Consider the following 57671-nt stretch of genomic DNA (forward strand, 5'->3'; position numbering starts at 1 on the left):
CAGGGGCCGCCGCCGGCGGAGCCCCCGCCGCTGCCCGCGGACTGGCGCACCGCGCTGCCGGACGAGCTCGACGCGCTGGTCGCGGCCTGGCGGGGCGCCGACGCGCTCACCGGCACGACCGCCGTGGGCGGGGTGGAGCTGCCGGCCCCGGTCGCCGCCGCCGTCGCCCTCGACGAGCTGGTGCTGCACGGCTGGGACCTCGCCCGGGCCACCGGCGCCGACTACCGGCCCGGGTCGGAGGAGATCGCGGCCTGCATGGACTTCGTCGAGGCGAGCGCGCGGCCCGAGGGGGTGCCGGGGCTGTTCGGGCCGCCGGTCCCGGTGCCCGACGGCGCCCCGGAGCTCGACCGCCTGCTCGGGCTGAGCGGCCGCGACCCGGCCTGGTCGCCGCCCGCCTGAGCCGCGGTCCGGGGGTTGGGGGCGTCTTCGCAGGGGCGGTGTGGTCTTCGCAGGTGCCGTAGACCCTGCGAAGACCATGAGGACTCTGCGACGACGACCGGTCGCCCTCCGCGCAGGAGCCGCCGGAGGCCCTCAAACCGCAAACCCGGTCCTCCGTTGGTGGCCTCCCTGGGCAACCCATACCCCCCTTGGACCAGGATGTGCACCTGTTCGACCTAGTCGACGGGTCGATGCATCCTGCTCCGAGGGACGGCGGGAGGTCTGGTGGACACGGACGGCGGCAGCGTGGACGACGGGGCGCACGATCCGCGGGCGACCGGCTGGCGGCGGCTGCGGCGGCCGGGCGGGCTGGTGGCCCAGACGCGCTGGCTGTTCAGCCTGATGGCCGTGGCGTCGGTCCTGCTCTCGGCGCCGGGGCTGGTCGGCGTACCCTCCACCGGCCTGCGCTGGGCCGCGGCCGCGACCTTCCTGGCCCTGATCGCGGTGTGGACCTACCGCTACCTGGCGCTGAAGGCGCCCTTCTGGCTCGACGTCGTCGAGGCCGTGCTGATGCTGGTCGCCGCGGTCTGCGGGCCCGAGCCGGTCAGCGTCTTCGGCTACCTCTTCGCGTCGCTGTGGCTGCGCGCCCTCTACGGCTCCACCTGGGCCGTGCTGGCGCACACGGCGCTGATGGCGCTGGCCGTGCTGGGCGGGTTGGCGGTCTCGGCGCCGCTGCTGGTGCGCGACGACCCGCCCTCGCAGGCCTCGATCACCGGCGTGGTCACGACCGTGCCGGTCATGTTCCTGACCGTGGCGGTGGCCCGCTACCTGGTGCTGAGCCTGTTCTCCCGGGAGCAGTCCCAGGAGCGCGGCACCGCGCTGGTCCGGCTGGGCAACACCCTCATCGGCCTCACCGACGACGCCGAGATCCGCAGGCGCGGCACGGAGTGCGCGCACGCCCTCTGCGCGGCCACGCCCGGGCTGCGGCTGCTGCTGGTCCGCGTCGTCGACGGCGAGGCGGTGGTGGTCAGTGACGCCGGCGACGTGCGTGAGGTCCCGCGCACGCTGCCGGCGTCGATGCTGCGCGACACCGGGCCCGACGAGCGGCCGGTCGCCGACACGGCCGCGCTGGCGGGGATCGCCGGCCCGGACGCCGGGTGGGTGGTGCTGCCACTGGCCGACCCGCCCGGCGGGTGGATCCTGGCCGGGGCGGTCCCGCAGGTTCCGGTCGAGGCCAGGGTCGCGATCCGGTCGATGGCCAACCAGGTGTCGCTCGCGCTGCGCACCAGCGAGGCCCACCACGACCTGGCCACGCAGGCCACCCAGGACCCGGTGACCGGCCTGGCCAACCGCGCCGCGTTCACCGCCGCGCTGGGATCTCGGCTGGCCGACCCGGTCGGGCGGACCGCCCTGCTGTTCCTGGACCTCGACGACTTCAAGCGCGTCAACGACGACCTCGGGCACTCCGCGGGCGACGAGTTGCTCCGCCGGGTCGCGGCCCGGCTGCGGGGTGGGATCCGGCACGGCGACCTGTGCGCGCGCATCGGCGGCGACGAGTTCGCGGTCCTGCTCGACGCCGCCGACCCCGACGGCGCCGTCGGGGTCGGCGAGCGCCTGGTGGAGGTCGTCGCGGCGCCGTTCCCGCTGCACGGGCGGTTGGCGCGCATCGGGGCCAGCGCCGGGCTCGCCTTCGCCGAGCCCTCCCCCGCCGACCGCGACGGCGACCTGCTCGTGCACCGGGCCGACGTGGCCATGTACGCGGCCAAGGCCACGGGCAAGAACCGGCTGCAGGTGTTCGACCCCAGCCTGCTCGGCGACGGCGAGGACGCGCGGTTCGAGGACGAGCTCGCCCGCGCCGCCGCGGCCGACCAGCTCGTGGTGCACCACCAGCCGATCGTGCGGGTGGACGACGGGTGGTGCGTGGCGGTCGAGGCGCTCGTGCGCTGGCAGCACCCCGTGCGGGGGCTGCTGCACCCCGCCGACTTCGTCGCCGTCGCCGAACGCACCGGCGCCATCGTCGACATCGGCGCCTGGGTGCTGCGCCGGGCCTGCGCCGACGCCGTCGGCTGGGCCGGGGCGGCCGGTCCGCTGGCGGTGCACGTCAACGTCTCGGCGGTGCAGCTGACGACGCCCGGGTTCGTGCGGACCGTGCAGAGCTGCGTCGCCGACGCCGCCCTGCCGCCGTGCCGGCTGGTCCTGGAGGTCACCGAGGGCATGGTGCTCGACACCCCCGCGGTGCACCGCACCCTCGCCGAGCTCGCCGCCACGGGCGTCCAGCTCGCCATCGACGACTTCGGCACCGGCTACTCCGCGCTGAGCACCCTGCGCTCCCTCCCCCTCGACATCGTCAAGATCGACAAGTCGTTCCTGGGCGGCGGCCGGTCGCGGGCCGCGAACGAGGCGCTCGTCGAGGCGATCGTGCAGGTGGCCACCCGGCTCGACCTGCAGGTCGTCGCCGAGGGAGTCGAACGGCCCGAGCAGCTGGCGTTCCTGCGCGGCATCGGCGCCCACGCCACCCAGGGCTACCTGCACGCCCGCCCCGCACCGCCCGCCGCCTTCGCCGACTGGTTGCGCAGGTGGGAGGGCGAGGTGCGGGCGCCCGCGCTCACCCGCGCAGTGCCTGACCGATCCGCGCCGCCTGCCGGGTGAGGTGCAGGCGCTCGGCGAGGTTCGTGGCGGACCGGGCCGCGTCGGCGTACAACCGGGCCGCGGTCGGCAGGTCGCCCGCCTTCTCGTGCAGGTACGCCGAGGCGGCGGTGCGCCGGGGCAGATCGGGGTCGACCCCGGCCAGCGCGGCCAGGCCGGCCGCGGCGCCGTCGGCCTCGCCGACCGCGACCGCCCGGTTCAGCGCCACGACCGGGCTCCCGGTGAGCCGCAGCAGCTCGTCGTACCACTCGACGATCTGCGGCCAGTCGGTCTCCTCGGCGCGCGGGGCGTCCGCGTGCAGGGCGGCGATGGCCGCCTGCGCCTGGAACTCGCCGAGCCGGTCGCGCGCCAGCGCCGCCTGCAGGATGACGACGCCCTCGGCGATGAGCGCGGTGTCCCAGCGGGAGCGGTCCTGCTCAACCAGCGGGACCAGGCTGCCGTCGGGGCGGGTGCGCGCCGGGCGCCGGGCGTGGTGCAGCAGCATCAGCGCCAGCAGCCCCGCGGTCTCCTCGTCGTCGGTCATCGACGCCAGCTGCCGGGTCAGCCGGATCGCCTCGGCGGCCAGGTCGACGTCGCCGGTGTAGCCCTCGTTGAAGACCAGGTAGAGCACCCGGCGCACGGTCGCCGGATCGCCGGGCTCGTCGAACCGCACCCCGGCGACCGTGCGCTTGGCCCGGCTGATCCGCTGCGCCATCGTCGTTTCCGGCACCAGGTAGGCCCGGGCGATCTGGCGGGTCGTCAGGCCGCCGACGGCGCGCAGGGTGAGCGCCACCGCCGACGCCGGGGTCAGCGACGGGTGCGCGCACAGGAAGAACAGCCGCAGCGTGTCGTCGACGACCTCGGCGGGCCCGGGCGGCGGCTCGGCCTCGACCCGCTCCTCGCGGTCGCGGCGCGAGGCCTCGGAGCGGTGGGCGTCGAGGAACTTGCGCCACGCGACCGTGACCAGCCAGCCCTTCGGGTCGGCCGGCCGCTGGTCGGGCCAGCTCAGCGCGGCCTGCAGGAGCGCCTCCTGCACGGCGTCCTCGGCCGTCGCGAAGTCGACCCCGCGACGGACGAGGACGGCGGTGATCGCGGGGGTCAGCTCCTTCAGCAGCGGCTCGTCGAGCGCCCGGTCCGGTCCGGTCACTCCGTGACCGTGGGCGCGTGACCCAGGAACGGACGCAGCTCCAGCCACTCGTGGATCGGCTTGCCACCGGCGCCCGGCGCCGCCGAGAGCTCGCCGGCGAGCTCGACCGCCCGCTCGTAGGAGTCCACGTCGATGATCATCCAGCCGGCGATGAGGTCCTTGGTCTCGGCGAAGGGCCCGTCGGTGACCGGCGGCCTGCCCTCCCCGTCGTAGCGGACGAACGTGCCCTCCGGCGCCAGCGCCTGGCCGTCGACGAACTCGCCGGTGCCTTCGAGCTTGGTGGCGAAGTCGGTCATGAACTGGATGTGGTCCTGGACCTCCTGCGGGGTCCACTGGTCCATGGGGACGTCGTTCACCGCAGCCGGGGCGCCGCGGTAGTGCTTCAGGAGCAGGTACTTCGCCATGTCGTCCTCCTTCGGGCGGGGGACCGCGGTGGCCCCTCCGCTCCTGGGACGCAGCCGTCGACCCGATCTCGACATCCCCGGCGCGGATTCTGGAAGAAGTTCTCGACGCCGTCCAGCGCCGGGCACCGGCCATGATCGCGTGCTAGACATCCGGGCATGCGCGCGGTCGTCTGCGAATCGGTCGGTGGCCCGGAGGTCCTGCGGCTGCGGGACGTGCCGGTGCCCGATCCCGGCCCCGGTGAGGTGCGGGTGCGCGTCGAGGCCGCGGGGGTCAACCCGATCGACTGGAAGACCCGCTCCGGCCTCGGGGCGGCGAAGTCGTTCGGCGGGAAGCCGTTCACCGTCGGCTGGGACGCGGCGGGCACCGTCGACGCCGTCGGCCCCGACGCCGCCGGGCTCGCCGTGGGCGACGCGGTGCTCGGGATGGCGCGCTTCCCCGGCCCGGACGGCGCCTACGCCGAGTACGTCACGGCGCCCGCCGGCCACTTCCGGCGCCGCCCGGAGGGCATGCCGGTCGCGGAGGCCGCCGCCCTCCCCCTGGCCGGGATGACCGCGTGGCAGAGCCTCGTCGACGTCGGGCACCTGGTGGCCGGGCAGCGGGTGCTGGTCCACGCGGCCGCCGGCGGGGTCGGGCACCTGGCGGTGCAGATCGCGAAGGCCCGGGGCGCGCACGTCATCGGCACGGCCTCGGCCGCCAAGCACGACCTGCTGCGGTCGCTGGGCTGCGACGAGGTCGTCGACTACCGCGCGCAGCGGTTCGAGGAGGTCGTCGGGCCCGTCGACCTGGTCTACGACCTGATCGGCGGCGAGACCGCCGTCCGCTCCTTCGACGTGCTCGCTCCCGGCGCTCTGCTGATCTGCCTGCCGACCATCGCCGTCGAGGATGCGCTGCGGGCCGCGCGGGAGCGCGGGGTGCGGGCCACCGGGGCCTACGTCCGCCCGGACGGGCCCGGCCTCACCGAACTTCTCGACCTCTACACCGCGGGGCGGCTGCGGGTCCTGGTCGCCGAGACCTTCCCGCTGGAGCGCGCGGCGGACGCGCACCGGCTCGGGGAGCGGGGCCGCACCACCGGGAAGATCGTGCTGACGGTCTAGCTAGCCTGCCTCGCCGGGCTCGTCGAGGTCGGCGGCGTAGGGCACGGGGTGGTCCTGGCCGCGCTCGGTGAAGTGGTCGTTGAGCGCCTGGGCGAGGACGTTGTGCTCGTAGGCGGTGGGTTCGAGCTCGCCCCGCAGCGCGGCCTCGACCTCGGCGGCGGACATGGTCCCGCCCAGCCCCACGTAGGCGATCCACAGGTCGTCGAACCGCAGGTCCGACATCGCCAACCCGGCCCGCAGCACGACCGCCGACCGGGACGCCTGCACCGCCCGCCGCGCGGCTCCGGGATCGTCCGCACTCCCTCGCATGGCGCGAAGCATGGCGGACGCGGAGCCGCTCGGCACGTCGGCGGGGCGGCTCAGGCGGACTTGATGGCCGAGATCTCGAACTCCAGCGTGATCTTCTCGCTGACCAGCACGCCGCCGGTCTCCAGCGCGGCGTTCCAGCTGACGCCGTAGTCCTTGCGGTTGATCACCACGGCGCCCTCGAAGCCGACGCGCTGGTTGCCGAACGGGTCGGTGGCCGCGCCCTCGAACTCGAACGGGACGGTGACCGCGTTCGTCACGCCCTTGATCGTCAGGTCGCCGGTGACCTCGAAGCTGGTCGGGCCGGTCTGCGCGACGGCGGTGGAGGCGAAGGTGATCTGCGGGTAGTCGTCCGGCGCGAGGAAGTCGTTGCTGCGCAGGTGGCCGTCGCGCTGCTCGTTGCGGGTGTCGATGCTGGCGGCCTGGATGGTCACCCGCACGGTGGAGGCGGTGAAGTCGTCGGCGTCGACGACGGCGCTGCCCTCGAAGTCGGTGAACTGGCCGCGCACCTTGGTGACCATCGCGTGCCGGGCGACGAACCCGATGCGGGTGTGGGCCGGGTCGAGGACGTAGGTGCCGGACAGGTCGGCGAGCGTGCTGGCGGTGGCGGTGGTCATCGTGGACTCCTGCGATCGGGGGTTGTGCGTCCCGGTTGGTGACGTATCACCAATATGCGCCGCATTAGGTGACATGTCAACCAAACCGGCCTACGCTGTGACCATGACCTCCGACACGCCCTGGCTCAGCGCCCGGGAGGAGCACATGTGGCGCGGCTGGCTGCGACTGAACGCGGAGCTCAACGCGACCCTGCAGCGCGAGCTGCTGGACGACGGCCTGTCGATGCCGGACTACGACGTCCTGGTCAGCCTCACCGACAGCCCCGACGGCCGGGTCCGCGTCACCGACCTCGCCCGCGAGCTGTACTGGGAGCGCAGCCGGGTCTCCCACCACGTCACGCGCATGCAGAAGCGCGGGCTGGTGGAGCGGGTGGAGTGCTCCGAAGACGGGCGCGGCGCGTTCGTCGCCGTCACCGCGGCCGGGCGCGCGGCGATCGAACGGGCCGCGCCGGGGCACGTGCGGGCCGTGCGGAGGCTCGTGTTCGACGCCCTCACCGGCGAGGAGGTCGCCCGTCTCGACGCGACCATCGACGCGCTGCTGGCCCGGATCGACGGGGTGGGCGCGGAGCCGGCGCGCGGCGACCGGTAGCTACCGGCGGAACAACCGCTCCGCCACCCGCCGGGTGGCCGCGCGCGGCAGGCGCGCCAGCACCCCGGACATGACCGCCGTGACCGCCCCCGGGACGTGGACGGTGCGACCGGCCGCGAACGCCCGCAGCGCGGAGGCCGCGACCTCCTCGGGCCGCATGGTGCCCGGCGCGCCCTCCATCAGGTCGGCCATCCCCGCGATCTCCCCGAACTCCGTGCTGACCGGTCCGGGGCACAGCGCCATCACCCGGACCCCGGTGCCCCGCAGCTCCGCGGACAGCGCCTCGGCGTAGGAGAGCAGGAAGGCCTTCGACGCCCCGTAGGCCGCCAGGTAGGGGCTCGGGTAGAAGCCGCCGGCGGAGGTGACGACGACCAGCCCGCCGCGGCCGCGGGCGACCATGTCCGGCAGCAGCGCCGTGACGAGGTCCACGCCGGCGGTCACGTTCAGGGCGAGCACCTGGGCCGTCGTCGAGCGCGGGATCTCCCACCCGCGGCCGTGCGCGCCCCGACCGGCCGCGCTCACCAGCAGGTCCACCGGGCCCAGCTCGCGCGCCCGCCGGACCACGGCGTCGACGGCGCCCGCCGCGGTCAGGTCGAGCGGCAGCGCGACGACCGCGTCGGGGGGCGCCGCGCGCGCCAGCTCGTCGAGCCGGTCGGCGCGGCGCGCGACCGCGAGGACGCGGTGGCCCCGCGCGGCCAGGGCGGACGCGAAGGCCGCGCCGATGCCGGAGGACGCGCCGGTGACGATCGCCAGTGCTGGACTGCTCATACCCCGCGGATCGACCGGCGCCGGGCGCCCATTAACCACCACGACGGGTGACAGGGCTTTTCCCGGGGGTGCGCGACGACGAACGCCCCGACCCACCGCGGGTGCGGCGGGCCGGGGCGTCGGCCGAGCGGGAGGGCTTACCGCAGGTCGAACCGGTCCAGGTCCATGACCTTGGACCAGGCCGTGACGAAGTCGCGGACGAACTTCTCCTTGGCGTCGTCGGCCGAGTACACCTCGACGATGCCGCGCAGGATCGAGTTCGAGCCGAAGACCAGGTCGACCGCGGTGGCGGTGCGCACGACCTCGCCCTTGGCGTCGCGGCCCTCGTACACGCCCTCGTCGGTGGCCGAGGTGCTCCACTCGACGTCGAGGTCGAGCAGCTTGCGGAAGAAGTCCTGCGAGAGGACCCCGGGTCGGTCGGTGAAGACGCCGTGCTTGACGCCGCCGGTGTTGGCGCCCAGCACCCGCAGGCCGCCGACCAGCACGGTCAGCTCCTTGGCCGTGAGCTCCAGCATGTAGGCGCGGTCGACGAGCAGCGTCTCCGGCTGCAGCTTGACGTCCGGGTCGATCCAGTTGCGGAACCCGTCGGCGCGCGGCTCCAGGTACTGGAACGTGTCGACGTCGGTCTGCTCCTGCGAGGCGTCGGTGCGGCCGAGGCTGGTCGGCACCGTGATGCTCACGCCCGCGTCGGCGGCGGCCTTCTCCACCGCGGCGGAGCCGCCCAGCACGATCGTGTCGGCGAGCGAGACGGGCTTGCCGAACGCCTTGCGGACCTCGTCGAGCTTGGCGATGACCTCCTGGGTGCCGGCGTTGACCGGCCAGGAGGCCTGCGGCTCCAGGCGCAGCCGGGCGCCGTTCGCGCCACCGCGCTTGTCGGTGCCGCGGTAGGACGCCGCGGACGACCAGGCGGTGTGCACCAGCTGGGAGACCGACAGGCCGGAGCCGAGGATCTGCTCCTTGAGCGCGGCGGCGTCGGACTCCGACAGCGGCTCGTGCTCGGCGGCCGGGACCGGGTCCTGCCAGAGCTGGACCTCCTGCGGCACCCACGGGCCGACGTAGCGCGAGACCGGGCCCATGTCGCGGTGCAGCAGCTTGAACCAGGCCCGCCGGTAGGCGTCCTCGAACAGCTCGGGGTTGTCGCGGAAGCGCTCGGAGATCGCGCGCAGGCCCGGGTCGATGATCAGCGCCATGTCGGCGGTGGACATCATGGGCGGGTTCTTCTTGCCCGGGATGTGCGCGTCGGGGACCAGTTCCTGGCCCTCGGCCTCGCGCGGCTTCCACTGCTTGGCACCCGCGGGGCTCGTGGTGAGCTCCCACTGGAAGCCGAACAGGGTGTCCCAGTAGCTGTTGTCCCAGGTGGTGGGCGTCGGGGTCCAGGCGCCCTCGAGACCGCTGGTGACGGTGTCGGCGCCCTTGCCGGTGCCGTTCTCGTTCTTCCAGCCCAGGCCGCCCGCGTGCACCGGGGCGCCCTCCGGCTCCGGGCCGACGAGCTCGGGGTTGCCGGCGCCGTGCGCCTTGCCGAAGGTGTGGCCGCCGGCGATCAGGGCGACGGTCTCCTCCTCGTTCATCGCCATCCGGGCGAAGGTCACCCGGATGTCGTGGGCCGACGCGAGCGCGTCGGCCGAGCCCTTCGGGCCCTCCGGGTTAACGTAGATCAGGCCCATGGTGACGGCGCCCAGTGCGCCCTCGAGCTCGAGCGGGGTGTCGTCGGTGGAGTAGCGCTCGTCGCCGAGCCAGGTGTCCTCCGGGCCCCAGAAGACCTCCTCGGGCTGCCAGACGTCCTCGCGGCCGAACGCGAAGCCGAAGGTCTGGAAGCCCATGTCCTCGTGGGCGATGTTGCCGGCCAGCACCAGCAGGTCGGCCCAGGACAGGCTGCGGCCGTACTTCTGCTTGACCGGCAGCAGCAGCCGGCGCGCCTTGTCCAGGTTGCCGTTGTCGGGCCAGCTGTTCAGCGGGGCGAAGCGCTGCTCGCCCGCGCCGCCGCCGCCGCGGCCGTCGATCTGGCGGTAGGTGCCGGCGGCGTGCCAGGACATCCGGATGAACAGCGGGCCGTAGTGGCCCCAGTCGGCCGGCCACCAGTCCTGGGAGGTGCGCATGACCTGGACGATGTCGGCCCGCAGGGCGTCGAAGTCCAGCTGGGCGACGGCCTTCTTGTAGTCGAAGTCGTCGTCGCCGAGCGGGTCGGAGTCGCGCGAGGTCTTGTTCAGCACGCCCAGCTCGACCTGGTTGGGCCACCAGTCCCGGTTGGACCGCGGGCGGCCGCTGCCCTCGAAGCTGGGGCCCTTGAGGGCCGGGTTCTCGCTCTCGCTGCGGCTCTCGGTGGTGTCGGTGCCCTGCGGGCTCGCGGTCTCGTCACGCGGCTTCGGGTCGTTCATGGCCGGGTTGTCGCTCTCGGGGGGCACGTCAGTCCTTCCTCGGGGGGCGCCGGTCCCGGGGGGCCGGTCAGCTCGGTGCGGTGGGGTGCGGCTGGTCGGGGGCGCGCGCTCAGCGGCCCGCGGGTGGAGATTGGCATGCGGGGCACAGGCCCCAGTACACGACCTCGGCCTGGTCGATCCGGAAGCCGTTGTCGTCGGACGCGGTCAGGCAGGGCGCCTCACCGACGGCGCAGTCCACGTCGCTCACCGCACCGCAGGAGCGGCAGACGGCGTGGTGGTGGTTGTCACCCACCCGCGCCTCGTAGCGGGCGACCGACCCCGCCGGCTGGAAGCGGCGGACGAGCCCGGCGTCGGTGAGCACGCGCAGGACGTCGTACACGGCCTGGTGGGACACCGATCCGAGGCGCTCCCGCGTCGCCGCCAGCAGGGTCTCCGTGTCGGCGTGCGGGTGGTCGTGCACCGCCAGCAGCACGGCCTTGCGCGGGGCGGTGACGCGCAGCGCGGCGTCACGCAGCAGGCGCTCGGCGTGCGGGGCGTTGGTCACCACCCCATCCCAGCACGAAGACCTGACTGGATCAAGTCCAGAACAGGCTGGGTCGGACCGTTCACCGCTGTCACCCGAACAGGTGCCGGTGGGCCTTGGTGTCGTCGCAGCTCTGGGAGTGTTGTCGCAGCGCGCCGGCGGGCTGCGAGAACACGGCCGGCGCTGCGCGACGCCACCACCCCTGCGAGGCCACCGCGCACACCCGTCGCCACCGCTCAGTCGTCGAGATCCCGGTGCCGGCCGACCGGGAAGTAGTGCTCCCCGACCAGGTCCTCCACGGCGAACGCGTTCGCCCGCTCCTCCCGCTCCTGGTCGGTCACCGTCAGCCGCCCCGTGTGCTGGCGCAGGTGCTCCTCCCAGGTCGGGAACAGCTGCACGAGCAGGAACACCGTGGGGTCCGCGCCGTCGCGGTAGAGCGTGCAGCTGGTCGCGCCCGTGCGCAGCCGGGTGAGCCGGACGGCCTCCATGGCCTCCAGGAACTCCGCCTCCTGCTCGGTCTCCACCACGTACCGCACGGTCACCAGGACGGGCCCCTCCTGAGGGTCGGGGTCGTAGGTGAGCGTCGGCTCCGGCCAGTACACGGCGGCGGCGCGGTTCCAGTGGGCGACGTCGGGCAGCGGCCACACCCGCACCGTCACCGCGCCGGCCACCATCAGCACCGCCGCGGCGATGAAGGTGGGGAACAGGCCGGTCCACTGGGCCAGCAGCCCCCACACGAGCGAGCCGAGCGCCTGGGACCCGGCGAAGACGACGTTGAACGTGGACAGGCCGCGGGCGCGGACCCAGGCGGGCAGGAACACCTGCAGCGCCCCGGTGATGCCCATCAGCACGAGCAGCCAGGCCATGCCCGCCGGGACCAGCAGCACCACCAGCGCGGGGAGGCTGGGCACCGTCACGCAGGCGACCAGGGAGCCGGCGAACAGCACCGCGGAGACGACCAGGACCTGGTTGGCCGACAGGCGCGCGACGACGCGCGGCAGCACGGCCGCGCCGAGCAGGGCACCGACGCCGAGGCTGCCCAGCAGCAGCCCGAAGCCGGTGGAGCCGGCGTCGAGCAGCTCGTCGGCGACGACCGGGAGCAGGGCCCAGATCACCGCGCCGGGCAGCACGAACAGGAAGACCCGCAGCAGCATCCGGCGCACGACCGGCGAGTTGCGCACGTAGCGCCCGCCGGCGCGCAGCGCGCCGGCGAACCGCTCGGGCGGGAGCTTCGCGGCGACGGACGCCTGCCTCGTGCAGACCAGCACCACCACGAAGACGAGCGCCGACAGGGCGGTCACGGCGAACACGACGGACGCGCCGACCTGGGCGAGCAGCAGCCCGGCCAGCGCCGGCCCCACCGCGCGGGCCCCGTTGACCGCGACCCCGCCGAGCGCGGCGACCATCCGGATCTGCTCGCGCGGCACCAGGTCCTGCACGGACGCCTGGTACGCCGGCAGCGTCAGGGCGAGGCAGGAGCCGAGCAGGAAGGTGAAGGTCAGCAGCAGCGCGGGCGGCATCAGGTCGAGCGCGGTGAGCACGCTCAGCGCCGTCCCCACCACCAGCTGGAACAGCTGCACGCCGACGAGCAGCCGCCTGCGGTCCATGATGTCGGCCAGCGCGCCGGCGGGCAGGGCGAGCAGCAGCATCGGCACCGTCGCCGCCACCTGGACCAGCGCGACCAGTGCCGCCGCGTCGGGCGCCTCGACCAGCACCCACTGCGCGCCGACCGTCTGCATCCAGGTGCCGAGCATGCTGGCGAGCTGGGCGAACCACAGCGCCCGGAACGCCCCGACCCGCAGCGGCGCCCACAACGACGGCACCGGCGTGGCAGCGGTCATCGCACCTCTTCCTCGGGTCGGCGGGCGTCGGCGACAGTGTGCCTTCCCGGTCGGGCCGCGGCGGGGTCTCGCGCGGGCCGGGTGAGGATGGGGATCACGGACGCACCGACCGCGTTCACCCCCGACGGGGTGTACGACCTGCTCGTCGACGGCGCGCTCGCGGCCGGTCCGCGACGGCGGGCGGGAACGTGCTGCGGCTGGACCCGGCCTCCGGGACCGCGCGCACGGTGGCGGGCCCGGCGGCCGCCGTCACGCCTCCCGCCAGCCCTCGTCGATCCGGTCGTCGGCCGTGATCGGGCGCAGGACGCGGGCGGGGACACCGGCGGCGAGGCAACCCGGCGGGATCGACCTGGTCACGACGCTGCCCGAGCCGATCACGCTGCCGCGCCCGATCCGGACGCCCGGGTTGAGCGTCGCCCCGCCGCCGATCCAGACGCCGTCCTCGACGACGACCCGTTCGGCGAGGCAGGCGCCGGCCGCGCGCTGGGCCGGGTCGAGCGCGTGGTTGGTCGTGTAGATGCCGACCCGCGGCCCGAACAGGACGTCGTCGCCGATCGTGATGCCGCCGCCGTCCACCATCACGCAGTCGAAGTTGGCGTAGAAGCCGTTCCCGATCTCGATGCCGGACCCGAACTCGCAGCGGAACACCGGCTCGAAGTGCACCCCCTCCCCCACCCGGCCGAGCAGCTCGGCCAGCAGCGCCTCGCGCTCGGCGGCCGGGCGGCCGAAGCTGGCGTTGTAGGCGTCCGTGCGGTGCACCGCCGCTTCGCGCGCCGCGACCAGCTCGGGGGTCAGGTCGTCGTACCACCGGCCGGCGAGCATCCGCGCCCGTTGCTCCGCCACGCCCATCCGCGCCTCCGGTTCGGTCGTCGATCGTCCGGCGTCGAACGTCACCGAGCATGCACGACGGGCGGATCGGGCCGGTGCGGGGTTGCCGGACGGCCAGGACGGGCACTGTCCGAGCATGGCGATCCAGCCCGAGGTGCGTGCCCCGCAGTCAGACCGCGACGAGTCCGGCGCGGTCCCGGTCGACGAGCAGACGCTGCTCGTGCTCGGCGCCAGCGGCGACCTGACGGCCCGGCTCCTCCTGCCGGGCATCGCCGGGTTGCTGGCCGCCGGCGGGGCGCCCGGCCTGTCGCTGGTCGGGAGCGGGACCGACGACTGGGACGACGAGCACTGGCGCGAGCGCGTCCGCACGTCGTTCTCGGCCGCCGACCAGGCGGAGGACGTGCAGCGGGTCGCGCGGGAGACGCGCTACCTCCGGGCCGACGTGACGCGCCCCGACGACCTGCGCCGGCTCCTGGACGCCTGCCGCGGTCGGGTGGTCGTCTACTTCGCGCTGCCGCCCGCGGTGACCGCGAAGGCGTCCGGGGCCCTCGCCGAGATCGGGGTGCCCGACGGGACCCGGCTGGTGCTGGAGAAGCCCTTCGGCACGGACGCGGCGGCCGCCGCCCGGTTGAACGAGCTGCTGGCGCGGCTGGTGCCCGAGGACCGGGTGCACCGGGTCGACCACTTCCTGGGCAAGTCGACGGTGCTGAACATCCTGGGGCTGCGCTTCGCCAACCGCATCTTCGAGCCGCTGCTCAGCAACGAGCACGTCGCCTGCGTCGACGTCGTCTTCGACGAGAGCCTCGGGCTGGAGAGCCGCGCGGGGTACTACGACGGCGCGGGCGCGCTCGCCGACATGATCCAGAGCCACCTGCTGCAGGTGCTGGGCCTGCTGGCGATGGAGGCGCCGCCCACGATCACCGCGCTGGAGCTGCGCGACCGCAAGGCCCAGGTCCTGCGCGCCACCCGGCTCTGGGACGACGACGTCGCCACGTCCAGCCGCCGAGCGCGGTACACGGCCGGCGAGGTGGACGGCAAGCGGCTGCCCGCCTACGCCGACGAGGCGGGCGTCGACCCGGCCCGCGGCACCGAGACCCTGGCCGAGGTGGTCCTGGCCGTCGACACCTGGCGCTGGGCCGGGGTCCCGTTCCGGCTGCGCTCGGGCAAGGCGCTGGCCGCGACCCGCAAGGAAGCGGTCATCACGTTCGCGCGGCCGCAGCACCTGCCGGAGGGGCTGCTCGGCTACCGCCGGCCCGACCGGTTGCGGATCGGATTCGGCCCCGACCGGCTGAACCTGGACCTGAACATCAACGGCCCGGACGACCCGTTCGTGATCGACCCGGTCACCCTGGGGGCCGACTTCGGACCGGGCGACCTGCCCCCGTACGGGCAGGTCCTGCGCGCGGTGCTGGACGACGACCCGATGCTGTCCGTGCGCGGCGACACCGCCGAGGAGTGCTGGCGGATCGTGGAGCCGGTGCGGGACGCCTGGCGCGGCGGCGGGGTGCCGCTGCTGGAGTACCCGGCCGGGAGCACGGGACCGGCGGACTCGCTGCTCGACGGCTCGCCGGCCCGGCCCGGCGAGGTCAACCCCGTCTTCGCAGAGTCCCCGTAGTCCTCGCAGGTGCTGTGCACTCTGCGCCGACCACACGGCCCCTGCGAAGACACCTTGGAACGGCGGCACGAGAGCCGAGAGGGATACTTGCTATAGCATGTGGAAGGCGGGTCGCGATCCGGTCGGTCCGCGTGTCGGTCCGACCCAGGAGATCACTCGTGGCAGGGGAGCTACCCCACATCCCAGCCCCCACCTCGTTGGGCGATCAGGCGTACGCCGCGGTCCGCGAGGCGATCATGACCGGGGTCCTGCCGCGGGGCAGCAAGGTGACCGAGCGCGGGCTGGCCGAGTCGCTCAAGATCAGCCCCACGCCGGTGCGCGAGGCGCTCCGACGCCTCGAACAGGATCGCCTGGTGAGGCGCGAGGGGCCCCGGTCGGTGCGGGTCGCGCAGTTCGACGACGCCGAGTTGCTGCAGATCACGATGATCGAGGACGCGCTGCGCGCGCTCGCGGCCCGACTGGCGGCGGTGAACGCCACGCCGGCGCAGATCGAGCAGATGCGCACCGCGCTGGAGCGCGCCGAGGCGCTCGGCGCGGCGTGGACCGGCAGCGCATCCGACGACCTGATCCTCCAGATCAGAGCCGCGCTGCGGGAGTTCCACGCGACGATCGACCGGTCGAGCGGCAGCCCGACGCTGATCCACATGCTGAACATGGTCGACGCGTTCACCCACGACGAGCGGAGCCGGCTGGTGCTCGCCGAGATCGACCGCGAGCCGGACGCGGTGCGCATGCGCTTCCGGCAGCACCGCGAGATCTTCGAGGCCATCGAGCGCCGCGACCCGGCCGCCGCCGAGCAGATCATGCGCGAGCACAGCCGCGATTCGAACGACGTGCGGATCGCCGGTCATCGCGGCGTCCAGGCCTGATCCGCCACACGACAGTGGCCGCAGGCCACTCTTGACAGATTTGCCATAGCAAATAGAGTAAGTGCACCTCGCAGGGTGGCGAGGCGCCGCCGGGCTCACCCTCAGGGACTCAGCTGTCACGCACTGCTATAGCAAATCTCAAGGAGTGCTCATGCGGTTCCGGAAGCGGGCGACCCACGTGGTCGCGACCGCCGGTCTCATCGTCCTCACGGCCTGCAGCCCGGGCTCGTCCGGCGAGTCGGCGCCGGCAGGTCCCGTCTCCACCGCCGACTCGGGTCCGGCCTCAGCGGTCACCCCGATCAGCGACGAGATCATCGCGGCGGCCGAGCAGGAGGGGTCGGTGCTGCTGTACTCGAACGCCAACCCCGAGGTCTTCCAGCCGCTGGCCGACGGGTTCGCCGCGAAGTACCCGAACATCGAGGTCCGGAACCTCGACCTCGACGACACCCAGATCGTCGAGCGCTACAAGAGCGAGACGGCGACCGGCGCGCCCACCGCCGACCTCGTGATGGGGTCGAGCCAGTTGACCCTGAGCGCGTTCGTCGACGACGGCCACATCCTCGACTACCAGGACCCCAACCTGGAGAACCTGCCGGAGGCGGCCGAACTGGCTCCCGGCATGACGGCGATCTCGCTCGACCCCGTCGTCGGGGTGTTCAACACCGCGCTGCTGCCGAAGGACAGGCAACCGAGGAGCGTCGCCGACTACGTCGCACTCGCCGCCACCGACAGCGGCAAGATCGGCACCGTCGCCGTCAGCAACTCCTTCGCCTACCACGTCGTGGCGTCGTACCTGAAGCACACCGGTGAGCAGGGCTGGGCGAACCTGGAGGCCATCGGACGGTCGGCCGGTGTCGAGAACGGCTCGGCGAACATCGCGCAGAAGCTCCTGCAGGGCCAGTACGCGGCGTCGCTGTTCCAGTCCGGCGCGATCCGCCCGCTCCTGGTCGGCGACGCGGCCAAGGTGCTCAACTACGACTACGTCACCGACGGCACCGTCCTGGTGCCCCGCGCCATCGGCATCACCGCCCGGGCGCCGCACCCCAACGCCGCCAAGGTGTTCCTGAACTACGCCCTCTCCGTCGAGGGGCAGAACGAGGCGTGCAAGGGCGGCTTCTCCCCCTACCGCGCCGGCGTCACCTGTCCGTACGGCCTGACGGCCGTCGAGGAGGCCGTCGGCGCGGAGAACGTGATCAACGACGGCTGGGACCCCTCGTTCGTCTCCGACCACGACGCCATCGTGACGCGGTGGAACCGGGCCTTCGGGCGATGACCAGCCTCCGTGCGCCCGCCCGGCCCCCCGTCGGGGGGTCCCGGGCGGCACGCCGCCCCCTCCGCCGGCTCGACGGCACGACGCTCTCGCACTACGTGATCTCCGCGGTCGCCGGTGTGCTGATCGTCGGGCCGATCGTGCCCGTGGTCGTCGCCTCGCTGTGGACCACGCCGCTGTACGAGTCGGGCGGTGAACCGACCCTGGCGAACTACCGGGCGCTGCTCACCGACGGCGCGTGGTGGTCGGCGGTGTGGAACAGCGTGCTGTTCGCGACGCTGATGACCGTCGGCTCCGTGGTCCTCGGCGTCACGTCGGCGGCGTTGTTCACCCGCACCAACCTGCCGGGCCGGCGGCTGCTCGCCGGCATCTTCCTGCTGCCGGTGGTGCTGCCCGGCATCGTGCTGGTGCTGGGCTGGAGCACGATGTGGTCGCAGGCGGGCTTCGCCGCGACGTGGCTGCGCACCAACACATTCCTCAGCGTGCCACTGGACCTCTACAGCGTCCCCGGCATGGCGCTCGTGGGCATCAGCGTGGCCGCGCCGGTCGTCTTCCTGTTCTCCCGCAACACCCTCGTCGCCGTCGACCCGGCGCTCGAGGACGCCGCCCGCACCTCGGGCGCGGGTCCGGTGCGCGCCCTGACCACGGTGAGCGTGCGGCTGCTGCGCCCCACCGTGCTCAACTCGACGCTGCTGATCTTCGTCATCGCGCTCGAGGTGCTCGGGCTGCCGCTGGTGCTGGGCTTCTCCAACGACATCGACATGATCTCGACCTACCTCTACAACAACTGGACGAACTCGTCGCCACCCCGGCACGGGCTCGTGTCGGCGGGCGCCGTGCTGATGCTGCTGACCGTCTCGGGACTGCTGCTGCTGCGCAACAAGCTGGTCGGCGACGTCGGCCGGTTCGCCGCCGTCACCGGCAAGCCCACGGGCTCGCGGGCGCTCGACCTCGGTCCGATCCGCTGGGTGCTGTCGGCGGGCATGCTGGCGCTGCTGTCGGTCATGGTGCTGGTCCCGCTCGCGGGCGTCGTGATGGCCGCGTCCACGACGGTCTTCACCCCGTTCATCTCGCCGTGGGCCTCGCTGACCACGGCCAACTTCGAGGCCGTGTTCGCCAACCCGGTGTTCACCAGGGCGCTGGTGAACAGCCTGCTCATCGCCTCGGTCGGCGGTGCGCTGACCACGGTCGCGATCGCCGTGCTCTCGGTGATCGCGCACCGGTCGGACTTCCGGTTCCGGGGCGGGCTGCAGCAGTCGATGATGTGGCCGCGGATGGTGCCCGGCCTGGTCACCGGCATGGCGTTCTTCTGGTCGGTCATCGTGCTCGACCCGAGCGGTGCCGTGCGCGCCAGCCTGTGGGCGATGGGCCTGGCCTTCGCGGTGCGCAACCTGGCCCTCGGGTACAGCGCGTTCTACCCGGCGCTCGCCGGCGTCGGAAGAGAGCTCGACCTCGCCGCCCGCACCGCCGGCGCCACGTACTGGACCGCGATGCGCACGATCGTCCTGCGCCTCGTCCTGCCGGCCATGGGCGCCTCGTTCGTCCTGCTCTTCGTCGCGATGCTCAACGACGCCGAACCGGCCGTCTTCCTCGTCACCGACGACACACCCGTGCTCGGCCTGACCATGCTGCAGCTCGCGGCGACCAACATCGGCGGCAACGTCGCCGCGCTGGGAGTCATCCAGATGGTGATCACACTCGTCGTCCTCGGCGTCGGGCGCGGACTGTTCGGGGTGCGTCCGAATGCCTGAGCTCGAGATCGAGAACCTGCGCAAGTCGTTCGGCGACAACACCGTGCTGCACGACCTGTCGCTGACCGTGCCCGACGGGCAGATCACGACGCTGCTCGGGCCCAGCGGCTGCGGCAAGTCCACGACCCTGTGGTCGATCGCCGGCTTGCACCGGCCCGACTCGGGACGCATCAGCTTCGGCGGCCGGGTCGTGTTCGACGGCGCCCGGATCGACCTGCCGCCGGAGCGGCGCAACTGCGGCGTGGTGTTCCAGTCGTACGCGGTGTGGCCGCACATGACGGTCTTCGACAACGTCGCCTACCCGCTCAAGCTGCGCAAGGTGCGCTCGGCCCGGCGCAGGGAGCGCGTGCTGGAGGTGCTGGGGCTCGTCGAGCTCGGCGACCACGTCGACCGCTACCCGCACCAGCTCTCCGGCGGACAGCAGCAGCGCGTCGCGCTGGCCCGCGCCCTGGCGCACCCGCCGGACATGCTGCTGCTCGACGAGCCGTTCTCCAACCTCGACGCCAAGCTGCGCGACCGCTCGCGCGACTGGTTGCGCTCCCTGCAGCAGCGGGTCGGCGTGACGACCGTGTTCGTGACCCACGACCAGGACGAGGCGCTCTCGATGAGCGACCAGGTCGTCGTCATGAGCGGCGGCGAGATCCGCCAGATCGGCACGCCGCGCGACGTGTACGAGAACCCGGCCGACCTGTTCGTCGCCGACTTCGTCGGCACCGCGAACATCCTCGACGCGACCACGCTCGCCGCCGACGGCACCACCGCCACGGTGCGCCTCGACGGCCTGGCCGATCCGCTGCGCGTGCCCCACGCCGGGACGCGCACCGGCGCGGTGAGCGTCACCATCCGGCCCGAGGCCGTGCACATCGTCCGCGCCGGTGAGGCGGCCGGACCGAACACCGTGACCGCGAAGGTCGAGACGGTGTCCTACCTCGGCGACCACTACCGGTACGTGCTCCGCCTGGGCGGCGCACGCCTGGTCGCCACCACCACGCGCCCGGTCGACGGGACCGAGATGACCGTCCGGCTGGCCCCCGGCGACCTGCGGCTCTTCGAGCCCGAGACCACCCCCGACCACGAGCAGGAGTACGACGATGAGTGAGCCCCGCGCGCGCGTGGGCGTGCTGACCCCCAGCGGGATGCTGGGTGCCGGCATCCGCGAGGAGTCCGTCCGGCGAGGACTCGCCCTCGGGGCCGACGTCATCACGGTCGACGGCGGTTCGACCGACTCCGGGCCGTACTACCTCGGCGCCGGCACCGCCAAGACCACCGCGGCAGCCGTGCGGCACGACCTGCGCATCCTGCTCGCGGCGGCAGCCGGCGCCGGCATCCCGCTGCTCATCGGATCGTGCGGCACCTCCGGCACCGACTCCGGCGTCGACTGGGTCGCCGGCATCGTCGACGACGTCATGGCCGAGCAGGGCCTGTCGCTCGAGGTCGCCCGCATCTACAGCGAGCAGACCGCCGCGGGCCTCGCGGAGCCGCTGGACGCCGGCCGGATCCACCCGCTCCCGCCGCTGGGCGAACTCGACGCCGCGACGCTCGAGTCGTGCACCCACATCGTCGGCGTGATGGGCCACGAACCGTTCGCCGCGGCGCTCGATGCCGGCGCCCAGGTGGTGCTCGGTGGCCGCGCGACCGACACGGCCGTCGCCGCGTGCGTGCCGATCATGAAGGGCCTGCCCGACGGTCCCGCGTGGCACGCCGCCAAGATCGTCGAGTGCGGTGGGCAGTGCACCACCAACCCGCGCTCGGGCGGAGTGATCGCGTTCGTCGACGCCGACGGTTTCGAGATCGAGCCGCTCGACCTCGACGCCGCCTGCACCACCACCTCGGTGGCCGCGCACATGCTGTACGAGACCGCGAACCCGTTCCTGCTGCGCGAGCCGCGGGGCACCCTCGACGTGACGCGCAGCAGCTACGTCGCCGTCGACGACCGCCGCGTGCGGGTCGAGGGGTCGGTGTTCCACGAGGCGGAGCAGAAGACGATCAAGCTGGAGGGCGCCCGGCTCACCGGCTACGAGACGATCTCGTTCGTCGCCATCCGGGATCCGCACATCATCGGCCGCATCGACGAGTGGGCCGCCTTCATGCGCACGGTCCTGACCGGCCGGGTCGAGCAGACGCTCGGCCTCGCCGACCACGAGTACGCGTTCGACCTGCGGCTCTACGGGCACAACGGCGTGCTCGGCGGGCTCGAGACGCAGGGCGCCACGACCCACGAGGTGGGCGTGATGCTGCGGGTCAGCGCCGCCGACCAGGCGACGGCCACGGCGGTGGCCAAGGTGTCGAACCCGCTGATGCTGCACCTGCCGCTGCCGGACCTGCCCTACCTGCCGAGCTTCGCGTTCGCGACGTCGCCCGCCGAGATGGAGCGCGGCGCGGCCTACGAGTTCGTGCTCAACCACGTCGTCGACGTCGACGACACCACCTCGATGTTCCGCTCCGTCCAGTGAAGGGCACCATGACCACCCCGCCCCGGGTCCTCGCCGACTTCGCCCACGAGGTCCGCGCCAAGAACGCCGGACCGTTCTGGACCACGTTCGAGACGTTCATGCTCGACGAGAACGGCTATCGGATAGCGGCCGACGCCGAGTTCCTCAACGAAGCCGTGATCGCGGACCTCTACCAGGTCGACGCCGCCGACGTGCTGATCTTCCGCATCCCCGAGCTGAACACCGTGAAGATCTCGTTCCCGCGCAAGGTGGCCGCCGGCGGCCTCCTCGACCGCGACCTGCACTGCGGCCAGCAGCACGTGCCGCTGGCCATGATGGTCGTACCCGAGCGGCTGCTGCCGGCACGATCCTCGAGCGTGAGCCGACCTGCGGAGGGACGACCATGACCACTGGCATCACGGATCCGAAGGTCACCGCGGCGGAAGTGCTCGAGACCTTCCCCGAATTGACCGGGATCGCCGACGGGGCTCTGCGCGACGCGGTCGTCGAGATCTGGCAGGAGGTGCTCCAGGAGAGCGATTGGGACCATCTCGACCAGGTCCCCAAGCACCCCGTCAAGCTCCCGGCATCGAGTTCGCTGGTCGACCACACCCGCGCCGTGACCCAGATGGCGGTCGCCGTCGCCGAGGTCGCGGAGCGGGTCCGCGGGATTCCCTTCGACCGCGACCTGCTGATCGCCTGCGCCAACCTCCACGACGTCAGCAAGCTGAAGGAGTTCGAGCCCAGCGCCGAGGGCGGTCGGGCGTCCCGATTCGGGTACCTGGTGCAGCACGGCGTCTACGGCGCCCACAAGATGTGGCAGAAGAACCTTCCGCTGGAGATGGTGCACAACATCCTCGTGCACACCACCACGTCGCGTTACCTACCGCAGACCTGGGAAGCGGTCATCGTCCACTACGTCGACTACCTCGACTCCGACGGCCTCAACCTGCAGCACGGCGTGCCGCTGAACATCAAGAAGTGAGCCGCCGGTGATCCGCCTCGGCGATCTCCCGGCCGGTCATCCCGGCCGGAGCCTGCTCACCGGCATGACCCTGCTCATGGCGTCGCAGACCGACCAGCGCTTCTCCTACCGGCTGTTCGTGCCGCACGACCACCGGGACGACGAAGCGCCACTGACGATCTGGGTGCTCGTGCACGGGACGGAGCGTCGCCACGAGCATCTCCTCGAAGCGGCCGCGGCGCAGGCCGCAGAGCGCAGAGCAGTAGTGGTGGCACCGCTGTTCCCCGCCGGAATCGGCGACCCCGACGACGTCCACAACTACAAGATGATCGAACAGGACGGGGTGCGTTACGACCTGCTGCTCCTGAGCATGATCGACGAAGTGGCCCAACGGTGGAACGTGGCCACCGAGAAGTTCGTCCTCGGCGGCCATTCCGGTGGAGGCCAGTTCGTCCACCGCTTCGCGTACCTGCATCCACATCGGCTGACAGCGCTGTCCATCGGGGCACCCGGGCGCGTGACCCTCCCGACGACGGATCGCTGGTGGCACGGTCTCGGCGATGTCGAGGACCGCTTCGGCACGTCCGTGGATCTGGACGCGGTGGCGGCCGTACCCACCCAGATCGTGATCGGGTCGCTCGATCGGGACCCCACCGCCGTCGCGCCGAGCCCCGGGGGGCCGGATCGGATGTCCCGAGCCGAGGCGCTTCGCGACGGACTACGCGCGATCGGTGCGCACGTGCAGTTCGACGTGGTCGACGGTGTCGCGCACGACGTCATGGGGATCATCCCGACGATGCTCTCGTTCATGCGGGGCGTCGATGACGCTCTCAGCTCAGCGGTTGCGCCACCCGAGCGGTGAGATCCGCAGCGCGGCCTCGGCGATGCGCTCGGCGGTGCGCGTCCGGATCGCCGCCCGCGACGAGGTAATCCACCCCTCGACACCCGTATTGCCGCCGGCCTGGTACTCGACGGCCTGAATGAGGCACTCCAGCTTGTCCGCGTCCCGCGCACACCGGGCCTCAAGAGTGGTCTGTGCCTCGTACTCGGACACGGTCTCCCGCACCGCCTTCGCGGCAGCTTCCGGAAGACCGGCCACCTGATCGGCCGTGATCGCTTCGGGATCGATCCGGGCCGCCATGTACGGGCGGGCAGTGTGCGGGATGTCGCCGCTGCGGGTCTCCTGGGAGTCGTGCCAGATCGCCATCAGCGCCGCCCGGGCCGGATCGGCCCCCTCCTCCGCGGCGATCAACGATGCGAGCTGGGCAACACGCATGCTGTGGTCGGCGATGGACTCGGCGTCCCGGACTCCCGCGTGCGCCCAGCCGGTGCGGCGCAGTCGCTTGAGCACCCCGAGTTCGAAGGCCAGGCCCGCGAGCCCGTCGGCGCTCGCGTCACTCGGGCCGGGTCCAGGTTCCTGCGCGCTCACGATCTCGATCCTGCCTCACCCTCGGGCGAGCCGGACCGCGTAGGCGACCCCGGCGAGTCGCTGCTTCGTGGCCGGATCGGGGCCGGGCGCATCCAGCACCCGCTCAACCTGGTGGCCGACCTGCGTTCGCAGGTGTGGCTGCTCCTCCAGGACGCGCGGCCGAGACAGGATCAGGGCCCACAAGGTGTGGGCGTTCAAGGCCAGGTGCGGCGAACCCTCGCGGACCCGCGGCACGAGGTGCTCCAGCAGAAGCGCGCCCGACCACGGACGCGTCGGGACCTCGGTCATGAAGCGATCGTCGACCTGGGTGTCGCCGATCTCGCCGACCCAGTACGCCCAGTAGTTCACGTTCGCGGTGTCCTGGTCGTCATCACCGAGACCACGGGCGACGAACGCGGCCAAGGGCTCCGGATCGCCTTCCTGCGCCAGCGCGACCGCCGAGGACCGCACCGCCACCCACGACGGCACGGTGTCGAAACGACCCGCGGCGCGCAGCGCCGCGTGCTGCTCATCGCGCAGCCACTGCCGGGTCGGCTCGCGCTCGTCGAAGCCCAGCAGATAGATCGCCTGGCGCCGCAGCACCGCGTGCGCCTCGTCCCGGAACCTGTCGGCCACCGCCAGGAGGTGATCGAAGAACCGCTCCCGCACCTCGGCGCCGAGCAACGGTCGATCCGGGGAAGGTCCGCGCCGGGCAGCAGGCGGGCCCAGCCCGGCCAGGCGGGAGGGCGTCTCGCCAGTGAACGGCCACGTGACCAGGTTCGTGAAATCGCGCCGGTGTACCGCCAACGCCAACGGATGCGCCACCGCGGAGGTAACCAATTCCCCCGTCTCGACCGCCGAGGTGATCAGGAGGTCGGCGTCGAGGCAGTCCCGCAGCGCGGCGAATGCGGTCGGCGAGGCACCGCGTGCGAGCAGCTCGGCCCGAAGTCGGCTCAGGTCCGTTGCGCGCAGCGCGGTCAACGGTCGCCGCCCGCTCTCCCAGCCCTGCACGGTGGCCAGATCCCGCTCCACCAGTTCGGCGAAGCCGGCCTGCGTCAGACCGACCGACTCGCGCATCAACCGCAACGCGAACCCGCTCACCGCACCCACAGCTGAGCGAGAACCCTGACCCGGGCGCGGTGTTCTCGGGCTGCCCACCATCAGCGGCTCCCCGTTTCTGCAGCTCACCGGGCCATCAACGCGTACTCGGAGTCAGTCCACTCAGATCACGAACGGTCATAGCTTACGTGCCGTGAGTAGCCGCGGCCGCAGAACCGGCGCCCAAGCGCCGAGCGTCGAACACCTCGACGAACGCTCACCCTCGACTCCGGCCGACGCGGACGCCCCCACCCTCCGCGTCGGCCGGAACCCACCGTCTCGCGCCACCAACCTTGATCCAGTACCCGGCTTCGCCCTTGCCGTTGTCCCAGTGACCAGCACGACCGACCGCATGGCGCATGCCGTCCTCGAATCGGAGATCACGAAGAGCAGCAACGGCCGCTACCGAGCGACCTGCGGCAACCTCGTGATCGCCGGATCCCTCTGCGAACCGGACGGCCGCCGATGCTGGGCCTGCTGGCCACACGGGCACACCGGACCTCGATGAGCGACGACCAGCTGAGCCCACTGCCGATTGCAGCGCTCTACACCGCGCCCACGGTGGACCGTGCTACGGGGGCGCCCGTGGTCACGAGTCGCGGGCGGTCGCCTCGATGACGAGTTCGGCACGGAGCACGCGACGCAACGCCTTACCGGTGTCCGTGTGCGGCAACGTCTCCCGGACGACCACCCGCGCCGGTGTCTTGGCCGAGCGCAGCCGCTCCCGGACGTGCGCCTGCAGCTCGCGCTCCAGCGCCGCCTCGTCGGCCACCGGCCCGACCGGCACGATCGCGGCGACCGGCACCTCGCCCCACTCGGTGTCCGGCACCCCCAGCACGATCACGTCGTCCACGACCGGGTGGGTCAGCAACGCGTCCTCGATCTCGCCCGGGGACAGGTTCTCCCCGCCCCGGACGATCACGTCGTCGGCGCGGCCGTCGAGGAACAGGTAGCCCTGGGCGTCGAGCCACCCGCGGTCCCTGGTCGGGAACCACCCTCCGGCGTCCGTCGCGGTGTGCGACAGGTACTCCCCCGAGACCTGCTCCCCGCGCACGAAGATCTCCCCGGGCTCCCCCGGCGGCAGCACCGCGCCCGCCGCGTCCCGTATCTCCAGCTCCACGGTCGGCAGCGGACGGCCCACCGACCCGAGCCGGGCGCGCACCGCCGGCTCACTCGCGGCGATCGCGTCCCGGTGGTCCTGCGGGCCGAGCACCGCGATCGTCGAGCTCGTCTCGGTCAGCCCGTAGGCGTTGACCAGGTCGACGTGCGGCAGCAGCCGCAACGCGCGCTCCACCACGGGGGCCGGCATCCGCCCGCCCCCGTAGGACAGGTGCCGCAACGCCGGCAGGGACTCCCCGCGCGCCTGCAGGACGTCCAGGATCCGGCCCAGCATCGTCGGGACCACCATCGCGTGCGTCACCGACTCCGCCCGGACCAGGTCCACCCACGCCTGCGCGGTGAAGGCCGGCAGCACCACGATCCGGCGCCCGGCGAACACCGACGTGAGGATCGTCGAGATCCCGGCGATGTGGTAGGGCGGCACGCTGACCAGCTGGGCCTCGTCCTCCCCGGCCCCCAGGAAGTCCACCGTGGACAGCACGTACGAGCACAGGTGCCCCGGGCGCAGCACCGCGGCCTTCGGCTCGCCGCTGGTGCCCGAGGTGAACAGCAGGACGCTGACGTCCCCCGGCCCGGACGGCCCGGCCGGCCCGGCCGGCAGCTCGTCCGGCCCCAGCACCGTGATCCCCTCGATCCCGGCGCACCGCTGCCGCTGCCGCTGCCCCGCCACCACCACCGCGGGCGCGATCCGCGCCAGCGCCGCGCGCAGGGCCTCGTCGGAGAGCCGGTAGTTCAGCGGCACGAACGGCAGGCCGGCGGTCGCGGCGGCGTAGAACAGCACCGGGACGGTCTCGGAGTACTCGTCGACGTAGCCGACGTGGCGGACCCCGGCCCCGGCCAGGCCGCCGGCCACCGAGCGGGCCCGCTCCTGCAGCTCGCCGTAGGTCAGCGCGCCGAGCGCGGTCCGGTCGGGCGCCGCGCCGGCCACCATCTCCAGCAGGACGGACGGATCCACCGCGATCAGCTCCGTCCCGTGGCCGGGGCGGCGGCGCGGAGCTCGGCCAGCACCTCGGTCTCGAACAGCCGCAGGCTCTCCCAGCCCAGCTCCGGCGGGATCCCGCCCTCGAGCGGGTTGAGCCGGAACCTCCCGCCCGGCCCGATCGCGCGCAGCAGCGCGCGGCACTCCTCGGGCGTGACGACCTTCGCCGCCCCGGACTCGAGCAACTGGTCCGGGTCGGTCACCGCCTTGAACGGGGTGAGCTCCTTGGCGGTCGCGTACGCGGCGTACTCGTTCACGTTGTGCAGGACGTGCTTTCCGATGGCCGCCCAGGCCGCGTCGGGGTCGCGCGCGATGTGCACGAACGCCGGGTGCGACACCGCGGCCGGTGCGGCCGGGACCGGGGGCTGCTTGCCCAACGACCGCAGCTCCGCGAGGTACACGTCCTGGAACAGGTTCCCGAGGGGTTCGAACCCCAGGCCGAGGCGCGCGGCCCGGCGGGCGGCACCGGCCGACGTCCCGGCGAGGGAGAGCGGCGGGCCGCCCGGCTGGAACGGCCGCGGGAGGACGCGGGTGCGCACCCCGCGGAAGTCGAACGGCTCCCCCGTCCACGCCGCCCGCAGCGTCTGCACGCACTCGACCATCATCGACGGTCGCTTGCGCCAGTCGACGCCGAAGGTCTGGAACTCGATCTTGCGGTACCCGGCGCCGAGGGCCACGTCGAGCCGGCCCCGCGCCAGCAGGTCCAGCACCGCCAGGTCCTCGGCCAGGTGGACCGGGTGCATCAGGGTCGCCAGCACCACCGACAGCCGCAGGCGCACCCGCTCGGTCCGGGTGGCGATGCCCGCGGCCATGACGATCGGTGAGGGCAGGTAGCCGTCGTCGGTGACGTGGTGCTCGCTGAGGAACACCTCGTCGAACCCGGTGCGGTCGGCCCACGCCGCCATCTCCACGGCGGCGTCGTAGAGCTCGGGCGCCGGCGGCCCCCAGCTCGGAGCGCGCAGGTTGAAGGCGATCGTCAGCCTGGGGATGCCGGTCACTGGTACTCCGATCCGATGTGGCCGTCGCGGGCCAGGGCGGCGTACTCGTCGTCGTCGACCCCGAGCAGCTCGCGGTAGACGTACTCGTTGTCCTGCCCGACCACGGGGGCCGCGCGGACGATCTGCGCCGGGGTCGCGGTGAGCCGGAAGTTCGCCCCGGGATGGAAGTGCATCCCGGCGCGGCGGTGCTCGAGGAAGTGGAAGAACCCGCGCTCGTGCAGCTGGGGGTCGGCGCTGGCGTCCGCCTCGTCCATCACCGGACCCGCCGGCACGCCGGCCCCCTGCAGTGCGTGGAACGCGTCGTGCTTGGTCACGGTGGCGGTCCAGGCGCTGATCACCCGGTCGATGTCGTCGTGGCGGCGGTGGCGTTCGGCGGCGTCCGCCAGCGCGGGGTCGCGCAGCTCGACGGGGTCGCCGAGGGTGGCGCGCAGCGCGTCCCACTCCGCCGCGGAGCGCACCGACAGCGCCAGCCAGGAGTCCGGCTCGAGGCACGGGTAGACGCCCTGCGGGGCGTAGGCCGGCGAGCGGTTGCCCTCGCGGGCGGGCACCCGGTCGTTCATGACGGCGTCCATCACCAGGTCCCCGATGTGCACGATCATGTTCTCCACCTGGGCCACCTCGATGACCGCCCCGCGGCCGGTCCGGCGACGCTCCAGCAGCGCCATCAGGAACGCCGACGCCCCGGCCGGCCCGCTGGAGCCGTCCATGAAGATCGAGCCGACGGTCTGCCCGTCCGGGTAGCCCTGCACCTCCAGGAACCCGGCCAGCTCCTCGAAGTGCCAGCCGAACCCGGTGGCGTTGGCGTCCGGGCCGGTCGAGCCCAGCGGGGGCATCCGGACGATGATCAGCCGGGGGTTGCGCTCGAGCAGCAGGTCCGGTCCGAGGCCGAGCTTCTCCAGCAGGCCGGCGGCGTTGTTCTCCACGAAGCCGTCGGCCTTCTCGATCAGCCGCAGGAACAGCTCCTTGCCGGCCGGGCGGGTGATGTCCATCGTCGCGTTGCGCTTGTTGCGCGAATGCGAGTTGAACCAGCTCAGCCGGTTCCACGGGTCCTCACCCGGATCGTTGTCCGGGTAGTCCCGGGCGGCCGAGACCGCGCCTGCGGCGGTGCCGCGCGGCGGGTTGCGGGGCCCGCGGCTGGGCGCCGGGTAGTGCTGCAACGACTCGATCTTGATGACCTCGGCGCCCATGTCCGCGAGGAGCATGGTGGAGAAGGCGCCGGCCAGTGCGGCGGTCATGTCCAGGACCACCATGCCGCGCAGCGGACCGAAGTCCCCGATGCCGTCCGATGTCACAGGACCACCCCTTCCGCACGCAGCCCGGCGATGGCCGCGTCGTCGAACCCGGTCTCCCGCAGGACTTCGTCGGTGTGCTGGCCCAGCCGCGGCGCGGGCGCCCGCAGCGCCCAGCCCCCGCCGTCGACCTTCCATGGGGCGCCGGTGTGCGGGACCGGACCCATCGGCGATTCCCCCTCCACCCAGAAGCCGCGGGCGACGAGGTGCTCGTCGGTCAGCAGCGTCTTCGGGTCGTTCACCACGACCACCGGCCACCCCGCGCTCTGCGCCTCGCGCATCGCCGCCCGGGCGTCGCGCGAGGCGGCCCAGCTCGCGATCGCCGCGTTGACCAGCTCCGGCTGCGCGACGATCAGCTCCTCGCCGCGCTCGGCGAAGCGGGCCGAGAGCTCCTCGTCGCCGAGCACCGACACCATCCGGGGCAGGTGCGTGGGCCACACCGCGCCGGTGGTGATCATCCGGCCGTCCCGGGTCGGGAACCGGCCGCCGACGGCGATGCGCCCCGCGCCGACCTTGTGCGCGCGCTGGGTGACGTAGCCGGAGTACTGGTAGGACAGCAGGTAGTAGCGGCGCCGGTCCAGGCTCCCGTTCTGCGTCTCGTAGGTCGCCACGTCCACGTGCTGGCCCCGGCCGGTCGACTGCGCGTGGAACAGCGCGCCGAGCGTCGCGGTGAGCGCGGTCGCGCCGCTCTGCATCTGCACGGCGTTGCCGGCCAGCTTCACCGGCTCGCGGTCCGGGCTGCCGCTGGAGTTCATCGGCCCGCCCATGGCGAACGCCACGATCTCGGTCATCCGGTAGTCCCGGTAGGGCCCGTCCTGGCCGAAGGGCGTCACCGAGGTGACGACCAGGTCCTCGCGCCCGGCGAGCAGGGCCGCCGGCTCCAGGCCGGTGCCGGCCACGTCGGCCGGGCGCGCGGACTCGACGACGACGTCGGCCGCGGCCACGAGCCGGCGCACCACGTCCACCCCGGCCGGCGCCCGCGAATCGACGACGATTCCCCGCTTGTTCGTGTTCAGGTGCAGGAACAATCCGCTGCACTCCGGATCCGGTTCGTCACCCGGGAACGGCCCCGCCCGACGGGATTCGTCGCCGGCCGGCGACTCCACCTTGACCGCGGTCGCGCCGTAGTCGGCCAGCAATCGGGCGCAGAACGGGCCGGCGACACCCTGGCTGAGGTCGACGACGCGCACACCTTCCAGCGGCAGCCGGGCCGCGGTCGCTCCGGCTCCACCCGTCACCTGTTCCGTTTTCATCGTATCCCGTCGTGAAACCAGCCGTGACCTGACCAGGACTTTGCTGGGCGGTATCCGCCCCGTTCGCAATTTCGGGTGGAGGCTCCCGCATTCGGCGGTCTTCGGTATGCTCCGACCACCACAACCGCCCGCCGGAAGAGGTCCCTGTGCGCTCGAACCGCGTTTCCCCGGGGGCGCCCAGCCCGCAGGAGCGGCGGAGCCCGACGGGCACGACGGCGACCCGGCGGGTCGGCCCCCGCCTCGTGGACCGCGTCGCGTCCAAGATCCGACTCGACATCATGGCCAGCGGCTGGCCGGTCGGGGAGATCATCGGCACCGAGCCCGAACTGGTCGAGCGCTACGGCGTCAGCCGGGCCGTGGTCCGGGAGGCGATCCGGCTCGTGGAGTACCTCGGGGTGGCCCGGATGAAGCAGGGCGCCGGCGGTGGCCTGCTGGTGACCGCCCCCGACGAGACCGCGGTCAGCACCGCGGCGATGGTCTACTTCGCCTACGCCGGCGTGGGCCCGGACGAGGTGCTCGAGGCCCGCGGCATCGTCGAGCAGCGGGCGGCCGAGCTCGCGGCCCGCGTCGCCACCCCGGAGCAGCGCGCCGGGCTGGCCGCCCTGCTCGCCGCCAACACCGCGACCGGCCGGGCAACCGCTGACGCCCCGCCGTGGACCGAGGTGCACGGGCTCGTCGCCGGGCTGTCCGCCAACCCCGCGCTGGAGCTGCTCACCCGCATCCTGGTGCGGGTCACCGACTGGTACTCCGCGTCCGGGCGCCGCAGCGACGCCCAGCAGCGGCGCGAGCGGCGGGCGGCGGCCGCCGCGCACCGCCGGATCGTCGGGGCGGTCTGCGCCGGCGACGAGGTCGCGGCCGGTCGCGCCGCGCGCGAGCACGTCCACCAGATCGGCGCCTACCTCACCAGCCGTCGCGGGCGGCGCCCGATGACCTTCGAGGACATGTCCAGCGGCAAGTCGGTCGCGAAGCTCGCCAGCGTGATCGCCGCGGAGATCCTGACCGACGTCGTCACCCAGGACTGGCCGGTCGACCAGCACATCGGCTCCGAGGTGGTGCTCGCCGAGCAGTACGACGTGAGCCGGTCGGTGGTCCGCGAGGCGGTCCGGCTGCTGGAGTTCCACCAGGTCGTGCGCACCCGCCGCGGGCCCGGTGGGGGGCTGTTCGTGGCCAGGCCGACCGCGGACGCCGTCGCGGACTCGCTGGCGATCCACCTCGACTTCGAGGGCGTGGACACCACGCAGCTGTTCGAGGTGCGCTCGGCGATGGAGCTCGCCACCGTCGAGCGCCTCGCCGCCGCCGCGGACGCGGCGACGATCGCGCAGCTGCGCGACGCCCTGGCCGCGCACCGGCTGGTCGAGGGCAGGGCCGGCCGGCAGATCCACGGCTGGCACGGGCAGCTGGCCGAGGCCGCCGGAAACCGGGCCGTGTGGCTGTTCCTGCTCGCACTCATGCGGCTCACCGAGACCCGCGGCGTGCAGCCGGACGCCGCGATGCGCGAGTGGGTCGACCGGGAGCACGTGGAGATCATCGACGCGATCGGGGCCGGGGACGGCGCACGCGCACGGGTGTTGATGCGCGACCACCTGGAAGGGATCCGCCCGGTAGTCCGGCCCCGCAACACCGCCGCCGGGGTGGCGACCGGCCCCTGAGAGCCCAGTAATCGTCATACTGGTTTGCCACCCACACCGGGCACGAGCAGCGTAGATCACTTCCATGAAGCCCATCCAGGGTATCTAATGTCGGGGAGGATTCCAGGTCGAGGAGGACGTCGATGATGGTGAAACCCGGCATGCGGCTGCGCAGCGCCACGTGCGACGGGCAGTTCGTGGTGGTCCGCCCGCCCGCCACCGCTGTCGAGTTGACCTGCGGCGGGGCCCCGGTCGTCGACCTCGCGGCCGGGGCAGGCGAGGCCGTGCCCCTCGCCGACCGCTTCGCCGGCGGCACCCAGGTCGGCAAGCGCTACGGCCACCCGGGGTCCGGGCTCGAACTGATGTGCACCAGGGCCGGGAAGGGGTCGCTCGCCGTCGGCGACGAGGTGCTCGAGCCGCTGGTCGCCAAGCCGCTGCCGTCCTCGGACTGACGCCCGCGGGGTGGCCGGCGGTGCCGGCCACCCCGGGTCCTCATGTCCCGGTGAACTTCGGCTCCCGCTTCTCCACGAACGCGAGCGAGCCCTCCCGCACGTCGTTGGACTTCAGCGTCAGCATGTCGTAGGCCATCGACGTCTCGAACGCGCCGGCCATCATCTGCTTGAGCATCACGTTCACCGACAGCTTCGCGAACGCGATCGCCATCGGGGCCCCGTTCGCCAGCCGGTCCGCCATCTCGTCCACGAAAGCGTCGAGTTCGCCGTCCGGCACGCAGTGGTTGATCAGCCCCATCTCGGCGGCCTTCGGGCCGTCGATGGGATCACCGAGCATGATGTACTCCTTCGCCCGGTGGAACCCGATCAGCAGCGGCCACAGCGCGGCCCCGCCGTCGCCGGGCGCGATTCCGTTCTTCACGTGCGAATCGCAGAACCGGGCGTTCTCCGAGGCGATGACGATGTCGGCGCTGAGGCAGATGTTCACGCCCAGCCCGTAGGCCGGGCCGCGGACCTTGGAGATGATCGGCGTCTCGCAGTCCAGCATGCGCCAGAACGTGTCGCGCGGGCCCTTCACCGACAGCCGCCGGGTCGCGTTCTTCTCCGGACCGGAGGTCTGCGACAGGTTCTTCAGGTCGATCCCGGCACAGAACGCGTCGCCGTGCCCCGAGAGCACGACCACGTGCACGTCGTCGTCCTCGTCGACCTCGGTCCACAACCGGTGCAGGTCGTTGAGCATCGTCGGGTTGAGCGCATTCTTGCGGCCGGGGTTGTGCAGTTCGGCGTGCAGGACGCGGCCCTGCTTGCGCAGCAGCAGGCCGGTGTAGTTGTCCGGGTCGATCGCGGTCACGGGGGTCCTTCCGGATTGCGGTTCGTCGGTGGAGCGGCCGGTCAGGCGACGGGCCGGACCGGCGGGTGCCCGATGGGGTGGGTGGTCGCGCGCAGGGTCGAGTCGACGGCGTCGGCGACGTCGGCGACGGTCCAGCCCGGTCCCCTCGCCACGACGGGCTCGGCGTAGGCGGGTGGGCTCAGCAGGCTCAGGGCACGGCCGTCGAAGCGGACGACCTGGCCGTGCAGGGGTGCCGCGGCCTCGGAGAGCAGGTACGCGACCGCCGGTGCGACGTCCTCGGCCGGCGGCAGCGCGTCGGACCTGCCCATCCCGGAGCGGCCCAGCGGCGAGAAGCCGACCACCCGGATCCCGGAGCCGGCCAGGTCGATGGCCCAGCCGTAGGTCAGCGACGCGACCGCGCCCTTGGTGGCGCCGTAGAGGGCGAGCCCGGGCATGCCGAGGTGGCTGCCCGAGGTCACGTTGACGATCACCCCGCCGCGGCCGCGCATCGCGGCGATGGCCGCGACCCCGGTGTTCAGGACGCCGACCACGTTGACGTCGACGAGGTGGCGGATGTCGTCCGCGCCGACCGTCCACGGATCGCCGGAGGTGATCACCCCGGCGTTGTTGACCAGGCCGTCGATCTGGCCGAACGCATCGACGCAGGCCTCGACGATGCCGGCCGCGGCGGCGGGGTCCACCACCGAGGCCTGCTCGGCCACCGCCTTCCCGCCCCGGTCGGCGATCTCCTGCACGACCGCCGCCGCCCGGTCCCCGTCGACATCGTTGACCAGGACCGAGGCGCCCTCGGCCGCCGCGGCGAGCGCGTAGGCCCGACCGAGGCCGTAGCCGCCACCGGTCACGACGACCGCGCGCGAATCGAGTACTCCCATGGCAGATCCGTCTCCGCGCCACGACCCGCGGCGCTGCTGGTGGGTGGGGCGGATGGGTCAGGAGCCCGCGGTGCGCCGGCTCAGCAGCTCCCGGAAGGGCACGGTCCGGTCGTCGGAGGCCTCGCGCGGCATGCCGAGCAGCCGCTCGCTGACGATGTTGCGCTGCATCTCGTTGGTGCCCCCGGCGATGGAGATCGTGCGCGCGGTCAGCCACTTCACCGAGTGCCGGTCGACGTCGTCGTGCGCCCCGTCGTCCGCCCCGTCGTCCCAGACGACGGCGCCGGTGCCCCCGACGGCGAGCCCGATCTCGCCGCGGCGCGGGGCGTCGATCCCCATGCCGAGCTTGAGCAGCGAGCCCCAGTCGCCCCGGAAGGCGCCGGTCCGGATGCCGGTCATGACGCGGTCGCCCACCTGCCGCGCGACGACGGCCGCGACGTGCGCCTCGGCCAGCAGCTGGCGGGCCACCGGGTCGCCGGTGGTCCCGGCGGCGCGGGCGAGGTCGATCAGGTCGTCGATCCCGGTGCCGGTGGCCGCGCCGGCGTCCGCCTCTGCTCGGTAGCCCCGGCCGTGGCCGACCCCGGCCGTGGCGTTGCGCTCGTGGTAGAGCAGCGCGCGGGCGACGACCCAGCCGTTGTTCAGCTCGCCGATCAGGTTCCCGGCGGGCAGCTCGACGTCGTCGAGGAACTCCTGGAAGAAGTGCGGTGTCCCGCCGTCCGAGGCCACGATCGGCTCGATCCGCACGCCGTCGTGGGCGAGCGGGACCGCGAACATCGACAGCCCGGCGTGCTTGGGCACATCGGGATCGGTGCGGGCCAGGCACATCCCGTAGTCCGCGTGGTTCGCCCCGGTCGTCCAGATCTTGGCCCCGTTGACCACCCACTGTTCGCCGGACCGGACGGCGCGGGTCAGCACGCCGGCCATGTCCGAGCCGCCCGACGGTTCACTGAGCAGCTGCAGCCAGATCTCGTCGCCGCGCAGGATCCGCGGCAGGTGGGTGCTCTTGAGCTCCTCCGAGCCGTGGTCGAGCAGGGTCGGGGCGAGCATCGCGACCGAGACGGCCAGCGGTGTCGGCATCCGGTAGCCGGCGGCCTCCTGCCCGAAGACGGTCTGGTGCTCCAGGGTCAGCCCGGCGCCGCCGTACCGCGCCGGGAAGGCGATCCCGGCGAAGCCGCCGTCGAACAGGACCGCCTGCAGCTGCTTGGCCTCGGCCATCGAGACCGGGCCCGACCGCTCGTCCTTGCGGGGCAGGGACGCGGCGAGGAAGGCCCGGACCCGGAGCCGGAACGCCTCGACGTCCTCGGTGCCGGCGCTACTGGCAGTGCCCGCGGTGGTGGTGCTCGTCATGGGGATCTCCTCACACGCCCAGCCGGACGACGATCTGCTCGCGGTGCTGCTCCGGGGCGCCCAGCACGGCCCGGTTGAGCGTGGCCCGCCGCAGGTAGAGGTGGATGTCGTGCTCCCAGGTCACCCCGATCCCACCGAGCAGCTGGACGCACTCCTGGATGAAGGTGACCGCGGTGTCCCCGACGTAGGCCGCGGCGATCCGGACCAGCCGCGCGACCTCGGGGTCGCGCTCGTCCAGCGCCCGGGCGGCGGCGTCCGTGGTGGCCTTGGCCGACTCCAGGTGCAGCAGCATGTCCGCCACCCGGTGCTTGAGCGCCTGGTAGGAGGAGATGGGCCGGCCGAACGCGTAGCGGTCGCCCATGTAGGCGAAGGTGAACTCGAAGACGCGGTCCATCAGGCCGACGGACTCCGCGCTCTGCAGGGTCAGCGCGAGCTGCAGCTGCCGCTCGACGCCGCCGTCGGCTCCGCCGGGCTCGCCCACCACGGCAGTGCCCGGCAGGCGCACCTCGTCGAACCGCAGCCGGGCGAACCGCCGGACCAGATCGAGGCTGTGCCCGGGGACGACGGTCACGCCCGGGTGGTCGCGCGGCACCAGCACCTGGGTGAGCCCGTCGCCGGTCCGCGCGACGACCAGCACGACGTCGGCCGCGGCGCCCGCCTCGACGTAGGCCTTCTCCCCGGTCAGGACGACCTCGTCGCCCTCGACCCTGGCCTCGGTGCGCACGTCCCCCGGCGCCCAGCCACCCTGCTCGGCCAGCGCCCAGGCGGCCGTGGTGGAGCCCTCCAGGAGCCCGGGCAGGTGCTCCTCCTTCAGCCCGGCGCTCCCGCCGGCGCTCAGCGCCGAGATCACCACGTTGGTCGGCAGGAACGGGCCGGGCCCGACCATCCGGCCCAGCTCCTCGGCCACGATCACGGCGTCCTGCACGGGGTTCCCGGACAGGCTGCCGCCGCCGTCGTCCTCGGCGGCCAGCAGGGACGTCCAGCCGAGCTCGGCGGCGCGCTGCCACCAGGCCGGGTCGACGCCGTGCTCGGTGCGGTGCAGCTCCCGGACGCGCTCGACCGGGGACTCGCGTTCGAGGAACCGGCGGGTGTTCTGCTGGAAGAACAGCCGGTCCTCGGCCAGTTCAAGATCCATCGGTCGGCTCCTCCAGCCAGCGGTTGAACGTCGGTGTCTGCTTGCGCAGCCAGGCGCGGGAACCCTCGACCGCGTCGGTGTGGAAGTCGCTCACCGCGGTCCGCACCGCGATGTCGTCGCCGGCCTGGTCGAGCGTCTGGTGCGCGGCGTTGTAGACGGCCCGTTTCAGCAGCCTCATGGCGACCTGCGGGCCAGCAGCCAGCTCGGCAGCCAGCTCGCGCGAGCGCTGCGGCAGGTCGTCGTCGTCGACCACCTCGGTGACCAGGCCGAGCGCCTGCGCCTCCGCGGCGCCCACCATCCGCTTGCGCAGCAGGAAGTCCAGCGCGCCCTTGACGCCCAGGTGCTCGACGAGCAGCCAGTGCCCGCCCTCGTCGGGCTGGTAGCCCATGCGCAGGGTGGCGCTGCCGAGCGTCGCCGACCGTGCCGCGACCACGTAGTCGCAGGCCAGCGCCATGCTGAGGCCGATCTGCACGGCGAAGCCGTTGACCGCGGCGATGGTCACCTTGTCCAGCCGGCGGATCGTGCGGGCCAGCTCCTGGCTGTGCGTGCGCAGCTGGGCGGCCAGGTCGACCGGCGCCCGGTGCCCACCGGGCAGGTCCGGGACGAGCGTGGGGCGCTCGTCCTCGTCGCGCGGGCCGAGCCACATCCCGGCGCAGAAGCCGCGGCCGGTGGCCGTCAGGACCACCACCCGGACCGCCGCGTCGAGCTGGCAGGCGGACAGCACCTCGACCAGGTCCCGGCGGGCGGGGATGGACAGCGCGTTGAGCCGGTCCGGGCGACGGAGAATGATCTCGGCGATCCCGCCGTCGACGGTGACGTCGAAGCCCTGGTACTCGCCGACGAGCGGACTGCTCACGAGCTCGCTCATCGGGCTGCCAGGAACGCGTCGAGCGGGGCGAAGTCGGCCAGCATGCGCTCGCGGTGGGCCACGATCAGGTCCTTCACCTTCGGATCGGTGAACACGTAGAGCCGGCCTTCGCGCACTCCTCCGACCGTCATCCGGGCAACGACCTCGGGGTCCAGCGCCGGGGAGAGGTCGAACGAGCCGCTCGGGACGTGCGCGGGGCGGGTGTCGTCGGCCGTCGCCGCCTCGGCGGGGCGGTTGCGCACCGAGTCGGTGATGCGGGTGCGGACCCCGGCCGGGCACAGCGCGGTCACCCCCACCCGGGTGCCGGCCAGCTCATTGTGCAGGGTCTCGGTCAGCCCGACGACCCCGTACTTCGACGCGGAGTACATCGCGCTCTGCGCGCTGGGCACGATCCCGTTCATCGAGGCCGTGTTGACGATGTGGCACTCCTGCCCCGAGTCGAGCATGTCGGGCAGGAACTCGGTGATGCCGTGGACGACGCCGTCGAGGTTGACCCCGAGCACCCAGCGCCAGTCCTCGTACGTCGCGTGGATGCCGCGCCGGTGGTAGGAGACACCCGCGTTGTTGCACAACAGGTGGACGAGCCCGAACCGCTCGCGCGCGGCCGCGGCCAGCTCCTGCACCGAGCCGCGGTCGGCCACATCGGTGCGCACGGCCAGCGCCGAACCGCCGTCGGCGGTGATGGCGTCGGCCACGGCGGCGGCCCCGTCGAGCTCGACGTCGGAGACCACGACGCGGCAGCCCTCCGCGGCCAGCACCCGCGCGAGCGCCGCACCGATCCCGCTCGCGGCGCCGGTCACGACGGCGGTCCGTCCCTGTAGGTCCTCCATGCGATCAGTCCTTTCCTGCCTCGACGCGGGCGAGGGGCTGCTCGGGCACGTCGGCCGGGACGGCCGGCGGCTGCGGGGCCGGACCGCGCAGCGACATCGGGATCGGCCGGGGGATGGCCGCGAGCAGCTCGCGGGTGTAGTCCTCGCGCGGGTTCTCGAAGATCTCCTCGACCCGGCCCTGCTCGACGATCCGGCCACCGGACATGACGATCGCCCGGTCGGCGATGACCTCGACCAACGACAGGTCGTGGGTGATGAACAGGTAGGTCAGCCCGAGCTCGCGCTGCAGGTCGAGCATCAGGTTGAGCACCTGCGCCCGGACCGAGACGTCGAGCGCGGCCACCGGCTCGTCGGCGACGATCAGGTCCGGCTTCATCGTCAGCGCCCGCGCGATCGCCGCGCGCTGCAGCTGCCCGCCGGAGAGCTCGGCCGGGTAGCGCTCCAGCACGTCGTGCGAGATGCCGACGACGTCGAGCAGTTCCGCGGTGCGGCGCAGCCGCTCCCCCCGCGACATCCCGAAGTGCACGTGCAGCGGCTCCGCGACCGACTCGCCGACCGGCAGGTGCGGGTCGAGCGAGCTGTACGGGTCCTGGAAGATCATTTGCATCCGCCGCCGCAGCGTGCGCAGCGCGGGCTGGTCCAGCGCCCGCACGTCCACGCCGTCGAAGCGCACGGTCCCGGCGTCGGGCTCGACCAGGCGCAGGATCAGCCGCCCGGTCGTCGACTTGCCGGCGCCGGACTCGCCGACCAGGGCCAGCGTCTCGCCGCGCTCGGCGGTGAACCCGACGTCGTCGACGGCGGTGAACCACTCCCGCGCCCGCCCGAGGAACCCCTGGCGCACCGGGTACCGCTTCACCAGCCCCTCGACCTCCAGCAGGCTCATGACCGGGCTCCCGCGGGAGTCGGGATGCCCAGCAGGGGCACTTCGCCGGACCGCACGCACCGGACGTCCTCGACGAGGTCCACGGGTCCGGTGTCGCAGCGGCCGGTGACCCCGTGCGGGCACCGCGGGTGGAACCGGCAGCCCGGCGGCATCGCCCCGGGCGCGGGGACGTTGCCCGGGATGCTGATCAGGCGTCGCCCCCGGCCCACCGCGGGGATGGCGTTGAGCAGGCCCGCGGTGTAGGGGTGGCGCGGGCGCAGGAACAGCTCCTCGACGCCGGCCCGCTCGACGACCTGCCCCGCGTACATGACGACCACGTGCTGGGCCAGCTCGGCGATGACCCCGAGGTCGTGGCTGATGAAGACCACGGCGATGCCGGTGTCGCGCTGGATCTCGCGCAGCAGGTCGAGGATCCGCGCCTGGACCGTGACGTCCAGGGCGGTCGTCGGCTCGTCGGCGAAGACCAGCTTCGGCGAGCAGGCCAGCGCCATGGCGATCATCGCCCGCTGGCACATCCCGCCGCTGAACGTGTGCGGGTACTCCGCGGCGCGCTCGGCGGCCCGCGGGATGTGGACGCGGTCGAGCATCTCCACCGCCCGGCGCCACGCCTCCTTGCGCGACACCCGTTCGTGCCGGCGGACGGACTCCGCGATCTGCTCCCCCACCGTGAACGCGGGGTCCAGCGTCCGGATGGCCTGCTGGAAGATCATGCTGATGGTGGCGCCGCGGCGGGTGGACAGCTCCCGCTGCGACAGCGTCGCGAGGTCCTCGCCGTCGAAGAGGACCTGACCGGTGACGCGGGCGCCCTGCGCGCGGGTCAGGCCCATCGCGCTCAACGCCGTCACCGTCTTGCCGGAGCCGGATTCGCCGACCAGCCCGACCGTGGTGCCCGCCTCGACGTCGAACGAGACCCGGTCGGTGACCGGGACCCAGCCGCCGGGCCCGCGGAAGGAGACACTCAGGTCCCGCACGCTGAGCAGGCTCATGCCTTCTCCGCCACGGCGAACCGCGACGTCCCCAGCGCCCGGGCGAGACCGTCCCCGAGCAGCGAGAAGCTCAGTACGGTCAGGGCGATCATCGCACCCGGGACGTAGATCAGATGTGGCGCCTGGGCCATGTACGAGTTCGCTTCGGACAGCATCGATCCCCATGTGGCGGTCGGTGGTTGGACGCCGAGGCCGAGGAAGCTCAGGCTCGCCTCGATCGTGATCGCGAGCCCGAGCAGGATCGTGATCTGCACGAGCACCGGCGCGATCATGTTGGGCAGCACGTGGTGCAGGACCGTGCGCCGGGTCGGGAAGCCCAGCGCCCGGGACGCCTCGATGTAGGTCTCCTCGCGGACGCTGCGCGTCGTCGCCCGGGCCACCCGGAACAGCGGCGGGGTGAGCAGCAGGCCGACGGCGAGCATCGCGTTGGTCAGCCCCGGTCCGAGCACGGTCACGACCGTGATCGCGAAGAGCAGGCCGGGGACGGCCATCAGCATGTCGACCAGGCGGCCGAGCAGGCTGTCCACCCGTCCCCCGACGTACCCGGCCAGCAGCCCGCCGGTGACCCCCACCAGCACACCGATGGCCACCGCCTGCAGGGAGGCGAGGAGGGACACCCGCGCGCCGAACATCAGCCGGCTGAGCTCGTCGCGGCCGAAGTCGTCCTGGCCGAGCCAGTGCTGCGCCGACGGGCCCTGCAGGCGCCCGAGCAGGTCCTGGCGGTCCGGGTCGAACGGGGCGAGCCACGGGGCCAGCACGGCCAGCAGCACCACCAGGGTGAGGAAGGCCAGCGCGCCGGTGGGGACCGGCTGGCGCAGCAGTCGGCGCAGGACCCGACCGCGCCGGGGCACCGGGCGCGACGCGGCGGGCCCGCCCGGTGGCGGGGACGTGGCGGGATCGATCAGCACGCCTTCGGTCATCTGGCGCCTCGCAGCTTCGGGTTGATCAGGCCGTAGGACGCGTCGACGACGATGTTCACGGCCATCACGAACAGGGTCGTCACCGTGACGATCCCGAGCATCACCGGGACGTCCTGGTTCATCGCCGTCTGCTGGGCCAGCAGGCCGAGCCCGGGCAGCACGAAGATCGTCTCGATGATCACCGTTCCGCCGAGGAGCGCGGCGATGCGGAAGCCGAGCACGGCCACCACCGGCACGGCCGCGTTCTTCAGCGCGTGCTTGAACATCAGGCTGGCCGCGGTCAGCCCCTTCGCCCGCGCCGCCATCAGGTAGTCGCTGCCCTCCTCCGCGATCAGCGCCGACTTGAGCTGCAGCGCGATGGTCGCCGCCGGGTTCATGGCCAGCGCCAGCGCCGGCAGGGCCAGGTGGTAGAGCCACTGCCCGGCGCCCTCGGAGAGCTCCGCGTAGCCGAGGGTGGGGAACACCGCGTAGCTGACCGCGAAGATCAGCACGAGCACGAGCGCCAGCCAGAACGACGGGATCGCCAGCATCACCGAGGACACCGCCGTGACGATCCGGTCGACGAGCCGACCCGGGCGGAACGCCGCGAGGATGCCGAGAGCGAACCCCGCCAGCACCGCCAGCAGCAGCGACAGCACCCCGAGCGAGAGCGTCACGGGCAGCCGCTGCAGCAACAGCTCCGACACCGGCTGGTTTGAGAGGTAGGACTGGCCGAGATCGCCCTGCACCGCGTTCCCGAGCCACTCGAAGTAGCGCTGCAGCAGCGGCTCGTCCAGCCGCAGCTCCTGGCGGATCGCCTCGACCACCTCCGGGGAGGGGTTCTCCCCGGCCAGCGCGTAGCCCGCGTCCCCCGGCGCGATCTCCACCAGCAGGAACACCGTGAAGGTCACCACGAGCAGGGTCGGGACCAGGGCCAGCAGCGGCCGCCCGACGAGCTTGAGCACGGTCCGGCCCTACTTCGCCGTCACGTAGAGGTAGCGGACGTCCACCAGGCCGATGTCGGTGCCGGGCATCGTCTCCAGGTTCCCGACGCTCCCGTCGGTGAGCCAGACCTGCGACCCGTAGCACATCGGCACGGAGTAGGCGCCCTCGTAGAGCATCTGCGCCATCTCGTCGAAGACCTTCGCCCGCTGATCCTGGCTCAGCAGCGGGTCACCGAGTTGGGCGAGCAGGGGCTCGTAGGGGGCCCGGTCCGCCTCGGGGACGAGGTTGATGTTGCCGAAGTAGAGGTCGGTGACCAGCTGGGCGGGGTCCGAGCTGCCGACGAAGGCGCCTTGCTGGGCGTCGAAGTCGCCCTTGGCGAAGGTCGGGCCGCCCGGGGTGCGGGTGTCGACCGCGAGCTCGACGTCCATGCCGACGTCGCGCAGCGCCTGCTGCACCGCCTGCCCCTGCGCCTTCCAGGTCTCCGCGGCGTACAGGGTGAACTTCGGGGTCCCGACCCCGGACTCGGCGATGAGCCGACGCGCCTTCTCCGGGTCCGCAGGCGGGATCTGCGCCAGCGCCGGGCTGCTGGCCCAGTGCTGCCCCTCCGGGTAGTCCTGGATCGTGGGGGTGCAGTCGCCGTTGAAGAGGCCCTCGTTGATCGCGTTGCGGTCGATCGCGGCCTGGATCGCCTGGCGCACCTTGACGTTGTCCAGCGGCGGCCGCGACGCCTGCAGCCACAGCTCCTGGTTGATCTTGGGCTGGCGGAAGAACATCCCCGCCACCTGCCCGCTCTCCACGAGCTGCTTGGCCCGGGCGACGTCGACGCCGGTGACCTGCCCCATCGTGATGTCGCCTGCCTGCGCCGCGTTGATCCGCTGGGCGGCGGTGGGGATGTTCAGCCACTCCAGCTCGGCGATCTTCGCGGCGTCCTTGTCCCAGTAGTCCGCGATGTCCGCCCGCCGGGTGTAGTTGATCTTGCCTCCCGGGCCCGGCTGCATCCCGGCCAGCGTGTACGGCCCGGACTCGTTGCCGACGCCGATGCTGGTGGTCAGGTCGGCGGCCGGGTCGGCGAACGCCTTGGGATTCATGATCATGCCGGTGTTCTCGGCGAACAGGACCGGGAGCTGGGCTCCGCTGCCCTTCTGCAGCCCGATGACCACCGTGCCGGGGTCCGGAGCGGTGATCTCGGTGATCACCTGGAGGGACTGGACGCTGATCCCGCCGGGGATGGTCCGCATCCGGTCGAGGTTCGCCTTGACCGCCGCCGCGTCCACCTTCGACCCGTCGGCGAAGGTCGCGTCCGGGCGCAGGGTGAGCGTCAGCGCGCTGCCGTCCGGGGCGAACTCCCACGCCGTGGCCAGCATCGGCTCCACCTCGCCCTTGGGCCCGAGGCGGGTCAACCGGTCGTAGAGCGGCAGCAGGTAGATGTCGGCGCCACCCCGCTGGACGTTCTTCGCCGGGTCGAGCGTCGAAGGGCCGATCGCGTAGGCGAACACCGCGCTGGCGTTCAGATCGGCCTCACCGGCCGGCTGCTGGGCCGCGGGCGCGGAGCCCCCCGCGGGTGCTCCGCACGCCGCAGTGGCGAGGGCGACCGCAGCGACGGCGAGTACTCCGATCGACCTACGCATCGTCCTACGCACGGATGTACCCGTGGGTCGCGACATACCAAAGCTCCTCCACATCGAGGGACCAGTCGCATGAAGACGGAGAACCCGCCGCGACGCGACGACCATAACCTCGCCCAGCGGTCCGGTAAAGAGAACTAGGCTATCTTTTTGGTGGGTCGGTCCAGCCGGCAGGAGCGACACCAGGAGCGAGGCCCGATGCAAGCCGCCGAGCATAGATGCTGGTAGCTGGCTATCTGCTCTAGTCCCGGCGGGCGAACCGCCGCGGGGTGCTCGACCCAGCGCCTCGGAGAAAAAAACTACTGATACCTCCTCCGACGGTCTGCGGACCAGTCGCGCCGGCGGGCCGGGGTGGGTGCGAGCCAGCCCCACGGCGCCGGCCGGCCACCGCCGAGCGGCGGCCGGACCACGAGCGACGAGCGGAAGGCCTACGACTGTGCGGCGCGCGCCCGATCGGTCCAGTCGACCAGCCCCCACGCGCGGGCCGTGGCAGCGGGCAGGGCGCGGCCGCTGAGGGCGAGGTGCAGGGTGCGCCAGCGGCCGATGCGGCGGGGGATGCTGACGGTGCCGCCCGCACCGGGGATGAGGCCCATGGCGATCTCCGGCAGGCGGAAGGTGGCATCGGGGGCGGCGACGATCCGGCCGGCGAACGCGGGCAGCTCGATGCCGGCCCCGACGCACGCGCCGTGCACCCGGACCTCGACGCGGTCGCGCAGGCGGTGCAGGAGGCGAGCGGCTCCCGCGCGCGTGCGGACGAAGTGCGCGGTGACGGGGTCGGGTGCGGTGCCGAACTCGTCGAGGTCACCGCCCGCGCAGAACGCGGGCCCGGCGCCGGTGAGGATCACACGCGCGACGGTGTCGTCGAGGTCGGCGAGCTGCAGGGCGGCGACGAGGGCGTCGCGGACCTCGCGGCCGTAGGCGTTGCGCCGCCCGGGTCGGTTCAGGGTCAGGCGCAGGACGTCGTCGTGGCGGTCGAGCAGCACCGGCTCCGTCGACGCGGGCGGGGGCAGCGGGCGGGGGCCACGACGGGTGAGCCAGCGGCGGAACTCGGGGCCGCCGAGCAAGGTGGAGTAGGCCAGCGATTCGGCGTCGAGCGCGGCGGGGACGGGCAGGGCACCGGTCGTGCGCAGCAGCCCGGCCAGCACGAGCGCGGCCCCCGGGTTGGCGGTGACCGCGGCGGCGAGCGCGGCGGCCTCGGCGGCGGGGTCGGCGACCGGGACGGTGGCGCGGTCGTCGGGCGACCCGGACGCCACGACGCTGACGTCGAGCGCGGCGACCAGGGCAGCGAGGGCCGGGTCCGGGGCGGCGGTGGCGACGCCGACGAGGACGCGGTCTCCGGCGGCGGCGGCGTCGGCCGCGGCCGCGACGACGTCGCCGGGTGCGGGGCGGTCGAGGTCGACCAGCACCACCGGCCGGCGCACCACGCCGGTCGCGTCCAGCACCGCCGTGGAGGGTGCGGCAGCCAGCTCGGTCGGGGTCGTCCGCGGCGGCTGCGGGTCGGCGGCCTTCACGGCGGGCCAGCGTATCGTCGGCCGGTGCCGTCCCCGCTGCCGCGAGACCCATCGGTGGCCTGGGCGGAATCGGGGGTCGCGGCGCTGACCGGGCACCGCGGCGGGCCACCTCTGGTGCCGCCGGGACGGGCCGCGGACGCCGCACGGGAGTTGGCCACCCGGATCGCCGAGCACAGCGGTGGCCGGGTGCGTCTGGACGGCGCCCGGTTGCTGGCCGAGCGAGCGGCGCTCACCGGACGTACACGGGCCGGGGCGTCGTCGGTCGGCGGCAGCTGCCGGCTGCTGCCCACCGCGGACGGGTGGGCGGCGGTGTCCTGCGCCCGCCCGGACGACCCCGCTCTGCTCGGCGCACTGATCGGCGAGGAACTGCCGGCCGATCCGTGGCCGCGGGTGGCCGCGTGGCTGCGCGCCCACAGCGGCGCTGCCCTGGCCGGGCGCGCCGGCCTGCTCGGCCTGGCCGCCGCGCCCGTCCGACCCCCGACCGCTCCCCCGCCAGCACTCCCGGTGCTCCCGCCGCGATCGGTGGCCGGGTTGCTCGTCGTCGACTTCAGCGCCCTGTGGGCCGGCCCGCTGTGCGCGCACCTGCTCGGCCTGGCCGGGGCCCGGGTGGTCAAGGTCGAGACCCCGGCCCGCCCCGACGGTGCCCGCCGCGGGAACCCGCGGTTCTACGACCTGCTGCACGCCGGGCACCGGTCCGTCGTGCTCGACCCCGACCGGCCCGACGGCCGCCGCGCGCTCGCCGCACTGGTCGACGCCGCCGACGTCGTGATCGAGGCCTCCCGACCGCGGGCACTGGCCCGCTGGGGCCTCGACGCCGCGGCCGCGGTCGCGGGCGGCACCACCTGGATCTCGATCACCGCGGCCGGGCGGGCGTGCGAGCGGATCGGGTTCGGCGACGACATCGCCGCCGCCGCCGGGCTCGTCGCCCTCGACGACCGCAGGAGCCCGGTGTTCTGCGGCGACGCCCTGGCCGACCCCCTGACCGGCCTGACCGCCGCCGTACACGCCCTGACCGCCCCCGCCGACGGGTCCGGCGTGCTGTGGGACATCGCCATGACCGATGTCGTCGCCGCCGCTCTGCCCCCCGGCGGGCCGCGGCCGGCTCCGGCCGCCCGCCGGGGCGGTGAAGGCTGGGTCGTGGACACCGCCGAGGGCCCGGTCCCGGTCGCCGCCCCGCGCGCCCGCCCGGTCGCCGGACGCGCCCCGGCCGCCGGCGCGGACACCACCGCAGTGCTCGCCGAGCTGCGCATCCCCGTCCCGTGACCCGCCCACTGCTGGTGCGCGACGCCGAGGTCGAGGGCCGCCGCGTCGACGTCCACATCGTCGACGGCCGTGTGGCCGCGATCGGAGCCGGTCTCAACCGCAGCGGGGCCGATGTCGTCGACGCCCGCGGCGGGGCGCTGCTGCCCGGTCTGGTCGACCACCACCTGCACCTGCACGCCCTCGCCGCCGCTCGCACCTCCGCCTCCTGCGGGCCACCCGACGTGGGGTCCCCCGCCGGGCTCGCCGCCGCCCTGGCCGCGGCCCGGGCCGACGAGCACGGCTGGGTCCGCGGGGTCGGCTACCACGCCTCGGTCGCCGGTGACCTCGACGCCGCCGGTCTGGACCGCCTGCACCCCTGCCGCCCGGTCCGCCTCCAGCACCGCAGCGGCGCACTGTGGATCCTCAACACCCGGGCCGCCGCCCTGCTCCACCTCGACACCGCCGACCACCCCGGCGTCGAGCGCGACACCGACGGCCGGCCGACCGGACGGCTGTGGCGCGCCGACGACTGGCTGCGCGCCCGCCTGCCCCGCAGCCGTCCTCCCGACCTCGCCGCGGTCGGCGCCGAACTCGCCCGGCACGGCATCACCGCCGTCACCGACGCCACCCCCGACCTCGACCCCACCGCGATCACCGCCATCGCCGAGGCCGTGCACCGCGGCGCGCTCCCACCCCGCGTGCACCTGCTCGGCGCTCCCCTCGACACGCCGCTCCCGCCCCCGCTCACCGCCGGCCCCTACAAGATCGTCCTCGCCGACTCGGGGCTACCCGCCTTCGGCGAGCTCGCCGACCGCGTCCGCACCGCACACGCCACCGGTCGCCCGGTCGCTGTGCACTGCGTGACCCGAGAAGCCCTCGTCCTGCTGCTCGCCGTCCTCGACGAGGTCGGGACCCGACCCGGCGACCGCATCGAGCACGGCGCCCTCGTGCCCGCCGGACTGGTCGGCGACCTCGCCCGGCGCGGGCTGCGCGTCGTCACCCAGCCGGGGTTCCTCGACGACCGCGGCGACGCCTACCGCCGCGACGTGCCCCCGGCCGACCTGCCCGACCTGTACCGGGTCGGCAGCCTGCGACGCGCCGGGGTGCCCGTCGCCCTGTCCAGCGACGCCCCGCACGGCCCCCTCGACCCGTGGACGGTGCTCCGGGCCGCCGTCGGACGCCGCGACCCGACCGGTGCCGTACTCGGGCCCGCCGAGCGCCTCGATCCCGCCGCCGCCCTGGCCGCCTGCACTGCGCCGCCGGAGGACCCGGGCGGGCCGCCCCGTCGCGTCCTCCCGGGCGCCCCGTCCGACCTCGTGCTCCTCGACCGCCCGCTCGCCGACGCCCTCGGCGGGGCCGGGCACCCGGAGGTCACGGTGCTGGGGTTGCCCCGCTGAGGGGCCGCCAGCACCGAATCGACCACAAGATCATGAGAGTTGAGGGGGATGGCCTGCACCGCGTCCCTGACAACGGCCCCGCTGCATCAGCTCGCGCGCTACGACAGCGGCACTGACGCCGGCCGCGCCGTCATCGCAGTGCTCGGCCTGGTCAGGGCTTCCGGCGGCGCTGCGGCATCGCGACACGCATCAGGTCCGCCGCGACCACGACCTCGCCATCGAACACCGCCGCGGCCTCCCGGGCGAACGCCTCCGGATCCTGGTAGCGCTGCGAGAAGTGCGTCAGCACCAGCGTCCGCACCCCGCAGTCACGAGCCACCGCCGCCGCCTGCCCCGCCGTCAGGTGCCCGTACTCCCGCGCCAAGCCGGCATCCGCGGCCAGGAAGGTCGACTCGATCACCAGCATGTCGGCCCCGTCCGCGAGCGCGAACACGCCGTCGCAGAGCCGGGTGTCCATCACGAACGCGAACCGCTGCCCCCGCCGCGGCTCGCTGACCTCCTCCAGCCGCACCACCCGACCGCCGACCACCAGCGAGCCCTCCCGCTGCACCCGCCCCACGTCCGGCCCGACGATCCCGGCCGCCGCCAACAGATCCGGCCGCATCTGCCGCCCGTCGGGCTCCACCAGCCGGTACCCGAACGACTCGACGGGATGATCCAGCCGCCGCGCCTCCAGCACACCGACCGCATCCCGGGCCACCACTCCGTCACCGACGACCGGCACCTCCCGCAGATCGGCGACCTCGTGGAACGCCGACGCGTGCCGCAACCGGGCGAAGAACTCCGCCCCCGACGCCGGGAAGTGCGCGTGCACCGGATGCGCGACCCGATCCAGCGACAACCGCTGCACCACCCCGGGCACACCCAGGCAGTGATCACCGTGGAAGTGGCTCACGCAGATCCGCGTGATCGCGTTCGCCGCCACCCCGGCCAGCAGCATCTGCCGCTGCGTGCCCTCACCCGGGTCGAACAGCAGGCCCGCGGTGTCCCAGCGCAGCAGGTAGCCGTTGTGGTTGCGGTGTCGCGTCGGCGCCTGACTGGCCGTGCCGAGCACGATCAACTCCCGCACGCCGCGCACGCTACGCGACAACACGGAGCAACTCCCCGCGATCTCTTCACCCCACGGCCGACGGCGGTGACCGGTATCGGCGAGACCGCAGCACTTGTCCGGGACGCGCTGGACCTGGACGCGGGCACCGTTGACGTGCGCGGGACGGTGGTACGGATCAAGGGGCACGGCCTGTCGATCAAGTGGCGACCCAAGAGCAAGAACGGCTTCCGCACCCCCGATCTCCCGAGCTGGGCCGTGACGATGCTGCGCACTCGCGCGGCGGCCGATCCCGACCCCGGCGCGGCGACGCGGTCGTCTGCCCGGCGCCGCTGGGCGGCCTCCGGGATCCGTTGAACACCCAGGCCGATCTGCGGCAGGTGTTCGCCGACGCCGGCTACCCCTGGGTGACCTCGCACGTCGACCTCAAGACCGTCGCCACGTTGATGGACACCGCAGGCCTCACCGCCCGCCAGGCGGCCGACCAGCTCGGGCACGCCGAGGTGTCGACGACCCAGCACAACTACTTCGGCCGCCGGACCGACCGGCGCCGCTGATGTCCTGGAGATCTCGGCGGCACTCGGTGAATCGCCCCGGCGTGTCTGGAGCCTCGACGCTCGGAGCCCCACCGGTCCTGAGGACCCGAGTCGGCAGTCCAAGCACGCCGGCACGGTTCGCTCCGGCCCGCCGGGGTGCTTGGCTTGGCCTCATGAGGATCTTCTTCACCGGCGGCAGCGGCAAAGCCGGGCACCACGTCGCGCCCTACCTCGCCTCCCACGGCCACCAAGTCACCAACGCCGACCTCACCCCACTCGGCCACGCCGACGTCACCGACCTGCGAGTGGACCTCACTCAAGCCGGCGAGGTCTACTCAGCGCTGGCCGGCATCCCGACCCAGGACGACTTCGACGACCCCCGCACCGCACCGTACGGCGGGTCGGCCTACGACGCGGTCGTCCACTTCGCCGCCATCCCCCGCCCACTGCTCGCCCCCGACCAGACCACCTACGCCACCAACGTCCTCGCGCACTACAACGTCCTGGAAGCCGCCACCGCCCTCGGCATCCGCAAGATCGTGTTCGCCTCCTCCGAGACCACCTACGGCATCTGCTTCGCGCGCGGCGAACGCAAGCCCCTCTACGTCCCGATCGACGAGGAACACCCCGTCGTCCCCGAGGACAGCTACGCCATGTCCAAGGTCGCGGGCGAGGTGACCGCACGGTCCTTCCACGCCCGCACCGGCGCCGACATCTACGGCCTACGCATCAACAACGTCATCGAACCCCACGAATACACCGAACTCTTCCCCGCCTACCTCCAGGACCCAGCGCTGCGCAGACGCAACCTCTTCGCCTACATCGACACCCGCGACCTGGGGCAACTGACGCTGCGCTGCCTCGAGACCAACGGGCTCGGCTACGAGGTCTTCAACGTCGCCAACGCCGACATGTCGGTCGCCGCCACCACCAGCGAGATCATCGACCGGTTCTACAACGGGGTGGACGTGCGCCGTCCGATGGGCCGCAACGAGACGTTCTACTGCATCGACAAGGCCCGCCGGCTGCTCGGCTACGAGCCACAGCACTCCTGGCGCGACGTACTGCCCGACCCGCGAGCCTGACGGGCACCCACCTCCTGTGGACGGTGCCGCGCGGACCCGAGACGGGACAGGTACCAGCGGTCGTTACGGGCCACCTCGCCAACCCGCGGGTGGTGGAACCGCTTCGTGCCCTTGCCGCGCGCCGCCGATGGCGCCCGTTCGAGCCTGGCGCAGTACTCGACGCTCACCCCGGTCAGCATCGCGATCGCGCCGCAGGCTCTTTCAGGTCCGGGACTGCCGACCACCCGGCGCGGGTGATGGCGGGTTCGCTCGTGTGAGGAACCTGTCCGTCGATCGGTGGACAGCCGGGTCGGCCGCTCCACCGTCGCGGCCGCGGCGCCCCGAATGGACGCTTGATCCGGTTCCTCACCCCCACCACAGGAGAGTCACATGCCGTTCCACACCGCGGCCGACGGCACCCGGCTGTTCCACCTCGACGTCGGCGACGGCCCACCCGTGCTCCTCGTGCACGGCTGGTCGCTCAGCTCGGCCATGTGGGAGTACCAGGTGCGCGCACTCGTCACCGCGGGCTTCCGCTGCGTCGCGATGGACCGCCGCGGCCACGGCCGCTCCGACGTTCCCGGCGCCGGGTACGACATCGACACCCTCGCCGACGACCTCACCGGGCTCGTCGAGCACCTCGACCTGCGCGGGGTCACCGCGGTCGCGCACAGCATGGGCACCTGTGAGGTCACCCGCTGGCTCGCCCGCACGGGCACTGACCGCGTGGCCCGCGCAGCGTTCCTGGGGGCGATGACCCCTCACCTCGTCGGCGCTGTCGGCGCCGCGTTCGTCGACGCGATCGTCGACGCGTTGGTCGCCGACCGACCGCGCTGGTTCCAGGAGGGCGCGCCGGGCTACTTCGCCACCGCCGGCACCGGCTCATGGGTGTCGCAGGCGCTGATCGACGACGGCATTCGCACGATCCTCACCACCCCGCTGGAGGTGCAGATCGCCTGCCTGCGGACGTTCGCGACCACCGACCTCACCGCGGATCTCCAAGCGATCGACGTCCCGGTGCTCGTGCTCCACGGCGACGCCGATGCCTCCGCGCCGATCGACCTCACCGGCCGGCCCACCGCGAAACTGCTGCGCAACGGCCGGCTCCGGCTGGTCGAGGGCGCCCCGCACGGCATGTACGTCACCGCGCGGTCAACGATCGACGCCGAACTCCTCGCGTTCGCCGGGTGACGCGATGAATCTGACCAGTCTGTACCCCGTGCTCATGACCGGCGACGTCACCGGAGCGGCTGCCTTCTACCGCGAGGTGCTCGGGTTCGAAACCACCTTCGCCACGGACTGGTACGTCAGCCTGCGACACGGCAGGTTCGAGTTGGCCCTGCTCGACCCCACCCATCCCACGATCCCTGCCGAGTTCCGCGGCAGGCCGGCACACGGGGTGCTGATCAACCTCGAGGTCACCGATGTCGACGCGGTGCACCGCAAGCTGACCAGGCGGGCCGGGGTCGAGGTGGTGCTGCCACTGCGTACCGAGGACTTCGGCCAGCGCCATTTCATCCTCACCGGTCCCGACGGCGTCCTCATCGACGTCATCACGCCGATCGACCCGCGGGGCGAGTACGTCGACAAGTTCGTCGAGAGCAACGCCCCGACCGTCCGGGCAGCAACCGCAGCTGGAGTTCCGGACTCGGAGGGATCGCAGTGACGGAGTCGGTGGTCGCCGTCGACGGCGTGGACCTGTGCATCGAGGAGTTCGGCGACGCCGCCGACCCGCCCCTCCTGCTGATCGCCGGTGGCGGGCAGTCGATGGTCTGGTGGGACCGGGAGTTCTGTGCTCGGCTGGCTGCCGGCGGGCGACATGTCGTGCGCTACGACCACCGCGACACGGGACGCTCGACGACAACACCCGCCGGCCGACCCACCTACACCTTCGCGGACCTGGCCACCGATCCGCTGCGGCTACTCGATCACCTGGGGGTCGAGCGCGCGCACATGGTCGGGATGTCGCTCGGTGGCGGGATCGTCCAGCACCTCGCAGTGGAGCACGCCGATCGGGTGGCGTCCCTGGTCCTCATAGCGTCCAGCCCGGCTGGGCCGGGGGGCGCCGACAGCGGCCTACCGCCGATGAGCCCGGCCGTCGCGGCCACGTTCGCCGACCCGGACCCGGAACCGGACTGGACCGATCGCGAGGCGGTCATCGCGTACCGCATCGCGGTGGAGCGGCCCTACGTCGGCACTCTCGGCTTCGATGAGCAGCGAGTCCGTCGCCTGTCGACGCTCGAGGTCGACCGCACAACAGACATGGCAGCGAGCCTGACCAACCACTTCGTGCTCGAGGGCGGCTGGTCCGGCCGCCGCCACCTCAGCGGCATCTCCGCGCCAGCTTTGGTGCTGCACGGCACCGCCGACCCGTTGCTCCCCCTTCCACACGGGCGGGCACTGGCCCGGGAGATCCCCGGTGCGCGCCTGGTGACCCTGCCGGGTGTGGGGCATGAGATCCCACCGCCGCCGCTGTGGGACCTCGTCGTCAGCGAGGTGCTCGCCGTGACGGCCCTCGCGTGACGGCAGTGTGGGCGTGGTGCACCCAGTTGACGTCATGGGCGCCGAACGAGCGGCAGGTTCGCGGGCCACCGGACCACGGTCCGAGCGTGGATCTTCTCCGACAAGCACGAAGGCCGGGCAACTTCTAGCACCAAGACCCGTTGGCAATACGATCGACCCGTGTCCATCCCCGATGACCTCGGCGACCTCCGCGCCGTCGCGGCACTGACCGACGACGTGCGCCGCGCGGCCTACCACGCGGTGGCGTCCGCGGGCTCCGACCCGGTGGGCCGGGACGAGGTCGCCGCCGCGCTCGGCGTCGGGCGCACGCTCGCCGCGTTCCACCTCGACAAACTGGTCGACGCGGGACTACTCGAAGCGTCCTACGCCCGCCGCTCGGGCCGGACCGGACCGGGCGCCGGGCGCCCCGCCAAGCTCTACCGCACCGCCACGCAGGAACGCGCGGTGAGCGTCCCACCGCGTGCCTACCGCTCCGCGGCGGCACTGCTGGCCGAGGCCGTGGAGCGCAGCGGGGCGGAGGCGGTCCTGCACGAGGTCTCCTACGAGCACGGTCAGCGAGCCGGGACCGGCGGGCCCGGGACCGGCGACCCCGACGAACTGCTGGCCGCGCACGGCTACCACCCGGTCGCCTCCGACGACCGGATCGAGCTGCGCAACTGCCCGTTCCACCGGCTGGCCGCGGAGTTCCCGCCGGTCGTCTGCGGGATGAACCTGGCACTGGTCGAGGGGCTGCTGGCCGGCGCCGGGATGGACGCCTGGACCGCCCGCATGGACGCGGGGCCGGGCCGCTGCTGCGTCACCGTGCAGCGAACTAAAAACAAGACTGATTGACAATAGACATGGCGCTCTGGTGGGGTGGCTGCATGACGGCCTCCCACCTCGCCCAGTTCAACGTCGCGCGGCTGCGTGAGCCCCTGGACCACCCTGCGTCGGCCGGGTTCATGGCGGGGATGGACCCGATGAACGACCTCGCCGACCGATCGCCCGGCTTCGTCTGGCGGCTCACCGAGGACGGTAGCGACGACGCAACCGGCATCCGACCCCTCGACCCGGACGTGATCATCACGCTGTCGGTGTGGGAGTCGCTCGAGGCGCTGCGCGCCTACGCCTACCACAGCGAGCACCTCGACTACCTGCGTCGGCGCCGCGAGTGGTTCGTCCCGCACGGACTGCCCGCCGCGCTGGTGCTGTGGTGGGTCCCGGTCGGGCGCACCCCGACCGTCGACGAGGCGCTGGAGCGGCTCGACCTGCTCGGCTCGGCGGGACCGACCCCACGGGCGTTCACCTTCCGCCAGCCGTTCCCGGCCCCCACCGAACCGGCCGTGCTCGCGTAGCGGCCAATCTTGATCGACTCGCCGCCGTGCAGGAGGATGCCGGCGCAGGAATGGCGCAGAGCGTGGCATCCGTTGCCTACTCGTGGATCCGGGTCAGAACCGTTCTCCTCGGCGTGGTAGCGAGGTCCGTCGACCGGCCGGCGGTTGTCATACCTGGGCCCCCTTTCCCATGAAACGGATAACGAGCAGGGACGATGCGCTGACGACACCGGCGACGGCCAAACCGATGACGAAGGCCGATTCGGCCGGATGAGCGACCATCGGGTCGGTTCCGGCAGCGAGGATCGCGCCGGCGACCTGGGCGCCGATGACCATGCCGACCACGCGGGTCACCACCATCAGGCTGGTGGCGATGCCGGTGTCCTTGGAGTCGACGGCGGTGGCGATGCCGGCGAGCAGCGCCGTGCTGCCGAGGCCGGCGACGATTGCGGTCAGCACCTTCGCGACGACGATCTGCCAGGTCGTTTCGTGGAGCACGGCCAAGGCGATCAGGGCGATCGCCGAGACGACGGCGCTCACGGTGACCACGGCACGCGGACCGAAACGCTGAGCCGCGAACCCGCCGGCCATCCCGCTCGCCACCCCGACGACGGCCGCGGGCATCAGGAGCAATCCGATCTCGGTCGTGCTGGCGCCGAAGCCGTACCCGTCGCCGGACACCGCGAGGAGCTGCGGGACGAGAAAGATCGCCATCCCGGCGCTGGTGGCCATCAGCAGGGTGATCAGGCACGAGCTCCACGTGGCAGGCATGGCCAGCATGCGCAGATCGACCATGGGCGAGGCCACCCTGCGCTCGACGGTGACCCATCCCGTTGCGAGGGCGACCACGCCCACTGCGATGGCTGCGACCCCGAGCGGCGGCAGGCCTGCGGCCATCGTCATGATCCCGAGCATGAGCGCGATCAACGTGCAGCTCAGCAGCACCGCGCCGAGCCAGTCGATCCTGGCGTCGGACCGGACCGGCGGATCGTGCGGCATCATCCGGGACACGATCAGCGTGGTCGCGACGACCGCGATCGTCGGCAGCCCGAACATCCAATGTCGGGACAGTCCTTCCGCCACCGGCCCGGCGATCAGCGTTCCGAGCAGGCCCCCGCCCGTGAACAATCCCATGACGATTCCGATGGCCACCTGCGTCTGCCCTGGCGGAAGGTTTCTGCGCACCAGGATGAAGGAGAGGGGCAGCGCCCCCACCATCGCGCCCTGCAGCAACTGACCGATCAACAGGACCGGCAGGTTCGGCGCCAGGCTGGACAACAGGCCACCGGCCGAGACCACTGCCATCAGCCAGACCAGAACTCGCTTTCCGCCATAGCGGTCGCCGAGTGTGCCCGCGATGGGCACGACGACCGCACCGGTGATGAGCAAGGTGATGGAGATGAGTGCACCTTCGGAGGGGCCGATCCCCAACTCGCGCTGCAACATCGGGAGCGAAGGCTCCACCACCGATTGCAGGGTGCCGAGGGCGAGTGCCAGGACCCCGAGGGCGCCGATCGCCTGCCTCCCGATACGGACCGGGGCCATCAGAGATTCGGACATGAGAATCCTTGTCGTCGTTGGTCGTGAATGGAGTGCGGATCTCATTCGAGGGGTGCGCGCTCTCGTGGCGCCCGGAGCGATCGCTGACCGCTGTCCCGTCGCCGCCGGCGCCGGGGTGCCCGAGCGAACGGTCCACGCCTACTTCGGCGACAGGCAGACCCTGCTGCGAGCGGCCGTCGACGCCGCGGACCAGTACCTGCTCGCCACGATCCGGCGCACCCTCGACGGCACGCTCAGCAGCGTCACCGACGCAGGCTCGGGTCCGCGAACGCCGCCACGGACCCCCGTGTTCGGCCACTCATCGTCGAGGTGGTGCGGGCGTTCCTCCGGGCACACCGGACCAGACCGCGGGGCCGGGTGGGGGACGCCCTCCGTCCCTGCCGTCGCCCACTGCCGTCGCCACGACCCGGGCAGAGGCGTTCGTCGAGCACCGGCGTGCTGGGCCAGGACCGACCGGGCGGGTCAGTTGACCGGCACCGGCGTGGCGGTGATGGCGGCGAGGTAGTCCGTCACTGCCCGGACGTCGCCTGCGTCGGAGATCAGCCCGATGTAGCCGTCGGGGCGGATCAGCACGAGGGTGCGGTCGGACGCGTCGTAGGCAGCCGCGAGGTGGCCTTCGGTGTCGATGATGTCGCCGGGCCCGGTCGACCGTTCGGCGACGTGCAGGGTTCGCAGCGCAGCCTGCGGGATCTCGGCCGCAGCCTCGGGGCAGAAGGCCACCAGCGTGAATCGGCCGCCGCGGGTCAGGTCGAACAGGCGGCGCTCGCCGTCGATCGTGACCAGCCCTGTCGCATCCGGGGCGCGGTCACCGGCGCGGAGCGCCGCCTCGTCGTCGCGGTCGTCGCGCGCAAGGGCGGAGCCACGGTATCCGACGTCGAGCTGGATCGTGCTCGCGTCGCGGCGGGTGGGGACGGCGTTGTCGTCGAGCACCTGCTTGAGGAGCGCATTCGACAGGGCGATCACGTGGGCGGCGACCGGTCGCCGCTCCGCCTCGTAAGTGTCGAGCAGTTCGGGCGAGGCTGCGCTGTTCGCGACCGCGGCGAGCTTCCAGCCGAGGTTGTGCGCGTCCTGGATGCCGGTGTTCATGCCCTGCCCGCCTGCGGGCGAGTGGATGTGGGCCGCGTCGCCGGCGAGGAACACGTTCCCGTCGCGGTAGCGGTCGACGAGGCGGATGTTGGCGCGCCAGAGCGACGACCACTCCGGCTCGTGGAGGCGGACATCGGTGCGACCGGTCCGCCGCTCCAGGATCGTCTGCATCCGCGCGAGGCCGAGCCCGGGGTCCGCACCGGGCGCGATGCTTGCGGCGTACTGGAACAGGTCGGTCGAGGGCAGCGGGCAGAGGCTGAGGACGCCATCCGGATGCTGCCATGTGCGCCAGGCGTCGCGATCGAGACCGTCGACGGCGAGATCGGCGATGATCATGCGCACCTCGTCGCGTGTCTCGCCGACGAACGGTATGCAGGCCTGCTTGCGGACAATGCTGTGGCCACCGTCGCAGCCGACCAGCCACCGTGCCTCGACCGTCTCGGCCACACCGTCTGCGACGACCTCCGCGATCACGGCATCATCGGACTGTTCGAACTCGACCAGCGCCGTGCCGAACTCGACCGCACCGCCGA

The 57671-nt window shown here is 73.0% G+C and carries 55 protein-coding genes (1 of these 55 running past the window's edge); 25 read left to right on the forward strand and 30 right to left on the reverse strand.

The window, feature by feature from the left end:
- Both KIK08_RS07100 and KIK08_RS41590 read left to right on the forward strand, forming a co-directional pair.
- The coding region (locus tag KIK08_RS07100) for a TIGR03086 family metal-binding protein (protein ID WP_214402202.1) at positions 1–399 on the forward strand (399 nt) is incomplete at its 5' end.
- A 264-nt stretch (positions 400–663) separates the two neighbouring features.
- A complete protein-coding gene (locus KIK08_RS41590) occupies positions 664–3027 on the forward strand; it encodes a putative bifunctional diguanylate cyclase/phosphodiesterase (RefSeq protein WP_214402203.1) in 2364 nt (787 codons plus the stop codon).
- Here the strand turns inward: KIK08_RS41590 and KIK08_RS07110 are convergent.
- Together KIK08_RS07110 and KIK08_RS07115 are read right to left on the reverse strand one after the other, a co-directional pair.
- Positions 2984–4150, reverse strand: a complete 1167-nt coding sequence (locus KIK08_RS07110) for an RNA polymerase sigma factor (RefSeq protein WP_214402204.1) — start codon at positions 4148–4150, stop codon at positions 2984–2986. The two genes, KIK08_RS41590 and KIK08_RS07110, sit on opposite strands and share 44 nt — an antisense overlap.
- The gene (locus KIK08_RS07115) at positions 4147–4554 is read right to left on the reverse strand and encodes a YciI family protein (RefSeq protein WP_214402205.1); all 408 of its coding nucleotides are present in this window, start codon (positions 4552–4554) and stop codon (positions 4147–4149) included. The genes KIK08_RS07110 and KIK08_RS07115 overlap by 4 nt, the downstream gene beginning before the upstream one ends.
- A gap of 156 nt (positions 4555–4710) precedes the next feature.
- Here KIK08_RS07115 and KIK08_RS07120 point away from each other — a divergent pair, with 156 nt between their 5' ends.
- A complete protein-coding gene (locus KIK08_RS07120) occupies positions 4711–5649 on the forward strand; it encodes an NADP-dependent oxidoreductase (RefSeq protein ID WP_214402206.1) in 939 nt (312 codons plus the stop codon).
- On the opposite strand, the gene KIK08_RS07125 is transcribed toward KIK08_RS07120, so the two are convergent.
- Together KIK08_RS07125 and KIK08_RS07130 are read right to left on the reverse strand one after the other, a co-directional pair.
- The gene (locus tag KIK08_RS07125; protein WP_214402207.1) at positions 5650–5958 is read right to left on the reverse strand and encodes a hypothetical protein; all 309 of its coding nucleotides are present in this window, start codon (positions 5956–5958) and stop codon (positions 5650–5652) included.
- 50 nt (positions 5959–6008) lie between these two features.
- Entirely contained in the window at positions 6009–6572 is a 564-nt protein-coding gene (locus tag KIK08_RS07130) for a YceI family protein (RefSeq protein WP_214402208.1), read from the reverse strand.
- A gap of 103 nt (positions 6573–6675) precedes the next feature.
- Between KIK08_RS07130 and KIK08_RS07135 the strand changes: the two genes are divergently transcribed.
- Complete coding sequence (locus KIK08_RS07135; protein WP_214402209.1) at positions 6676–7161, forward strand: MarR family winged helix-turn-helix transcriptional regulator; 486 nt, start codon at positions 6676–6678, stop codon at positions 7159–7161.
- Here the strand turns inward: KIK08_RS07135 and KIK08_RS07140 are convergent, their stop codons facing one another.
- The 5 genes from KIK08_RS07140 to KIK08_RS07160 form a co-directional block, all read right to left on the reverse strand.
- Positions 7162–7929 (reverse strand): SDR family NAD(P)-dependent oxidoreductase, encoded by a 768-nt coding sequence (locus KIK08_RS07140; protein WP_214402210.1) that lies wholly within the window; start codon positions 7927–7929, stop codon positions 7162–7164.
- A 137-nt stretch (positions 7930–8066) separates the two neighbouring features.
- The gene (gene katG / locus KIK08_RS07145; RefSeq protein WP_214402251.1) at positions 8067–10304 is read right to left on the reverse strand and encodes a catalase/peroxidase HPI; all 2238 of its coding nucleotides are present in this window, start codon (positions 10302–10304) and stop codon (positions 8067–8069) included.
- Between the two features lie 109 nt (positions 10305–10413).
- Positions 10414–10848, reverse strand: a complete 435-nt coding sequence (locus tag KIK08_RS07150) for a Fur family transcriptional regulator (protein ID WP_408004650.1) — start codon at positions 10846–10848, stop codon at positions 10414–10416.
- Between the two features lie 215 nt (positions 10849–11063).
- Entirely contained in the window at positions 11064–12668 is a 1605-nt protein-coding gene (locus KIK08_RS07155; RefSeq protein ID WP_214402212.1) for an MFS transporter, read from the reverse strand.
- 249 nt (positions 12669–12917) lie between these two features.
- Positions 12918–13562 (reverse strand): sugar O-acetyltransferase, encoded by a 645-nt coding sequence (locus tag KIK08_RS07160; protein WP_214402213.1) that lies wholly within the window; start codon positions 13560–13562, stop codon positions 12918–12920.
- A gap of 70 nt (positions 13563–13632) precedes the next feature.
- Between KIK08_RS07160 and KIK08_RS07165 the strand changes: the two genes are divergently transcribed.
- The 9 genes from KIK08_RS07165 to KIK08_RS07205 all read left to right on the forward strand — a co-directional run bounded on the left by KIK08_RS07165 (position 13633) and on the right by KIK08_RS07205 (position 23259).
- A complete protein-coding gene (locus KIK08_RS07165) occupies positions 13633–15111 on the forward strand; it encodes a glucose-6-phosphate dehydrogenase (RefSeq protein ID WP_214402214.1) in 1479 nt (492 codons plus the stop codon).
- Positions 15112–15308: 197 nt separating this feature from the next.
- Positions 15309–15980 carry a GntR family transcriptional regulator gene (locus tag KIK08_RS07170; RefSeq protein ID WP_214402215.1) on the forward strand — a complete coding sequence of 224 codons (672 nt, stop codon included), beginning with the start codon at positions 15309–15311 and terminating at the stop codon, positions 15978–15980.
- A gap of 151 nt (positions 15981–16131) precedes the next feature.
- Positions 16132–17253: an ABC transporter substrate-binding protein gene (locus KIK08_RS07175; RefSeq protein WP_214402216.1), complete on the forward strand. Its 1122-nt coding sequence runs from the start codon at positions 16132–16134 to the stop codon at positions 17251–17253.
- Positions 17250–19001, forward strand: coding sequence for an ABC transporter permease (locus KIK08_RS07180; protein WP_214402217.1), 1752 nt, complete (start codon positions 17250–17252; stop codon positions 18999–19001). The genes KIK08_RS07175 and KIK08_RS07180 overlap by 4 nt, the downstream gene beginning before the upstream one ends.
- Positions 18994–20100 (forward strand): ABC transporter ATP-binding protein, encoded by a 1107-nt coding sequence (locus KIK08_RS07185; protein WP_214402218.1) that lies wholly within the window; start codon positions 18994–18996, stop codon positions 20098–20100. Before KIK08_RS07180 ends, KIK08_RS07185 begins: the two co-directional genes overlap by 8 nt.
- Positions 20093–21454 (forward strand): acyclic terpene utilization AtuA family protein, encoded by a 1362-nt coding sequence (locus KIK08_RS07190; RefSeq protein WP_214402219.1) that lies wholly within the window; start codon positions 20093–20095, stop codon positions 21452–21454. The genes KIK08_RS07185 and KIK08_RS07190 overlap by 8 nt, the downstream gene beginning before the upstream one ends.
- A gap of 8 nt (positions 21455–21462) precedes the next feature.
- On the forward strand, positions 21463–21840 hold the full coding sequence (locus KIK08_RS07195; protein WP_214402220.1) for a DUF4387 family protein: 378 nt from the start codon (positions 21463–21465) through the stop codon (positions 21838–21840).
- Positions 21837–22418: an HD domain-containing protein gene (locus KIK08_RS07200; RefSeq protein ID WP_214402221.1), complete on the forward strand. Its 582-nt coding sequence runs from the start codon at positions 21837–21839 to the stop codon at positions 22416–22418. Before KIK08_RS07195 ends, KIK08_RS07200 begins: the two co-directional genes overlap by 4 nt.
- Before the next feature lie 7 nt (positions 22419–22425).
- Positions 22426–23259, forward strand: coding sequence for an alpha/beta hydrolase (locus KIK08_RS07205; protein ID WP_214402222.1), 834 nt, complete (start codon positions 22426–22428; stop codon positions 23257–23259).
- Here the strand turns inward: KIK08_RS07205 and KIK08_RS07210 are convergent.
- From KIK08_RS07210 to KIK08_RS07235, 6 genes are all read right to left on the reverse strand, one after another.
- Positions 23233–23826, reverse strand: coding sequence for an HD domain-containing protein (locus KIK08_RS07210; protein WP_214402223.1), 594 nt, complete (start codon positions 23824–23826; stop codon positions 23233–23235). The two genes, KIK08_RS07205 and KIK08_RS07210, sit on opposite strands and share 27 nt — an antisense overlap.
- Before the next feature lie 15 nt (positions 23827–23841).
- Positions 23842–24906: a helix-turn-helix domain-containing protein gene (locus KIK08_RS07215; RefSeq protein WP_214402224.1), complete on the reverse strand. Its 1065-nt coding sequence runs from the start codon at positions 24904–24906 to the stop codon at positions 23842–23844.
- Between the two features lie 586 nt (positions 24907–25492).
- Positions 25493–26977: a class I adenylate-forming enzyme family protein gene (locus tag KIK08_RS07220; protein WP_308257465.1), complete on the reverse strand. Its 1485-nt coding sequence runs from the start codon at positions 26975–26977 to the stop codon at positions 25493–25495.
- Positions 26978–26982: 5 nt separating this feature from the next.
- The gene (locus KIK08_RS07225; RefSeq protein WP_214402225.1) at positions 26983–27999 is read right to left on the reverse strand and encodes an LLM class flavin-dependent oxidoreductase; all 1017 of its coding nucleotides are present in this window, start codon (positions 27997–27999) and stop codon (positions 26983–26985) included.
- A complete protein-coding gene (locus KIK08_RS07230; protein ID WP_214402226.1) occupies positions 27996–29291 on the reverse strand; it encodes a CaiB/BaiF CoA transferase family protein in 1296 nt (431 codons plus the stop codon). Before KIK08_RS07230 ends, KIK08_RS07225 begins: the two co-directional genes overlap by 4 nt.
- On the reverse strand, positions 29288–30526 hold the full coding sequence (locus KIK08_RS07235) for a CaiB/BaiF CoA transferase family protein (protein ID WP_214402227.1): 1239 nt from the start codon (positions 30524–30526) through the stop codon (positions 29288–29290). The genes KIK08_RS07230 and KIK08_RS07235 overlap by 4 nt, the downstream gene beginning before the upstream one ends.
- A 257-nt stretch (positions 30527–30783) precedes the next feature.
- Between KIK08_RS07235 and KIK08_RS41595 the strand changes: the two genes are divergently transcribed.
- Together KIK08_RS41595 and KIK08_RS07245 are read left to right on the forward strand one after the other, a co-directional pair.
- Entirely contained in the window at positions 30784–32190 is a 1407-nt protein-coding gene (locus KIK08_RS41595; protein WP_214402228.1) for a FadR/GntR family transcriptional regulator, read from the forward strand.
- 122 nt (positions 32191–32312) lie between these two features.
- Complete coding sequence (locus KIK08_RS07245; RefSeq protein WP_214402229.1) at positions 32313–32621, forward strand: hypothetical protein; 309 nt, start codon at positions 32313–32315, stop codon at positions 32619–32621.
- A gap of 40 nt (positions 32622–32661) precedes the next feature.
- On the opposite strand, the gene KIK08_RS07250 is transcribed toward KIK08_RS07245, so the two are convergent.
- The 12 genes from KIK08_RS07250 to KIK08_RS07305 form a co-directional block, all read right to left on the reverse strand.
- On the reverse strand, positions 32662–33471 hold the full coding sequence (locus tag KIK08_RS07250; RefSeq protein ID WP_214402230.1) for an enoyl-CoA hydratase/isomerase family protein: 810 nt from the start codon (positions 33469–33471) through the stop codon (positions 32662–32664).
- Positions 33472–33512: 41 nt separating this feature from the next.
- A complete protein-coding gene (locus KIK08_RS07255) occupies positions 33513–34343 on the reverse strand; it encodes an SDR family NAD(P)-dependent oxidoreductase (protein WP_214402231.1) in 831 nt (276 codons plus the stop codon).
- Between the two features lie 57 nt (positions 34344–34400).
- Positions 34401–35687: an acyl-CoA dehydrogenase family protein gene (locus KIK08_RS07260; protein WP_214402232.1), complete on the reverse strand. Its 1287-nt coding sequence runs from the start codon at positions 35685–35687 to the stop codon at positions 34401–34403.
- 10 nt (positions 35688–35697) lie between these two features.
- Entirely contained in the window at positions 35698–36822 is a 1125-nt protein-coding gene (locus tag KIK08_RS07265) for an acyl-CoA dehydrogenase family protein (RefSeq protein ID WP_214402233.1), read from the reverse strand.
- Complete coding sequence (locus KIK08_RS07270) at positions 36812–37678, reverse strand: enoyl-CoA hydratase/isomerase family protein (protein WP_214402234.1); 867 nt, start codon at positions 37676–37678, stop codon at positions 36812–36814. Before KIK08_RS07270 ends, KIK08_RS07265 begins: the two co-directional genes overlap by 11 nt.
- An 8-nt stretch (positions 37679–37686) precedes the next feature.
- A complete protein-coding gene (locus KIK08_RS07275) occupies positions 37687–38520 on the reverse strand; it encodes an SDR family NAD(P)-dependent oxidoreductase (RefSeq protein WP_214402235.1) in 834 nt (277 codons plus the stop codon).
- Between the two features lie 4 nt (positions 38521–38524).
- The gene (locus KIK08_RS07280) at positions 38525–39403 is read right to left on the reverse strand and encodes an ATP-binding cassette domain-containing protein (protein ID WP_214402236.1); all 879 of its coding nucleotides are present in this window, start codon (positions 39401–39403) and stop codon (positions 38525–38527) included.
- Entirely contained in the window at positions 39400–40389 is a 990-nt protein-coding gene (locus tag KIK08_RS07285; protein ID WP_214402237.1) for an ABC transporter ATP-binding protein, read from the reverse strand. The genes KIK08_RS07280 and KIK08_RS07285 overlap by 4 nt, the downstream gene beginning before the upstream one ends.
- Complete coding sequence (locus KIK08_RS07290; RefSeq protein ID WP_214402238.1) at positions 40386–41309, reverse strand: ABC transporter permease; 924 nt, start codon at positions 41307–41309, stop codon at positions 40386–40388. The genes KIK08_RS07285 and KIK08_RS07290 overlap by 4 nt, the downstream gene beginning before the upstream one ends.
- Positions 41306–42253 carry an ABC transporter permease gene (locus KIK08_RS07295; protein WP_214402239.1) on the reverse strand — a complete coding sequence of 316 codons (948 nt, stop codon included), beginning with the start codon at positions 42251–42253 and terminating at the stop codon, positions 41306–41308. The genes KIK08_RS07290 and KIK08_RS07295 overlap by 4 nt, the downstream gene beginning before the upstream one ends.
- A 9-nt stretch (positions 42254–42262) precedes the next feature.
- Positions 42263–43729 carry an ABC transporter substrate-binding protein gene (locus tag KIK08_RS07300; RefSeq protein ID WP_214402240.1) on the reverse strand — a complete coding sequence of 489 codons (1467 nt, stop codon included), beginning with the start codon at positions 43727–43729 and terminating at the stop codon, positions 42263–42265.
- A gap of 557 nt (positions 43730–44286) precedes the next feature.
- Positions 44287–45369, reverse strand: coding sequence for an enoyl-CoA hydratase/isomerase family protein (locus KIK08_RS07305; protein ID WP_308257466.1), 1083 nt, complete (start codon positions 45367–45369; stop codon positions 44287–44289).
- A 24-nt stretch (positions 45370–45393) separates the two neighbouring features.
- On the opposite strand from KIK08_RS07305, the gene KIK08_RS07310 reads away from it, so the two are divergent.
- Both KIK08_RS07310 and KIK08_RS07315 read left to right on the forward strand, forming a co-directional pair.
- Complete coding sequence (locus KIK08_RS07310; RefSeq protein ID WP_308257468.1) at positions 45394–46632, forward strand: CoA transferase; 1239 nt, start codon at positions 45394–45396, stop codon at positions 46630–46632.
- Complete coding sequence (locus KIK08_RS07315; RefSeq protein WP_308257469.1) at positions 46629–48008, forward strand: amidohydrolase family protein; 1380 nt, start codon at positions 46629–46631, stop codon at positions 48006–48008. The genes KIK08_RS07310 and KIK08_RS07315 overlap by 4 nt, the downstream gene beginning before the upstream one ends.
- Before the next feature lie 151 nt (positions 48009–48159).
- Here the strand turns inward: KIK08_RS07315 and KIK08_RS07320 are convergent, their stop codons facing one another.
- A complete protein-coding gene (locus tag KIK08_RS07320) occupies positions 48160–49077 on the reverse strand; it encodes a ribonuclease Z (RefSeq protein ID WP_214402241.1) in 918 nt (305 codons plus the stop codon).
- Between the two features lie 66 nt (positions 49078–49143).
- Between KIK08_RS07320 and KIK08_RS07325 the strand changes: the two genes are divergently transcribed.
- From KIK08_RS07325 to KIK08_RS07360, 8 genes are all read left to right on the forward strand, one after another.
- Positions 49144–49413 (forward strand): hypothetical protein, encoded by a 270-nt coding sequence (locus KIK08_RS07325; protein WP_214402242.1) that lies wholly within the window; start codon positions 49144–49146, stop codon positions 49411–49413.
- Positions 49410–49613 (forward strand): hypothetical protein, encoded by a 204-nt coding sequence (locus tag KIK08_RS07330; RefSeq protein ID WP_214402243.1) that lies wholly within the window; start codon positions 49410–49412, stop codon positions 49611–49613. The genes KIK08_RS07325 and KIK08_RS07330 overlap by 4 nt, the downstream gene beginning before the upstream one ends.
- 152 nt (positions 49614–49765) lie before the next feature.
- Positions 49766–50677, forward strand: coding sequence for an NAD-dependent epimerase/dehydratase family protein (locus KIK08_RS07335; protein ID WP_214402244.1), 912 nt, complete (start codon positions 49766–49768; stop codon positions 50675–50677).
- Positions 50678–51046: 369 nt separating this feature from the next.
- Complete coding sequence (locus tag KIK08_RS07340) at positions 51047–51847, forward strand: alpha/beta fold hydrolase (protein WP_214402245.1); 801 nt, start codon at positions 51047–51049, stop codon at positions 51845–51847.
- 34 nt (positions 51848–51881) lie between these two features.
- Positions 51882–52322, forward strand: coding sequence for a VOC family protein (locus KIK08_RS07345; RefSeq protein WP_250556491.1), 441 nt, complete (start codon positions 51882–51884; stop codon positions 52320–52322).
- Positions 52319–53179, forward strand: coding sequence for an alpha/beta fold hydrolase (locus tag KIK08_RS07350; protein WP_214402247.1), 861 nt, complete (start codon positions 52319–52321; stop codon positions 53177–53179). The genes KIK08_RS07345 and KIK08_RS07350 overlap by 4 nt, the downstream gene beginning before the upstream one ends.
- A gap of 159 nt (positions 53180–53338) precedes the next feature.
- The gene (locus tag KIK08_RS07355; RefSeq protein ID WP_308257471.1) at positions 53339–54010 is read left to right on the forward strand and encodes a helix-turn-helix transcriptional regulator; all 672 of its coding nucleotides are present in this window, start codon (positions 53339–53341) and stop codon (positions 54008–54010) included.
- Positions 54011–54042: 32 nt separating this feature from the next.
- A complete protein-coding gene (locus tag KIK08_RS07360; protein ID WP_214402248.1) occupies positions 54043–54513 on the forward strand; it encodes a DUF3291 domain-containing protein in 471 nt (156 codons plus the stop codon).
- A gap of 147 nt (positions 54514–54660) precedes the next feature.
- Here the strand turns inward: KIK08_RS07360 and KIK08_RS07365 are convergent, their stop codons facing one another.
- Positions 54661–56052: an MFS transporter gene (locus KIK08_RS07365; RefSeq protein ID WP_250556492.1), complete on the reverse strand. Its 1392-nt coding sequence runs from the start codon at positions 56050–56052 to the stop codon at positions 54661–54663.
- A gap of 462 nt (positions 56053–56514) precedes the next feature.
- A protein-coding gene (locus KIK08_RS07370) for an FAD-dependent oxidoreductase (protein WP_214402258.1) crosses the window boundary here: on the reverse strand, positions 56515–57671 show its 3' portion. The gene runs 391 nt beyond the window's last position; the window shows 1157 of its 1548 coding nt (coding positions 392–1548); its start codon lies off the right edge, out of view; the stop codon is at positions 56515–56517.

Origin of the sequence: Pseudonocardia lacus, assembly GCF_018531445.1 — a bacterium.
Taxonomy (GTDB): domain Bacteria; phylum Actinomycetota; class Actinomycetes; order Mycobacteriales; family Pseudonocardiaceae; genus Pseudonocardia; species Pseudonocardia lacus.

What these genes read in the sequence shown, in the direction of transcription:
- KIK08_RS07290 (WP_214402238.1), bottom strand. Translation starts at nt 41,309, where the DNA reads ATGACCGAAGGCGTGCTGATCGATCCCGCCACGTCCCCGCCACCGGGC.
- KIK08_RS07200 (WP_214402221.1), top strand. Translation starts at nt 21,837, where the DNA reads ATGACCACTGGCATCACGGATCCGAAGGTCACCGCGGCGGAAGTGCTC.
- katG (WP_214402251.1), bottom strand. Translation starts at nt 10,304, where the DNA reads ATGAACGACCCGAAGCCGCGTGACGAGACCGCGAGCCCGCAGGGCACC.
- KIK08_RS07135 (WP_214402209.1), top strand. Translation starts at nt 6,676, where the DNA reads ATGACCTCCGACACGCCCTGGCTCAGCGCCCGGGAGGAGCACATGTGG.
- KIK08_RS07185 (WP_214402218.1), top strand. Translation starts at nt 18,994, where the DNA reads ATGCCTGAGCTCGAGATCGAGAACCTGCGCAAGTCGTTCGGCGACAAC.
- KIK08_RS07260 (WP_214402232.1), bottom strand. Translation starts at nt 35,687, where the DNA reads ATGACGAGCACCACCACCGCGGGCACTGCCAGTAGCGCCGGCACCGAG.
- KIK08_RS07265 (WP_214402233.1), bottom strand. Translation starts at nt 36,822, where the DNA reads ATGGATCTTGAACTGGCCGAGGACCGGCTGTTCTTCCAGCAGAACACC.
- KIK08_RS07360 (WP_214402248.1), top strand. Translation starts at nt 54,043, where the DNA reads ATGACGGCCTCCCACCTCGCCCAGTTCAACGTCGCGCGGCTGCGTGAG.
- KIK08_RS07255 (WP_214402231.1), bottom strand. Translation starts at nt 34,343, where the DNA reads ATGGGAGTACTCGATTCGCGCGCGGTCGTCGTGACCGGTGGCGGCTAC.
- KIK08_RS07130 (WP_214402208.1), bottom strand. Translation starts at nt 6,572, where the DNA reads ATGACCACCGCCACCGCCAGCACGCTCGCCGACCTGTCCGGCACCTAC.
- KIK08_RS07280 (WP_214402236.1), bottom strand. Translation starts at nt 39,403, where the DNA reads ATGAGCCTGCTGGAGGTCGAGGGGCTGGTGAAGCGGTACCCGGTGCGC.
- KIK08_RS07195 (WP_214402220.1), top strand. Translation starts at nt 21,463, where the DNA reads ATGACCACCCCGCCCCGGGTCCTCGCCGACTTCGCCCACGAGGTCCGC.
- KIK08_RS07345 (WP_250556491.1), top strand. Translation starts at nt 51,882, where the DNA reads ATGACCGGCGACGTCACCGGAGCGGCTGCCTTCTACCGCGAGGTGCTC.
- KIK08_RS07125 (WP_214402207.1), bottom strand. Translation starts at nt 5,958, where the DNA reads ATGCGAGGGAGTGCGGACGATCCCGGAGCCGCGCGGCGGGCGGTGCAG.
- KIK08_RS07335 (WP_214402244.1), top strand. Translation starts at nt 49,766, where the DNA reads ATGAGGATCTTCTTCACCGGCGGCAGCGGCAAAGCCGGGCACCACGTC.
- KIK08_RS07120 (WP_214402206.1), top strand. Translation starts at nt 4,711, where the DNA reads ATGCGCGCGGTCGTCTGCGAATCGGTCGGTGGCCCGGAGGTCCTGCGG.
- KIK08_RS07245 (WP_214402229.1), top strand. Translation starts at nt 32,313, where the DNA reads ATGATGGTGAAACCCGGCATGCGGCTGCGCAGCGCCACGTGCGACGGG.
- KIK08_RS07165 (WP_214402214.1), top strand. Translation starts at nt 13,633, where the DNA reads ATGGCGATCCAGCCCGAGGTGCGTGCCCCGCAGTCAGACCGCGACGAG.
- KIK08_RS07365 (WP_250556492.1), bottom strand. Translation starts at nt 56,052, where the DNA reads ATGTCCGAATCTCTGATGGCCCCGGTCCGTATCGGGAGGCAGGCGATC.
- KIK08_RS07140 (WP_214402210.1), bottom strand. Translation starts at nt 7,929, where the DNA reads ATGAGCAGTCCAGCACTGGCGATCGTCACCGGCGCGTCCTCCGGCATC.
- KIK08_RS07285 (WP_214402237.1), bottom strand. Translation starts at nt 40,389, where the DNA reads ATGAGCCTGCTCAGCGTGCGGGACCTGAGTGTCTCCTTCCGCGGGCCC.
- KIK08_RS07340 (WP_214402245.1), top strand. Translation starts at nt 51,047, where the DNA reads ATGCCGTTCCACACCGCGGCCGACGGCACCCGGCTGTTCCACCTCGAC.
- KIK08_RS07155 (WP_214402212.1), bottom strand. Translation starts at nt 12,668, where the DNA reads ATGACCGCTGCCACGCCGGTGCCGTCGTTGTGGGCGCCGCTGCGGGTC.
- KIK08_RS07115 (WP_214402205.1), bottom strand. Translation starts at nt 4,554, where the DNA reads ATGGCGAAGTACCTGCTCCTGAAGCACTACCGCGGCGCCCCGGCTGCG.
- KIK08_RS07275 (WP_214402235.1), bottom strand. Translation starts at nt 38,520, where the DNA reads ATGGAGGACCTACAGGGACGGACCGCCGTCGTGACCGGCGCCGCGAGC.
- KIK08_RS07180 (WP_214402217.1), top strand. Translation starts at nt 17,250, where the DNA reads ATGACCAGCCTCCGTGCGCCCGCCCGGCCCCCCGTCGGGGGGTCCCGG.
- KIK08_RS07190 (WP_214402219.1), top strand. Translation starts at nt 20,093, where the DNA reads ATGAGTGAGCCCCGCGCGCGCGTGGGCGTGCTGACCCCCAGCGGGATG.
- KIK08_RS07175 (WP_214402216.1), top strand. Translation starts at nt 16,132, where the DNA reads ATGCGGTTCCGGAAGCGGGCGACCCACGTGGTCGCGACCGCCGGTCTC.